Consider the following 51870-nt stretch of genomic DNA (forward strand, 5'->3'; position numbering starts at 1 on the left):
GACAGTAACAAGATCCATGCGGATAGCCCTACTGGTTTCAATTCAAATCAATCGTGGTCTGTAAGTTACCATATTATGGCGCCGATAAAATTAAATCTTAATATATCTGCTCTGAATGGCGGGATCAGGTTTTTGGTGCCCGAAAAATATTCAGCAGATCTTAAGGCCGGGGCAGTTAACGGCGGCATACACATCGATTTCCCTGTAACCTTCAAAGGGTGGATCACGAAAAACATAGAGACCAGGCTGGGTGAAGGAGGAGCATCTATTTCATTAAAGACTGTCAATGGTGGCGTGAGAATAGAGAAAAAGAAGTGAAGATTAATATGTGTTAATTAAAGTTAATAAAACCTAGTAATTAAAATTTAAACGACTTTTTTGGGGCACCTTTGCAGGTGCCCTTTTTTATGAATTTGTCACTTCGAAAAACAGGATTCCCTGATCAAAAAACATGTTTCCATCTGTAAAAAATTCTATTTTTTACAGAGTTGGATCAAGGTTAACATTTATTAGCATAATGTCATTTCTACAGGTTGTGATAATTATCTTACATGTCTCACAACATACTGCATTTAGTAGAAAAAAATATATTTTTACTTGACAAAGGGTACTATATAGATAAAATGTGTCACAAAGTGTAATAAAGTGGAATGAAAACCAAGGAACGCTATGTTTAGAGGACGATCAAGACATACCCTTGATGAAAAGGGAAGGTTAGCCATACCGACAAGGTTTAAGGATGTATTAAACCCTAAGGAGGATGTCTGTCTTGTCGTGACCAACTATATTAATTGCCTCAGGGCATTTACTAAAGAAAACTGGCGTATCATTGAGGATAAGATTGCAGGCCTGCCTCTGATGGACAGCAAGGCCAATTCACTGCGCAGGTATTTTATAAGCGGTGCACAGGAATGCCCGATAAAGCATGGGAGAATCACATTGCCCCCTGACCTTAGGGAGATTGCCGGTTTACAGAAAGAGGTCGAGCTTGTCGGTGCATTGAAGTATTTTGAGATATGGGACAAGAGCCGGTGGGATGAGGAGTTCAATAACGCCAGGGATGATTTCCAGGCATCAGGCCAGGTCTTTGCAGACCTTGGCATTTGATAGATATGGAATATCCCCACAGGCCCGTAATGGTTGCGGAGGTTGTTAGACTCCTTATAACCAGAAAGGATGGTGTTTATGTTGATGGCACAACAGGCACAGGGGGGCACAGCGAGGCGATATTAAAAGGGCTTGATAATAATGGCCGGCTCATCTGTCTTGACAGGGACCCTGATGCGATAGAGATCACCCGGAAAAGGCTGGATTCGGGTGGTTTTAAAGATAGATACAGCATATTAAAGTATAATTTTGCTGATATGGACCTTGCCCTTGAGAAAGCGGGCGTAAGAGCTGTTGACGGGATACTTTTGGACTTGGGTATGTCTTCATATCAGCTTGATCAGTCAGGCAGGGGTTTCAGTTTTAACAGGGATGAACCCCTGGATATGAGGATGGATACTGAAAGCGGAAAGAATGCGATGGAGTTTCTAAACGAGCTTTCCGCCAGCGAGATAGAATCGGTTTTAAGAAATTTCGGGGAAGAGCATCTCTCCCGTGCAATAGCAAGAAGCATTGTAAGGGAGCGCAGCAAGGCCCCTATAGTAACATCAGGCCGTTTTGCCGAAATTGTCCGTTCCCATTTTCCTGCTATGCAGAGGAACAGGAAAAAGGACCCGGCAACAAGGGCATTTCAGGCATTAAGGATACTGACGAATAACGAGATGGAAAACCTGAGTGCTGTTCTGGAAAAGGCGCCTGACCTTTTGAACAAAGGGGGAAGGATACTTTTCCTGACTTATCACTCGCTTGAAGACAGGCTTGTTAAGAGGGCAATGGCAGATTGGGAAAGCGAATGTATATGCCCACCCGATCTTCCGGTTTGTGTCTGTAATAAAAAACAGAGGTTTAAAAGACTCAACAAAAAGGGGTTGCTGCCTGAACAGGACGAAATAGCAGCAAATCCCCGGGCCAGGAGCGCCAGGCTTAGAGGCGCTGAAAGGATCTGAAAATGGTACGTCCTTTAAAAACATCCGAGGCTAATTACAAGAGAAATTCCCGTACAGGGATCAAGATAAACAACTCCAAGGGTAAAAGAAACAGGTTCTATCTTACAAGCCGGCAAATCATGCTGATAGTCTTTCTGCTAATCCTCTTCATGAGCAGCAGTATTGGCTATGTCTGGTCAAATTATGAAGGCACGCAAATAGGTTTTGATCTGAGTCGTCTGCAGGATGATGAAAGAGCGCTTCTGGAGTTGAATAAAAAATTGAAGGTTGAACTGGCCACTTTGAAATCACCACGGAACCTGGAAGCGGCCGCGCGTTCTTTAGGGCTGAAAGATGCCGCTCCCGAACAGATTGTTTTTTTGCCATGAAGGTAAATGAAAAAAAGTGGATCAGATTCCGTATTTATATTGTAGCTGTCTTTTTTCTCTTTGCCCTGTCAACAGTGCTGTCCAGGGCTGTGCAGCTTCAGATTATTGATAAAGAAAGACTGCAGAAAATGGCAAGGGATGGGTACCGTAAGGTAGTGCCCCTCCCTCCAAAGCGTGGCTCGATCATGGACCGTGACGGCCATGAACTGGCGGTAAGCCTTGAGGTCGGATCGGTTTACGCAGAGCCAAGGAGGATAGAAGACAAGGTCGGCACGGCACGGCAGCTTGCCCTTCATCTGGATATGCCGGCTGGGAATATCCTTAAATTGCTGAAGAAGGATAGGGGTTTTGTATATATAAAAAGGAAGATACCCTCCGATAAAATTGAAAATATAAGCCAGTTGAGGCTTCAGGGGATCGGGTTTACAAAAGAGACGAAAAGGTTTTTTCCTGGCAAAGAAATAGCAGGGCAATTGCTAGGTATTGTTGGTGATGAGAATCAGGGACTGGAGGGGTTGGAGAAAAGGTATGACGATCTGTTAAGGGGAGAGGCCCAGGTGCTGGTACAGATGAAGGACGCAGTGGGCAGGCCCTTTTTAACCAGTAAACCCCCTGAAGAAAAAAGGGATACTCATAACCTTATACTGACCATAGACAAGGACACTCAATACAAGGCCGAACAGGCGCTTGAAAAGGCGGTAACAAAGGCAAAGGCGAAAAGCGGACAATGTCTGGTAATGAATCCTGAAACAGGAGAGATACTAGCTATGGCAACAGCCCAGGGTTTTAATCCTGCTACTGAAACAATTGCCCCGGCATTTAATCCGAATATATTTCGGGGTTATAAACCCGATGCCTGGCGCAATCGTGTTATTGCCGATACCTTTGAACCAGGATCAATAATAAAGGCCTTTTTACTTGCAGCTGCCATTGATGCACATGTTGTAACTCCCAATACAAAGTTCAACTGTGAAAATGGCGAATACAGGGTCGCGAACAGGATTATACCTGACACAAAGAAATACGGCATACTGACTGCTGCTGATATTGTTGTTGTGTCGAGCAATATCGGGGCGGTCAAGATCGGTAATGAGCTGGGGTATGAAAATTTTTATGAGTATATGTGCAAATTTGGTTTTGGTCAGAGGACAGGGATTGATCTAATAGGCGAGCGTGACGGTCTAATAAAAAACCCGGAAGGGTTGGGACCGGTTGAACGGGCTAACGCCTATTTCGGGCATGGAATGACCACATCATCAATACAGCTTGCTACAGCGATGGCTGCCATAGCAAACGGGGGCAGGCTGATGAAACCCTATCTGGTCAAGGCTGTAACTGATGAGGCAGGAAAGATTATTAAAGAGTATCATCCCCAGGTTGTCCGAAGAGTTCTATCCCCTGATACTGCAAAGACAGTATCAAGGGTACTTGAGGATGTGGCAACAGAGAGAGGCACGGCAAGGCATGCTGCAATAGATGGATATCGGGTTGCGGGTAAGACAAGCACTGCCCAGAAGGTTGACCCTGAAACTGGAAGATATTCAAAGAGAAATTATGTTTCCATGTTCACTGGATTTGTACCTGCGAACAGACCAAAACTTGTTATCCTTGCCATGATTGATGAACCAAGAGGAGGTTATTATGGCGGAGTGGTTGCAGCGCCTGTTTTTAAGGATGTTGGTCAGTGGGCTCTGGCTAATCTCAGGGTGCAGCCGCAACTGATACTGGCTGAAAATGACACTGTTTCTAACTCAAAAAAGGTCTCCCCGGGAAAAAAGAAGGAGCCGGTTACAGAGTTTAAAGATGTAAAAGAGGCAGATGCAGGTAAAAACAGAGATGGAGATATTCTTCCTGATTTCAGGGGGCTTACCATGCGGGAGGTATTAAAAAATATCAGTGCTCTGGGAATAAATATTACCTTTGAAGGAAGCGGAAGGGCCTATGAACAGGAACCTGAACCGGGGGTGTCTTTGGATAATGTCACCTCCGTCAAGGTCAGTTTCAGGCCTCCCGCATAAAATGTGTTTATGATGTTGTGAAGATGAATTTTTAAGACTGTAGTACTAATATCAGGAGTTATTAAAAGGTCATGAGGCTGTCGTATTTACTGGAGGCCATAAAAAAGTACAAACTGACTGGGTTTCCTGACCCTGATATTACCGGTCTGAGCTATGATTCAAGAAATATAAAATCAGGAGGGCTTTTTGTAGCAATAAAGGGCAATGCCCTTGACGGACATCTGTTTATACAAACGGCTATAGATAATGGTGCAAAGGCTGTGCTCGTTGAAAAAGATATCAGCCTGCCCCATGAGGTTACTGTGGTAAAGGTGTCTGATACAAGGAGGGAATTATCCAGGCTTGCTGAACGATTTTATGGATATCCCTTAAGTGCTATGGATGTTACAGGTGTTACTGGGACAAGCGGGAAGACAACAGTAACATACATGTTTGAATCAATGCTGTCAGCAGCCGGGAAAAAAACAGGGGTAATAGGCACTGTAAATACCAGATTCATGGGCAGGCTAACCCCTTCATCAGTCACCACACCTGAATCCCTTGACCTGATGTGTATTGCAAGAGAAATGGCAAATGAGGGTGTAACCAACCTTGTTCTGGAGGCATCATCCCATGCTCTTCATCAGAAGAGGGTAATTGATCTACCTTTCAGGGTTGCAGTCTTTACAAACCTATCAAGGGATCATCTTGATTATCATGACTCCCTGGACAGCTATTTTAAGGCAAAGAGCGAGCTGTTCAAAAATCTGCCTGTTATGGTGAACGGTAAAAAAAGCTGCGCTGTAATAAACATGGATGATCCGCGCGGAAAGGAATTATACGGGTTAACAAAGGCATCTGTTCTCACATACGGCCTGAATGGTGACTGGGATATAAGGGCAGAAAACATCAAGGCTGATTTTACCGGGCTAAGCGCAGAACTCATCACTCCAAATGGCAGCGCGGCGATAAAGTCACCCCTGTTAGGTGAAGTGAATATTTATAATATCCTGGCAGCCTCAGGGGCAGCACTTGCTTCAGGGGTAACCCTAGATGTAATTAAAAAAGGCATAGCCAATCTGGGGAGGGTCCCTGGCAGACTTGAAAGGGTGCCAAACAGGGCAGGTCTCTCCATAATTGTTGATTACTCCCATAAGCCCGATGCCCTCTCAAAGGTACTGAACAACCTGCGACCTTTTGTAAAGAAAAGGGTTATCACTGTTTTCGGGTGCGGTGGGGACAGGGACAAAGGCAAGAGATATGATATGGGGCTTATTGCAGGGAAAAACAGCGAGGTTGTAATTATAACCTCTGATAACCCAAGGACAGAAGTTCCAGAAATCATAATAAGCCAGATAGAAAAGGGCGTTCTTGACTCAGGTATGAAAAGGGCGAATGGAAATCAACCGGAAAATAATACCTACCTGATCGAAGCGGATCGTAGTTTAGCCATTAATAGGGCTGTGTCCATTGCAGATATAGATGATATCATCCTTATCGCGGGGAAGGGTCATGAGGATTACCAGATAACAGGGCAAACAAAAAGGCATTTTGACGACAGGGAAGAGGCCTTAAAGGCGGTGGATGCCCTATGACTGCAATATATAAAGAGTTGAAACTCAAGGAATTTATGGCCCCGGTAAATGGGGACATTATGAGCGGAAATCCTGATTTAGTAATTACAGGAGTAAGCACTGATACAAGGGAGATAAAAAAAGGAGAGCTTTTTATAGCGCTAACGGGTGATAATTTTGATGGCCATAAATTTCTCGCTGAGGCAGTTGAAAAAGGCGCAGTGTGCGTTGTTGTTGATGATGAGAAAAAGCTCCCGAAGGATTTGCAGGCCGCTGTCATCAAAGTAAGGGATACGCTTGCAGCCCTCGGGGATTTTGCCGGGTTTATCAGGCGCAGCCATGATGTAAAGGTGGTTTCAATTACAGGGAGCATGGGAAAGACAACAACAAAGGAGATGACTTCATGCATCCTTGAAAAGGGAAATGAGACACTTAAGAACCAGGGTAATTTTAACAATCTTGTAGGGCTGCCTCTTACCCTTTTAGGGCTTTCAGATAGACATAAAAGGGCAGTGCTTGAGATGGGTATGAACCATTTTAATGAAATCAGGAGGCTTACAAGGATTTCAGACCCTGATATCGGCATTATCACCAATGTCGGGCCGGTACATCTTGAGGGTGTGGGTGATATACACGGTGTGGCAAAAGCAAAAACAGAGATGATAGAAGAGATGCGCTCTGATGCAAAGGTTATTCTGTTTGGAGATGATGAGATCCTTATGAAAGAGGCAACCCGGTTCAACAGGGAGTTTTTTACATTCGGGATCGGCCCTGATAATGATGTAAGGGCAGATGAAATTAATATTTCCGGTAAGGGCGGTGTTTCATACCGTTTGAAATACAGGAATGATTCTATTCCTGTGGAGCTTAACGTGTCGGGCATGCACAACCTGGTGAACTCTCTAGCAGCCGCTTCTGCTGCAATATGTCTGAATGAGAAGATTGAAAATATAGCCTGCGGGCTTATAAAATTTAAAGGTGTAAAAGGCAGGCTTGTTAGCCTTATGCTTTCTGATGATGTTCTGTTGCTGGATGATACATATAACTCGAACCCATCTTCCTTGAAGGCCGCTCTGGAGGTAGCAAAGGAAATGGCGCATGGCACACGACCTCTTATTGTGGGTCTGGGGGACATGCTTGAGCTGGGGGATGAGTCAATTGAGGCGCATATTGAGGCTGGAAGACTGGTTGCGGAAAAAGGCGCCAGGTTTCTGTTTGCTATTGGCGCACATGCCCGATACATGCGTGAGGGTGCTTTAGAGGCTGGGTTTCAGAAAGATCGGGCCATTATTGTCAAGTCGCACCATGACATGATTACAGGGATAAATGATGTCGTGGGTAAGGGTGACCTCATACTCCTCAAGGGGTCACGCATGATGGGGCTTGAAAAGGTGGTTCAGGGCTTGAAGGATATCAGGCAGAAAGGAGGTATATCATGATGACAAGGTCAAAGAAAATAATGGTTGTAGATGATGAGGCCGGGATAAGGGCGCTTTTATCGGATGCCCTGATCCAGGAGGGATATAATGTTACCCTTGCGGTAAATGGAGCGGATTCATTACGTCAGTTAGATAACAGGCGTTTTGATCTTTTGATAACAGATATCAATATGCCAAAGCTTAATGGCCTGGAACTTATAAGGATGATGAAGAAAAGAGGCCGGAGGGAAAAGGTAATTTTAATCAGCGGAGAATCGATGGACCATACCCGGTTAAATAAAGAGTCTATGCCGGTGTTTGCGCAGTTAAAAAAACCATTCAGGGTGGATCATCTCCTGGAGACTGTAATATCAGCCCTTGGGTCTAATGGCTCTCGACAGAAAAGAAGGAAAAATGCTGCATAAACTATTACTGTTATTAGATATGAATTTCTCCTGGGTGAATCTCTTCAGATATCACTCACTCAGGACTATACTCGCTACGCTTATGGCGATTTCTTTTTTTATCCTTTTTGGAAAATGGGCAATCAGGAAACTGGGCTCATTACAGATGAAACAGTATATACGTGATGACGGCCCCAAGACCCATCTGGGAAAGGCCGGCACTCCGACCATGGGCGGGTGTATAATAATATCGGTAATTATAGTCTCTGTCATCATATGGGGTGATTTAAACAATATTTATCTGTGGCTTACTCTTTATTCTGCCTTCGCTTTCGGTCTGATAGGGTTAAGGGATGATACATTAAAGATCACAAGAAAAAGCAGTGACGGGCTCAGCGCAAAGGGAAAGTTTCTTTTACAATGCCTTATTGCGCTTCCTGTAGCTGCTGCACTCTATTTTCACCCGGGGTTTGACACACAGCTAAATGTCCCGTTTTTTAAAAATATCAGCCCTGATCTGGGCGCGTGGTATATCCCCTTTGCTGTATTCATAATAGTAGGATTTTCAAACGCGGTAAATCTGACAGACGGCCTGGACGGCCTCGCAATAGGGCCAATAATAATCGCCTTTATGAGTTATATCGTTTTTTCATACCTGTCAGGTAATATTAGATTCGCATCCTATCTGCTCATACCATATGTCCCTGGCAGCGGCGAACTGGCAGTGCTGTGCGGGGCAGTTGTCGGTGCTGGGCTCGGGTTTCTGTGGTTCAACTCTTATCCTGCCCAGGTCTTTATGGGTGATGTGGGCTCGCTTCCCCTTGGGGCAATCCTGGGGACAGTAGCAGTAATTACAAAGCAGGAGATCACCCTTTTAATCGTTGGAGGGCTTTTTGTAGTTGAAACACTCTCTGTAATATTTCAGGTAGGGTATTTCAAGATGTCCGGTGGACGCAGGATATTCAGGATGGCGCCGATTCATCATCATTTTGAACTTAAAGGGTGGCAGGAGTCAAAGGTAACAGTACGTTTCTGGATAATCGCAATAATACTGACACTTTTATCAATGAGTACGTTAAAGCTAAGGTAATATGGAATTTAAGAATAAAAAAATCCTGGTCGTAGGTTTTGGCAAATCAGGCCTTGCCACGGCCAGGTGTCTTATAAAGAGGGGTGCGAATGTCACGATAGGTGACATAAAACCTGAAAGCGCCCTTGACACAGATATTCTTAAAGAGGTCAGGGGTTCGGGTATTAAACTTGAGATTGGCGGTCACAATACATCGACCTTCTTAAGCGCGGACATGATTATCGTAAGCCCGGGTGTGCCCCTTAATATTAAACCCCTTGCTGCGGCCAGGGAAAAGGGTATCCCCATTTCAGGGGAGTTTGAGATGGCTTCCAGGCTTGTTGATTCCCCTATCCTGGCTGTAACCGGTACAAATGGAAAGACCACAACCGTGAGTCTTATAGAAGAGATAATAAAGAGGTCAGGGCGGTCCCTTTTTGCAGGCGGTAACATAGGGGTACCTCTTATGGAATATGTTTCAGAGGGGGTAAAATCCGACTTTGTCCTTGTTGAGGTGAGCAGTTTTCAGCTTGATACGGCAGAGAGGTTCAACCCCTTTGTCTCCCTGATATTGAACATAACCCCTGACCACCTTGACAGATATGAGAGTTTTGATGCCTATGCAAGGTCGAAACAGAGCATTACAAAAAATCAGGGTAAGGGGCAGTATGCCATATTGAATGACGATGATCCCCTGCTTCATGATTTCAAGCCTGGTAATGATGTGACAGTGCTCAGGTATGGATTAAAGAGGTCTGACAGATCTAATGCATACATAGAAGAAAACATGCTTATAGCCTCTATTCCTGGAAAGAGTGAAGCCTCTTTCAGCCTTGATGGGTTTAAACTCCCCGGGGCGCATAACCTGAGCAACCTTATGGGTGTTGTGCTTGTTGCACTGTGCGCTGGCATTGATAAAGAGTGTATTCAGGAAACCATACTTGAATTTAAAGGGCTCCATCACAGGATAGAGCATGTGGCAGAATTATCAGGCGTAGATTTTTATGATGATTCAAAGGCAACTAATGTGGATGCGGCTATCAAGTCCATCGAGGTATTTGACAGGCCAATAATACTGATAGCAGGAGGGGTCCACAAGGGCGGGGAGTATGAACCCCTGGTAATTGCATCAAAACAGCGTGTAAAAAGAGGTGTCTTTTTAGGTGAGGCGCGTTTCATGCTGGGTGATGCCTTTAAGGGTAAAATCCCTTACGAGTATGCAGAGGATATGGGGGCGGCAGTAAAAAAGGCATTCGGGGCAGCTGTAAAGGGAGATGTGGTGCTTCTTGCCCCTGCCTGTTCAAGCTTTGACATGTTTACTGACTACAGCCACAGGGGCATGGTATTCAGGGAAAAGGTGGAAGAGTTAAAAAATGAGTAAAAGAAAAAACACAGCAGGAGGATATGATTTCTTTATCCTTATCCCCACAATAGTTCTTCTGGGGATGGGGCTTGTAGCCATTTACAGCTCAAGCTCATTTCTTGCTGCACACAGGTATCAGGACAGTAATTTTTTCCTGGCAAAACAGGGCTCTTTTGTGCTCATCGGATTTTTTCTTCTCTTCATAATCAAGAATATCCCTGTTGAGAAATATAAATGCCTTGTATATCCGCTCCTCTTTATCTGTTTTATATTGCTTGTTATGGTGTTTATTCCGGGGATCGGGAAAAAGGTTGGCGGAGCACAGAGGTGGATCAAGCTCGGCCCCCTTGTGCTTCAGCCATCAGAACTGGTCAAATTGTCTCTTGCTTTTTATATGGCCTATTCCATGTCCAAAAAGGCAGATTACATGTCAAGCTTCACCAAGGGGCTCCTTCCTCATCTGATGGTTGCCGGGGCATTTATGTCCCTTATACTGATCCAGCCTGATCTTGGAACAACGGTAATCATAGGCTCCTGGATGATTATTCTGATGTTTGTTGCAGGGATGAATATCTTTCACCTTATTTCCATTGTCATTGTTTCTGCCCCGGCTGTTTATTATCTTATTACACATGAGCTGTACAGGATAAACCGTCTCATGGCCTACCTTAAACCATGGGAAGACCCGCAGGGTTTCGGGTTCCAGATTATTCACTCCTTTCTAGCCTTTGGCTCAGGCGGGTTACTGGGTGTCGGCCTTGGAAACAGCAAGCAAAAGCTTCTTTATCTGCCTGAGTCTCATACTGATTTCATACTCAGTATACTTGCAGAGGAGCTTGGACTGGTGGGCATTGCTTTTATCATAATGCTTTTTTTAATACTGATAATAAGGGGTTTGAAGATAGCACTTGATGCCCCTGATCTGTACAGCAGTTACCTTGCTTTGGGAGTAACCATATTGATGGGGCTCCAGGTAATAATAAACATGGGGGTAGTAATGGGTTTATTACCGACAAAGGGGCTGACCCTGCCATTTTTAAGCTATGGGGGTTCATCACTTCTTGTCAATATGGCGGGTGTGGGAATTTTGATGAGCATATCGGCAAGAAAATGAAAAGGATATGCGGTGTTCGGTATACGGTGTAAGGTTATGGTCTAGAAGACAGGGAGCAAGAGAGAAATAGAAACAGGAGAGAAAAGGTTTAAAGTTATAATAGCCGGGGGAGGTACCGGCGGGCATCTGTTCCCTGGGATAGCAGTTGGTAATGAGTTCAGGAACAGGTATCCAGGGACAGATATTCTCTTTGTAACAGCAGGAAAGGAGCTTGAAACACGAATACTTGAAAGGGCGGGGTTCAGGCAGGAAGGCCTTACAGTTAAAGGTATCAAGGGAAAGGGGATGCTGGAAACATTGATGGCCTTGTTTAAACTGCCCCTGAGCCTTTTTCAGTCACTGAGCATTATAAGAAGGGTATCTCCTGATATAATCCTTGGAGTCGGCGGTTACTCTTCAGGGCCTTTGTGCCTCGCGGGAAGACTAATGGGAATACCTGTTGTGATACATGAACAGAATTCCTATCCGGGGGTTACAAACAGGCTCCTGAGCAGGATAGCAGACAGGGTGTTTATATCCTTTGAAGAGAGCAGACAGTATTTTTCTTCAGGGACAATATTGCTGACAGGAAACCCTGTCCGGGATGTTTTTAAAGAAGGGGCAAAACCTCTTGCGACTGAAAAGGGAACCTTGACCATATTTGTAACAGGGGGTAGCCAGGGGGCTGTGGCGGTAAACACCCTTTTTCTTGATGCCCTTGCCGTGATGAAAGATAAGGGGATATTACCAGGGGTGATACATCACACAGGGCACAGAGATTATGAAAGGGTTCAAAATGAATACATAAAGCGGGGCTTAGAGGGGTTGATAACACCCTTTATAGATAACATTAGGGATGCATATGAGCAGGCTGATATATTCATAGGAAGGGCAGGTGCAGGGACCATATTTGAACTCGCGGCAATGGGCAGGCCATCTATCCTGATTCCCCTTCCGGGTTCAGCGAACAATCACCAGGAATCAAATGCAATGGCCCTTGTGAGATCTGGTGGCGCAGTTATGCTGAACCAGCAGGGGGCTGATGGAAAGATGCTGGCAGAAAAGATAATGGGATTCAATAATGACAGGGGTTTATTAATAAGGATGGGTGAGAGTTGTAAAAGGCAGGCAAGGCCTGGTGCGGCAAGGGATATTGTGGATGAGATGTGCAAACTGATTGGTAAAAATCAGGGATAATCATGAAGACTTTTGAAAAGACAAAACATATACACTTTGTAGGGGTAGGCGGTATCGGCATGAGCGGTATTGCTGAGCTCCTTCTTAATCTTGGATATAAAGTAAGTGGAAGTGATCTCAGGGATTCAGCCGCATCCGGAAGGATTGCCAAACTTGGAGGCAAGGTTTTTATAGGCCATGATGAAAAAAATATTGAAGGTGCTGACGTTGTTGTCTATTCATCAGCCGTCTCCCCTGAGAATCCTGAAATAATTGCCGCAGGTGGAAGATATATCCCTGTCATACAGAGGGCAGAGATGCTTGCGGAGCTGATGCGGCTCAAATACGGCGTTGCCATTGCAGGAGCACACGGCAAGACAACAACAACATCTATGGTTGCCTCTATTGTTACTGCTGCCGGGCTTGATCCGACAGTGCTTATAGGTGGCAGGCTTGACATATGGGGGGGCTCCAATGCCAAGCTCGGCCAGGGTGACATACTAGTTGCAGAGTCTGACGAAAGTGATGGGTCATTCATGATACTTTCACCCACGATTGCCGTTGTCACAAATATAGACCGTGAACACATGGATCATTATGGCGATATGGATGCCATCAGAAACACATTTGTCAGTTTTATAAATAAGATACCCTTTTATGGTGCAGCGATCCTGTGTCTTGATAATGAGGAGATTCAGAACATTATTCCAAGGCTGAAAAAACGCTATATGACATATGGGCTTACTTCACAGGCTGATCTGCGCGCAAATGATATCATCAGGCATACGTTCAGCTCTGATTTTGAGGTGATCAATAAAGGTCAAAGCCTGGGCCGTATAACAGTCGGGATGCCGGGAACACACAGTGTTCTCAATGCCCTTGCTGCTGTAGGCGTAGGCCTGGAGCTTAATATAGAACTTGATCATATTAAAAAGGGGCTGTCCGATCTCGGAGGGCTTGCAAGAAGGTTCCAGAAAAAGGGCGAAGAAAATAATGTGATGGTGATAGACGATTACGGCCATCATCCGACAGAAATTATGGCAACCCTTGAGGCTGCGAGGGAGTCATGGCCTGAGAACAGGGTGATAGTCCTCTTCCAGCCCCACAGATACACAAGGACAAAGGAGCTCTATGACAGGTTTGTAATCAGCTTTAATCACTCGGATGTGCTTATTATTGAGCCGATTTATGCAGCAAGCGAAATACCCATAGAAGGCGTTGATTCCGAATGGCTGTATAAAGGTATAAAGGAGCATGGCCATAAGGAGGTGTATCTGGTTAATAATCATGATCATGCCCTTTCACTGTTAAAGGAGATGGTGAAGCCCGGTGACAGGGTTATTACTCTTGGCGCGGGGGATGTTTATAAAGTGGGTGATGGCCTGCTCGAGGCAATGAGATAAGACAAAAAGGCAGTGTCATGAATAACAGGCAGAAGTCGGCGCTTCTTGAAATATTAAATGATTCTGTGATTTTTGATGCTGAGATGGCCTCATACAGCACGCTCAGGGCAGGGGGAAGGGCTGAGGCATTGTGTTTTATAAATAGTCTTGCGCTGCTTACAGCGGTTATGGGTTTCCTGAACAGGGAATCGATCAACTGTATGGCAATAGGAAAGGGAAGTAACCTCCTTGTCATGGATCAGGGTATAAAAGGGGCAGTCCTGATTCTTAAGGGGGAACTTGCAAATATCAGAGGCAGGAGCGGTAATCTGGTGACAGCAGGAGGAGGAGTATCAAACAGGGAGCTTATTAAATACTGTATTCAGGAGGGGCTTTCAGACATGGAATTTCTGGCGGGTGTCCCCGGTACAATAGGGGGCGCTGTCATGATGAATGCAGGTGCGTATGGTAAAGAAACAGGCGATTATATAGAAAAGATAGGCATTGTTACATCATCAGGTATTGCTGAGGAGCTTTTTGGCTCTGGAATAAATTTTTCATACAGAGGGAGTTCTGTACCGGAAAGGTCGGTAATATACAGTGTCACGATAAAGTTGAGAAATGATGAACGGGCGCAGATAAAGGAAAGGGTGGAGAAAAATTTGAGCATGCGCAGGGCAAGTCAGCCCCTTGATATGCCAAACTGCGGGTCAGTGTTTAAAAATCCCCAGGGGGACTTTGCGGCGAGGCTTATTGAGGCAAGCGGGTTGAAGGGGTTTAAAATAGGGGGCGCCATGATTTCCCGGAAGCATGCAAATTTTATAGTTAACATGGGTGATGCGAAGGCATCAGATATCCTTGCGCTAATAGAGGCTGCAAGGAAAAGGGTAAAAGAGGATTCAGGTATAGTGCTTGAAACAGAGGTCAGGGTGGTTGGTCAATGAAAAAAAAGGTCATATTGTCCAAACAGGCTGTCAGTAGAAGACGGCCCAAGGACTACTCTGTAATCTTCAGGGCATTCAAGGCGCTCGCCATAATGTCCACGAAGATATTTGGCCTGTGCATGGTTGCTGTATCCATTAGCGTTTTTTTTATCTATCTTTATCAGTATCTGATTACCTCTCCCTATGTAAGGCTTGAGGAGGTCAGAATCTCCGGGGTGGATGAAAAAACAAAGCGGGAGCTAATTGAGATATCAAATCTGGACAGTGAGTTATGTCTATTAACAATAGATCTCACGGATATAAAAAGGAAGATGGAAGAGCACCCCTGGATAAAAAGGGTCGAGCTCGAAAAGAGCTTCCCGAACCTCTTACTGGTCCGGGCAGAAAAGGAGAACCCCTATGCGATACTGGTGCTGGACAGCCTCTATTATTTAAACAGGGAGGGGCTGCCCTTCAAGGAGATTACGTACAATGATAACAAGGATTTCCCGGTAATAACCGGTATAAGTCCAAAGAGCAGCAGGCGGGACCATTATCTGAAGCTCGCAGTGGAAATACTTTCAGCATTTGAAATGGAAAAGGGCGCATGGTCAAAGGAAGAATTGAGTGAGTTGCATTTTGAAGATGGTGAAAAGGTTTCACTTTACTCCATATCAATGCCTCTGGTGCTGAAGATGGGATGCAGTGAATTTGATGAAAAAAAGATAGAGCTGAAGAAGATACTGGGTCATCTTAAGGAAACAGGCCGGATAGAGATGGTAAAGGCTATAGACCTGAATTATACAAAGGGTGCTGTGGTATCATTCAGGGATGCGGGTTAACAATATTACAGGAATTAAGAGAATGCCGGGAAAGATAATAGTAGGTCTGGACATAGGGACAACAAAAATATGCGCTGTTGTCGGCGAGATTGTCAACGATGAAATTGAGATAATAGGGGTTGGCACCCATCCTTCTGAGGGGTTGAGAAAGGGTGTTGTCATAAATATTGAAAAAACCGTGCAATCCATCAAAGAGGCCATAGAAGAGGCTGAAACAATGGCCGGGTGCGAAATCAGCTCTGTGTATGCGGGGATAGCCGGCGGGCATATAAAGGGCTTTAACAGCCACGGGGTAATAGCCTTAAAAGAGCGTGAGGTCACAAAAAAGGATATAGAAAGGGTCATTGAGGCTGCAAGCGCTGTTGCAATACCCATGGACAGGGAGGTAATTCATATCCTTGAACAGGAGTTTATTGTTGACGAGCAGGATGGGATCATGGACCCCCTTGGGATGTCAGGTGTCAGGATGGAGGCAAAGATTCATATTGTGACAGGGGCAGTCACATCCGCTCAGAATATTATCAAATGCGCAAACAGGGCAGGTCTGGATGTCCATGACATAGTACTGCAATCAATAGCAAGCAGTGAAGCAGTGCTGACAAATGAAGAGCGTAATCTGGGAACAGCCCTTATTGACTTTGGAGGGGGAACCACAGATATGGCCGTTTTTTCAAGGGGATCAATCAAGCATACCTCGGTGCTTGCCCTTGGCGGTGACAACCTTACATATGATATCTCAATAGGCATCAGAACCCCTACAGTTGAAGCGGAAAAGATCAAGATGAAATATGGTTGCGCTCTCACCTCAATGATCGGAAGCGATGAGATTATTGAGGTGCCTGGCGTTGGCGGCAGGGGGCCCAGGACACTCCCCAGACAGTTTCTTGGAGAGATCCTTGAGCCTAGGCTTGAGGAGATTTTTTCACTTATACAGAGTGAGTTGATAAGGTCAGGATTTGATGATTCAATCAATTCGGGCGTTGTTATAACAGGGGGCTCATCAGAGCTTCAGGGTGTGACTGAACTGGCTGAGCAGATATTCAATGTGCCATGCAGGATCGGCTATCCTGACAAGGTGGGCGGGCTGGTTGAGGTGGTAAATAAGCCCATGTATGCGACTGCTGTGGGGCTTGTTCTTTACGGGGCAAAGCAGACCAGCAGCAATAAAAAATTTCGGATTAGAGATACCAATATTTTTGCAAAGGTTGTAGATCGAATGAAGAAGTGGTTCAAGGATGTAATTTAAAAGAGATAGAATTATGCAGCAATATGAAGCTTGGTGGAATAGTTTTAGTAACGGCCAGTTGAGGCCAACAATAAGGAGGGACACTATGAGGTTTGAATTTGTTGACAGAAAGGAAACCTATGATGCCAAAATCAAGGTAATCGGCATCGGTGGAGGTGGCGGGAATGCAATAAACAATATGATATCCTCTCAACTGAAGGGAGTTGACTTTATTGCTGCCAATACCGACAGCCAGGACCTTGAGAGGTCTCTTTGCCCTAACAGGCTCCAGCTCGGCGCCGGTATTACAAGGGGCTTGGGCGCAGGGGCGGACCCTGAGGTAGGAAAACAGGCGGCTGAAGAAAGCATTAATGACATCAGGGAATGGGTCAGTGGTGCAGACATGATTTTTATAACCGCAGGCATGGGCGGTGGCACCGGTACTGGCGCAGCGCCGATAATTGCAAGGGAATGCAAGGAGAGCGGGGCGCTTACGGTAGCGGTTGTCACAAAACCGTTCAAGTTTGAAGGGGATAAGAGGATGAACCGTGCCCTGATGGGCATTGATAAACTCAAGAAGGATGTCGATACCCTTATAATAATCCCCAATGAAAGGCTTAAGGCAATAGGGGAAAAAGGCGCAATGTTCAGAGACTTGATTGCCAAGGCGGACGAGGTCCTTTTAAATGCAGTAAAGGGCATATCGGATCTTATTATGAGTAACGGCTTTATTAACCTTGATTTTGCCGATGTGAAAAAGGTGATGTCTGAGATGGGGACTGCGATAATGGGCACGGGCAGGGCAAGGGGAGAAAACCGTGCGTCCGAGGCGGCACAGCAGGCTATTAACAGCCCGCTCCTTGAAGATATATCTGTGAGCGGCGCAAAGGGTCTTCTGATGAATATCACAGCGTCACCTGATATCACAATGGAGGAGATAGACCTCGCAAGCAATTATATCAAGGGTGAGGTGGCAGATGATGCTGAGATAGTCTGGGGTATTGTCTTTGATGAAGACATGGGCGATGAGGTCCAGATCACGGTAATTGCCACCGGAATAGACAAGGATACCTATAAAAAGGTGGTGAGACTGGGCTCAATGGGCGGTCTGGGGGCAGTAAGAGACCTCACTGCTGAAGAGGCAAAGGATAACTGGACGGTGAAGGTGAATGGTGAAGAGATAGATGAATATGATATCCCTGCATACCAGAGAAAGGCGGTAGCTGAGGAGAAGATAGCAATAAAACAGGAAGAGGAGCCTGTTATGCCGCATAAAAAGGGGATTTTTAAAAAGGTCTTTTTCAAGGATGACCTTGACTACCCTGCCTTTCTAAGGGTAAAGGCGGATTAAAGATAACAAGATGCCAGGTAGTTCTGCCCATTTGAGTAATGGGAAACCTGCCCGTGAGTTGGGGGCAATTAAAAAGGAATGGGGGGGGAAGATTTCATTCGCCCTTGTTTACCCCAACAGATATTATGTGGGCATGTCCAACCTGGGATTCCAAATTGTTTACAGGCTGTTAAACGACAGAGATGATGTAGTAGCAGAAAGGGTCTTTCTGCCTGAGGATACGGAATTGTCCCTCCACCCGAGGGCAGGAAGCGGCCTGATTTCCATGGAATCCAGGGCGCTCCTTTCTCGTTTTGACCTGATAGCCTTTTCCATCTCCTTTGAGAATGACTATCCCAATATACTTAATATACTTGATCTGGCCCATATCCCATTAAAAAGTGAAGAGCGGGATGAATCATCTCCCCTTGTCATGGCAGGGGGGGTAACAACCTTTTTAAACCCTGAGCCTATTTCAGATTATATAGATTTTTTTCTGCTTGGCGAGGCAGAGGAAAACCTTAACCCGTTTATTGATCTTTTTAAAGGGGTAGCGGGCAGGGGGAGTTCAAGAAAAGAGCTTCTTCAAAACCTCGCTAAAGGTATGGGGAGCATATATGTCCCATCCCTCTATCATGTTGATTATGATTCAGAGGGCACAATAACTTCAAGAGGCCCATTGATTCACGGAATCCCAGACAGGATAAGCTCTGCTGTAACTGGTAAGGCTGATCTCACTGTAAACAGTTCAACAATAATTTCAGATTCAACAGAATTTGCTGATAAGCTCCTTGTTGAGCTTGGCAGGGGCTGCGGCAGGTCATGCCGCTTTTGTGCAGCAGGGTTTGTGTACAGGCCGCCAAGATATCAGGATGCAAAAAAGGTGATTGCTTCCATTGATGAATCCTCTTTTGGATGCGGCGAGATTGGATTACTTAGCGCCTCTGTCCTTGATACGCCTGGTATAACAAATATAGCTGAAAAGATACTGGCCTGCGGCAAGACATTTTCTCTCTCCTCCCTAAGGGCAGATCTCCTGAATGAAGAGATGCTTATACTCCTTAAAAAGGCTGGGCAGAAGCATATTGCTATAGCTCCAGAAGCAGGCTCTGAAAGGCTCAGGAGGGTAATCAACAAGCACCTTACACATGAACAGATCACTAATGCTGTCAGGCTCATTGCAAGGGTTGGCAAATTTTCACTCAGACTGTATTTTTTAATAGGGCTGCCGACAGAGACAATGGATGATGTGGCAGCCATTTATGATCTCATTAAAAAGATAAAACACTCCATGGTGAGTGAGTCTAAGGCCAGAGGAGAGATAGGCCAGATACGCTTAAGTGTCAACTGCTTTATACCAAAACCCTTTACACCCTTTCAGTGGTTCCCTATGGAGGATATGAACAGCCTCAAGGAAAAGCAGAGGTTCCTTAAAAAGAGCCTTTCAAAGGAGGGCGGAGTAACTGTAACCTTTGATGTGCCAAAGTGGGCATACCTTCAGACGCTTCTATCCATGGGGGATAGAAGGGCAGGGGCTATTCTAAAAAAGGCACATGGATATGGGGATGACTTTACAAAGGCCTTTCGTGATTCAGAATTGAATGCAGACTTCTTTGTGAACAGGCCAAGAAACCTCGATGAGATACTCCCCTGGGATTTTATCGATCATGGTATCAAGAAGAGGTCCCTTATCGAGGAATACAAACTCGCGCTTAAGGAGACAGAGTCGGCAATATGTGATCCGGGTAATTGCATTAGGTGCGGGGTATGTGAAAGGTAATTTCTCAGGTTAGTCCATATCCGTTAAAATATACCCTCTCATAGTAATCATACCCTGATTGACATTATATAATTAATAGGTAAATATCGGGTGAAATTACAGTCAATACTGAGGAATATGAAAGAAGGTATACAGGATAAAATGAAGACTGATTTAAAGTCTCTCTCTGCTAACGAGACCATTGAATGGGTCAAAGGGGTTGGCCTTGAGCCCTACAGGGCAGGTCAGATAAGGCAGTGGCTTTTCCAGAGGATGGCCACCTCCTTTGATGAGATGACAAATGTCTCCATCGCAATCCGGGAGAGGTTAAAGGAAACGGCCTTTATCACACGTATCGGAAAGATCAAAACACTCGTATCAGAGGATACCACAGAGAAGTATCTTTTTAAACTTGATGATGGCAGCCTGATAGAGTCAGTGCTTATACCGGAAAAAGATCATTTCACCCTGTGCATCTCATCCCAGGTGGGATGCGCAATGGGTTGCACATTCTGTCATACAGCGCGTCAGGGGTTAAAAAGGAACCTTACCGCAGGGGAGATCATCGAACAGGTTATCGAGACACAGAGAGGGATGGCTGACCCTGATAAACTCACAAACATCGTACTCATGGGCATGGGTGAGCCCCTTGCCAATTATGATGCGGTAGTTACCGCCATAAATAATCTGATAGATCAGAATACAATCAGCTTTTCACACAGAAAGATTACCCTTTCCACCTCCGGTATCGTCCCCAATATAATAAGGCTTGGTAAGGATTCTCCTGTCAACCTTGCTGTATCCCTTAATGCCGGGGATGATGAGACCAGAAACCGCATTATGCCCATTAACAAGACATACAACCTTAAAAGCCTTATCGCTGCGTGTAAACAGTTTCCGCTTCCAAACAGGAAGATGATCACCTTTGAATATATCCTTATCAATGGGGTTAATGACAGCCCGGGAGACGCACTTAAGGTGGCTAAGCTTTTAAGGGGTGTAAGGGCCAAGATCAACCTTATCCCCCTTAACCCCGGCCCGGACCCCTCCATGTGCGCCCCATCATGGGATGAGATGGTCAGGTTTCAGGATATTCTTGCGGAAAATCAGTACACAGTTATCATAAGAAAGAGCAAGGGCCAGGATATACTTGCGGCCTGCGGCCAGCTGAGCGCAAAAGAGCTAACCCAATTTTAACTTGCTTTTAAATTTCAATATGTTAAGGTACCCACCCTGCTGTCAGGCAGGATAGAATATGCTTTAAAAGGAAAAAAATGATGATAAAACTTGATTTTACAAAGGGAAGCGGATTGCTTCCGGCAATTGCCCAGGATTACAGGACAGGAAAGGTGCTTATGCTGGCCTATATTAATGAGGATTCTTGGAAAAAGAGCCTTGAAACAGGCGAGGTACATTACTGGAGCAGGTCAAGAAGCGAGCTTTGGCACAAGGGTGGCACATCCGGTAATGTCCAGAAGATAAAAGAGATATATGCAGACTGTGATAATGACACTGTTCTGTTTGTGGTGGATCAGATCGGCCAGGCAGCATGTCATACGGGCCGTGAGAGCTGCTTTTACCAGAAGATAGATAATAAGGGCGAGGTAACCATTGTTGGCGATAAGATATTTGACCCTGAAAAGGTGTATGGGAAAAAATAATAAAAACATATGCTCAATGATCTAAGCTGAAGGCTCAAAGCTCAAAGCCGAAAGCATTTGTTTAAAATTTGAGAGGAAATCAAAAATGAAAAAATTAAAATTGGGTATTCCCAAGGGGAGCCTTCAAAATTCAACACTTAGCCTGTTTGAAAAATCAGGCTGGAGGATAAACGTGGATGGCAGGAGTTATTTCCCTGCTATCAATGATGATACAATTGAGTGCACCATCTGTCGCGCACAGGAGATGTCACGTTATGTGGAGAGTGGTGCGATCGACGCAGGGCTTACCGGTCTTGACTGGACAATGGAGAATGAATCGGACGTGGTGGTGGTGGATGACCTTGTCTACAGCAAGGTAAGCCAGAACCCGGCGAGATGGGTGCTCGCAGTGCCGAACGATTCAGGCATAAAGGAATTAAAGGACCTCCAGGGCAAAAAGATATCTACTGAACTGGTGAATTTCACAAAGAAATATTTCAAGGAAAGAGACATAGATGTCCATGTAGAGTTTTCATGGGGCGCCACAGAGGCAAAGGTGGTATCAGGGCTTGCTGATGCCATTGTAGAGGTAACAGAGACAGGCAGCACCATCAAGGCACATGGCCTGAAGATAATTCATGAGCTTATGAGGTCAAACACCCAGCTTATCGCGAATAAAGAGTCCTGTAAGGATGAATGGAAAAAGGAAAAGATCGGTCAGATAATACTCCTGCTTAAGGGGGCATTAAGGGCAGAAAAGATGGTGGGGATCAAGATGAATGTACCTGAAGAAAAGCTTGAAAGTGTTATAAGTCTTCTCCCGAGCCTGAATGCGCCCACAGTCGCACACCTCTATAAATCCACATGGACATCAGTTGAAACAGTGGTGGATTCAAAGGTGGTTAGGGACCTTATTCCACAGCTCATCAAGGCCGGTGCTGAGGGTATAATAGAATATCCCCTGAACAAGGTTATTTAGATATAAGCAGGCCCTCCATGACTAAAGTTTCAGGACGTTCTCAGAATATATCTTCTTTTATCGTCATGGATGTGCTTGAACGTGCCCATGAGCTTGAGCAGGAGGGTATGGAAATCATCCACCTTGAGGTAGGGGAGCCTGACTTTGCTACCCCTCCCCCCATTTCCGAGGCGGCAATAGAGGCAATAAAAAGGGAGGAGACCCACTATACCCACAGCTTAGGCCTTCTCGATCTGAGGAGGGCTATCTGCGAGCATTATTACAAAAAATATGGTGTGGAGGTAGACCCTGGCAGGGTAGTGGTGAGTTCAGGCACATCACCGGCACTGTTCATGATCTACTCTGCATTGCTTGATCAGGGTGATGAGATAATCATATCAAACCCCCATTACCCATGTTACCCCAATTTTGCCCTGTTTCTTAAGGCTGCACCCTGCTTTGTAGATGTCTTTGAAGAGGAGGGCTTTCAGTACAGGCCCTCTGAGATCAGGAAAAGGATAACAGCAAAGACAAAGGCTATACTGATTAACAGCCCCTCAAACCCAACAGGCACGCTCCTCTCACCGGAAAGGATGGAAGAAATAGCAGGGTTAGGGCCAATGATAATATCGGACGAGATATATCACGGGCTTGTATATGGGGAAATAGAGCACAGCATACTTGAGTACACAGACAGGGCCTTTGTGGTAAACGGCTTTTCAAAGCTTCATGCTATGACAGGGTGGCGGCTGGGCTATGCCATAGTGCCGCCGGAGTTTGTGCGACCAATCCAGAAGATCCAGCAGAATTTCTACATATCAGCGAGCAGCATTGCACAGTGGGCAGGGATTGCAGCCCTGACAAATGCAGATAATGAGATAGAACAGATGAGGTCTGTATATAATGAGAGGCGGGTTTATATGATAAAGCGGCTAAGAAAGCTGGGTTTTACGATTCAGGTTGAGCCAAGGGGGGCATTCTATGTTTTTGTGAATGCCAGGCATATATCTGATGACTCATACAGGCTCGCATTTGATATACTTGAAAAGGCAGGGGTAGGTATAACGCCTGGCATTGATTTTGGCAAAAATGGCGAAGGCTATCTCAGGTTTTCATATGCCAACTCAATGGATAACATAATCGCCGGCCTTGACCGGCTTGAAAAATACCTTGAGGAAAGATAGATGGATGTATCATTTATAAAAAGCGCCTTTGAAAAGGGCCATTATCCGCCACCTGAAAGGCCTGAGATCGCATTTGCCGGAAAATCAAATGTAGGCAAGTCCTCGCTTATTAATGTCCTTGTTAACAGGAACAAACTCGCCAGAACAAGCTCTACTCCGGGAAGGACGCAGGCCCTCAATTTTTTTAATATTGGCAACAACCTCTGTTTTGTTGACCTGCCCGGTTACGGTTTTGCAAAGGTGCCACTTAATATAAAGGCATCATGGGGCAGGATGGTTGAAACATACCTTGAGAGCCGTGAAAACCTCAAGGCGGTTATTGTGATCATGGATATAAGGCGTGAACTGTCAGAGGATGACACTAACCTCATAAACTGGCTTACTGAATATAGAAGGGGCGTTATCCCGGTTTTAACCAAGGTGGATAAGCTTAACCGCAAAGAGAGGGATACAAGGACAAGGATACTTGAAGGGTCTCTCTCAGCGTTGAATATTGATAAACCCATACTCTTCTCCGCACAGACACGTGAGGGAAGAGATGAGATATGGAAAAGGATAGAGGGTATTTTAACCTCAAATGAACGCTAATTATTTTTGTTAAAACGAATCTTTTCCATCCCAGTTTGCCAGAGCCAGAATTTATCAGGATTCATAGAGATAAACGAGTGGCCTATTGAATAAAACTCATCAGCCTCCTATACTTGACATCTGCCTTGTACAGCTCCTCTGCCCCTGGTTTTTAAGGTTATGCTTTTCAGGTTTTTCATGGATTGCCTTTTCTATAAGAGCAAGTATCTCCTCATCGCTCTTCCCTTCTCTTAACAGGGGCATTGCATCTATCTCGGTCTCTGAAAAGAGGCAGCTTCTCAAATGGCCGTCTGCAGTGAGCCTCAGACGGTTACATACAGCGCAGAAGTGGTTGCTTAAGGCTCCTATAAGCCCTATCTCACCCTTTGCATTTTCTATTTTATACCGCTGTGCAGGGCCGTCCAGGCTGTTTCTTCTTTCTATGGATACAAGAGGGCCGACATTCTGGAGCCTCTCGTATATCTCTAGTATTGAGAGGAATTTTTCAGAGTTCCAGTTGTTGCCCCCTATGGGCATGTGCTCTATAAACCTGATGTGGTAAGGCTTTTCAAGGGTAAGCCTGCCAAAATCCTCTATCTCATCATCATTAACACCCTTTATGGCAACAACATTCAGCTTTATGGGTGAAAAGCCGAGCCTTTCCGCCATCTGGATACCTTCCCATACCTGGTGAAAATAATCACGGCCTGTTATCCTTTTAAACTTTTCAGGCTTGAGTGAATCAAGGCTTATATTGAGCCTGGTTACGCCGCATGCCTTGATCTCGGCAGCATATTGTTTTAAGAGCACGCCGTTGGTGGTGATAGATATCTCTTCAAGGTCCTTTATTTTACTCATGTCTTTTAAAAAATCAGTAAAGCCCTTACGGACAAGTGGTTCTCCACCTGTAAGCCTCACCTTGCGGATGCCCCTGTAGGTGGCAAGCCGAACAATCCTTAATATCTCTTCATAAGAAAGGATATTTTCATGTGGTAAGAATTCAATACCCTCTTCGGGCATGCAGTACATACATCTGAGATTGCACCGGTCTGTAATGGAAAGTCTGAGGTAGTTTATTTTCCGGTTGTTGCTGTCAACCATCATTATTTTATTCATAAAATCTTTAAAACCTGTAAATTACAATTTTAAAATAATGTCCCCTGCCTGCCAACATGCGGTGGCTGAGGCGCTGATTCATCCGCTGGCGGCTTTATCCTCTCCTTCAGGAGATACCGCTCAAACATCCTGTTAAACTCTGTCCATGACCCCTCGGTCTTGTCCTTTGCAATGATCCTTGCTATGCCGTTAATCTTTGCGTCAAGGTCATCTACAAAATGCAGGACAAAGGCCTCTACAAATTTGGGTTTTTTGGGTGAGCCAAACTCATACTCACCATGGTGGCTCAATATCATGTGCTTGAGGTAAAGTGCGGTCTCAGCCGGGAATCTTTTTAACATTGCCAGCTTTTCCTCAAGCATTAGTACTCCCATGACGAGGTGGCCAAGGAGTCTCCCCTCATCAGAATAATCCACCACCTTTTCAAAGGTAAATTCCCGGATCTTACCTATGTCATGGAGGAATGCCCCTGTTATAAGCAGGTCTGAGTCCAGCTCAGGATACTCCATGCATACCTGTTTAACCATACGGCACACCGAGAGTGTATGCTCAAGCAGCCCACCGATATAACTGTGATGGAAATTCTTGGCAGCAGGGGCCTCTCTGAACCTTGTTATAAAAATGTGATCAGAGAGGAATGAGTTTATCAGATCCCTCATGTCAGGGTTTTTTATACCCCGGACGATCACCTTAAGCTCCTTGATCATGCCAAGTGGGTCATTGGGTGTGGCCTCAAGAAAGATGGAAGGGTCATCACATTTGGCTGGAGTCAGCCCTGTTAATGTGAGCTGCACCTGGTTTCTGTATAACACCGCCTTGCCTGAAACAGCAATAGCGTCTCCCTCCCTGAAAAGGGCAGAAAACGCCTCTGCGTTATCCCATACCCTGGCCTCTATATCACCTGTTTTATCAGAGAGGGTCAGGCTTAAAAATGTTGAACCTGTCTTGGCCTGACCCGCCTTTTTTACCCTGACCATGTAGATATCATTTACAGGGGTATTCTCTTTAATATCCTGAACCCAGAGGTGATCATCTATTGGGGTCACCTGCTTTTCCTCATTAGTCATCAAAATTTCCCTCAGGGCCTTTGGATGAGGAGATTTCTGCTGCACGCCTCCTGATCTTTTCCTCTGTCCATTCAGCAGGGTTTTCTATGGGTTTTGCCTTTGGCCCCAGGTCGTATGACCCGGCCTTTATAATGGCATCTATTGCAAGGGGCGCTGTATCCTTTGCGTTAAAGACATTTACCAGAAGATCATATACAAATGCCTCAACGCCCTTTGCCATTCTCTCCCTGTACTCCTTTGCCTGGCCAAGTATCTTGTTTTCAAATGGGAGATTCAACTTTTTATAGTCCCCGGCCTTTAACGACTTGGACTTTGCATATTCAACCATCTCATTCCAGAGTTCCTTGGACAGGCCCTCTGTAGGTACCTTCACGAACTCCCTGTTTTCATCCAGAAAGGCATTCCCATATTCATTTACTTTTACGCCCCATGATATCATCTGGAGGGCAGTGGCAACATTTGCCTTTGTGGTTGCGGTTTCAGCCGCTATTTTCCTGAGCCTGTCAGAGTTATTGCCTGATGTGCCGTGCTGCGCCCCTGATATTTTATATGGAGCAAGCGCCTTGTGGATATCGGCTGTTAAACCCACCTGTATACCCGCATCGCTTGCCTCTATGCCGTGTGTTGTGCCGTTATTAAGAGCAATCCAGTCAGGTGAAATCCCGTGTGCGTTCAGCCCCTGGATAAGAAACCTTGCCTCGGAAACAGTTGAAAGCCCCTCCTTGCCCTTGATCTCACCCACCTCTGTCTCATAACCGGCCCATCCGGGGATATATGGGTTAAGGATAATATTTGCCAGCAGATTTTCATCATCGGGCATATGGGATGCATCAATGGCTATGGATGTCATACCAGCGTCAAACATGCTTGGTATCTCTGTCTTTGCGATCTCTACGTCCTTGGCCGATTTTATCCCGTAATGGTCTGCATGGATGGCTACAGGTATCGTAATATTAAGTTCATTACATATATCATCCACAAACCTGGCCAGGTTCCAGAAGGTTACGGCGCAATATGAGCTTGAGCCGCCTTCAGACTTTGCAATCTCAATGATGACCGCAGCATTTGCCTTCTGTGCAGCCATGAGGGTGCCGACTATTACAGGAAGGCTCCTTCCATTTGCCGCTATGGTCATTGCCTTACCCTTTGCTATTAAGGCCCTGTCTATCACCTTTCCGCTAACAATAAGGGCCCTTGAGTTTGGGAATAATTTTATTATGTTTGGGGGCCTGCCTATCTCCAATGCCTTTTCAAAGGCCTTGCTCTGATCAGCCATTATATCCTCCGTGTTTAGTTAATATTTGAATATTGTTGATAAATTTACTAAACCGCCATAAAACTGCATATTAATAAAAACGCGGGTAGAATATAATATTATGATACCAATTGTCCACAATTGATTAATTAAGGAGAAATATATAGATATACAGCTGGTTATATCCGGAACAGATAATATGGGGTGGAAACCCTTGAAAAGATGTAAAAGCCCGGCATCAGGTTTTGACATGGATGAGGACATAGGCTTTTTCAATGATGAGCCGGATGCCTTTATCCCTGTAAGAGCGGGTTATTTTGTGATCTTTTTTCCAGAAGATAGCCATATGCCACTTATCGGTGATGGAGTGCTCCATAAGGTGGTAATAAAAATTGCGGTTGACGAGTAAGGCGGTAACTTATTTCTTAAAAGTGTTATCCAGGGGTGATTTTTTGAGCCACAATTCCGGCAACCGCTTTTTCTTCTCCCATGATACCCTCATGGTACCTGAGCACCCTGAACCCACTGAACAGCCCAAGGAGCTCATTATGGTTAAGAAGGTGGTCAGGATTCTTTGGTTTACCGAACTGTGCCTGATCAACAATATAGGTCTCATAAACTATAACACCGTTTTTACGAAGGCCGTTTCTGATAAATGGGAATAGAGCCCTCTGGAGGTAATTGAAACAGATAATACAATCATAGGTATGGGCCTTGATAAAAGGGTCCTTTTCCAGGTCAATCAGGCGGGCGGTTATTCTTACACCTTTTTCTTTGGCCAGGGCATTCGCCATAGTGATAGCATCCTGTGAGTTATCTATCCCCTCAACATCAAAGCCCATCTGTGCCAGATACACGGAGTTTCTGCCCTCTCCCATTGCTATATCAAGCGCCTTTCCCTTTGGGAGCAGAAGGATATTTTCAACCAGGAATTCCGATGGTGTATTACTGTGGGTATGCATTAGTCACCTCTTTTTTTTTGAAAGATAAAATGAAAAAACCTGTCTTTTCCACCCTCTCTCGACCTCTCCCATCCAGGGAGTGAGTTACAGTTGAACCTTTATAAAACGACATATGAGATATATCATTTTGATTAACCACGGAGGACACGGAGAAATATTTTTATTATATTATCAATAAATAAATTTTGTTTTTCTTAGCGCCCTTTGCGTCTTTGCGGTTCAATTTTAGTCTGTCACTTCAACCATACAAGGACACGGAGGTCACGGAGTTTTTTTAAGTTTTTCCCGTGCTCTCCGTGTACTCCGTGGTGAAAATCTTCACTATTGTATTTACGCCAATGCATAGCAGTATTTACAATTTATATTTTACTAAAATCAAACCCCTCATCAAGTATCTTATTTTTGAACTTTGAGACATCTGTCTTTGATGAAATCAGCCTTGTTATTTTTGGAAAAACCTTTGTGTCACCCAGCATGATACACCCGATTATCCTGCCATCCTCCAATACTACCTTTTTATAGGAGTTATCATCCATCTTTATCTTTGATTCATATTTGTTATCCGCATCTATGTTGCCGCTTGAGGCAAGATCAATACCAACAACCTTGAGTGTGTTTGACATGGTTGTGCCGGTATAAACAATATCCTCACCTGCCATATTTGCGCCGGCAAGCTTACCCTGCTCCATTGCAGCAGGCCAGATGCCGTATGTGATGCCATTAAATTCCGTGCAGTCACCGGCCGCAAAAATATCCAGCCTGTTTGTACTCAGATGGCCGTTTATCTTTATACCTTTATCGTAGTCAAGACCAAGATGCTTTGCGAGCTCCATATTTGGCCTGACACCGGCAGATATAATAACCATCTGTGCTGGTAGTGTTTCTCCGCCAGCAAGGCGTACAGCCTTTATTATTCCATTCCCCTCTATAGCCTCGGTCTTTGCATCAAGCCTGAATGAAAGGCCCATCTTTTCCATAATCATTTGCAGCCTCTGTGCCCCCTCCATATCAAGCTGTCTTGGAAGGAGCCTTGGGGCAAATTCCACAACCGTTACATTCTTCCCCATCTTTATCAAGGCATTGGCTGCCTCAAGGCCAAGGAGCCCTCCGCCGATAACAACCGCCTCTTTTACATTACGGCTATACTCCATGATCCTTTCTGCATCCCTGATGTCACGTATGGCAAAAACCCCTTTTATCTGAGCCCCGTTTATGGGCGGTATAAATGAATGGCTCCCGGTTGCAATAAGGAGCCTGTCATAGGGTATGGTTTCACCACTCTCTGTAAAAATATGCTTAATAACAGGATCAGCCCCTGTTACCCTTGTATCAAGCATAAGCCCTATATTGTTATCCATGTACCATGAGCCCTTTTTTGCCATGAGCAGATCCTGCCCAATCTCCCCGCTTATATATTCATTCAGCCTGAGCCTGTAATAAAAGGGGAGAGCTTCATCTGTAACGATGGTAATATTACATGTTTTATCATATTTGCGGATATTCTCGGCAGCGGTAGTGCCTGCCACACCATTACCTATAATCAGATATTGAGTCATGATATTCCTCTGGATTTTATTGTTATTTTTTCACTGACCCTTTTTTTGTTGTATTTTTCCTGCTTCCTTCTTCTTCCTTGCCGAATTTATTCAGCCCCTCTGCAAGGTTCGCGAGTTTTTCATTAACGAGGTAATTTATCGTATCTTCAGGGTATGTCCCGTCAGCCCTTTTCTCTCCTGCGGGTTTACCCGTAAGTATCTCGATCCCTTCATCTATGTTATTAACTGCATAGACATGAAATTTACCCTTTTTTACCGTCCCTATCACATCCTTCCTGAGCATAAGGTCTTTAAGATTTGTCTCAGGGATCATTACACCCTGTGTGCCGGTCAGACCTCTTTTGTTGCAGCAGTCAAAGAACCCTTCAATCTTCTGATTTACTCCCCCTATGGGCTGGATCTCACCCTTCTGGTTAACTGACCCGGTTACTGCAATATCCTGCCTGATGGCCACTCCTGCCAGGCTTGAAAGGATGGCATAAACCTCTGTTGACGATGCGCTGTCACCATCAACGCCCCCGTATGACTGCTCAAAGGCAATGCTGGCGCTTATTGTAAGGGGCTTATCCTGTGCATATTTTTCACGCAGGTACCCGCCAAGGATGAGCACCCCCTTGTTATGGGTGCTCCCTGACATGTCAGACTCCCTTTCTATATTGATTATGCCTGCCCTGCCCATGGATGTTGAGGCGGTGATTTTTGAGGGTTTCCCGAACATATAATCTCCGAGGCTATATACTGCAAGACCGTTTACCTGGCCTACCTTTGTGCCGTCAATATCTATCAGAAGCGTGCCACGGTCTATCTGCTCCTGTATCTTTTCCTCTATCATGTTTGTCCGGTTAATCCTTGCGTTTATGGCCTCTTCAACATGGCCTGCCAGGACTCTCTTCTTTTTATCCCTTCCTGCCCAGTAATCCGCCTCCCTTATGATGTCTGATATCACAGGAAAACCGGTTGATATCTTCTCCTGCCTGCCCGCCTCCCTTACTGCCTGTTCAACAAGGGCTGCAACTGCGCCCCTGTCAAAGGGTTTCAGCTTTTCTTCCTTTGTCTTCATTCGGATGAATTCAGCGAACTGCTGTATGGCCCTGTCATCCTTATCCATGACAGTATCAAACTCGGCCCTTACCTTGAATATCTTTGGGATATCTTCATCAAGGCTCATTAGAAGGTTATAGATGTAACTGTCAGAGATCAGCACCACCTTTACCTCCATATCTATAGGCTCAGGCTTTATCCCTGTTGTTGTAAAGAAATAGAATGGGTCATATGTTTCTATCTGCATGGATTTATTTTTGAGTGACCTTTTTAATGCTGGCCATACGCCTGGCTCCCTGGCAGCATCAAGCAGGTTAAGGACAAGAAAACCACCGTTTGCCTTTATTAAGGAGCCTGCCCTGATCCTGGAAAAGTCTGTGCGCCATATGCCGCTCCTGTCAACAACTCTCTCTATGCTCCCGAACAGGTTCTGGTATGAGGGGTTGTTCTCCACTATGACAGGCAGCCCCTTCCGGTCAGAGTTATCAACAAGCAGATTCACATAATATATATCAAAGGGGTTTCCCTTTGCGACCATGACAGGCATGCCTTGATAAGTCTCCTGCTGGCCGCTCATGAATATCTGGAGATTCTCGCTCATATCCTCGACTATGCCGTTTAAAAAGGTCTCCACCTTTTTTGACTTGTAGCGGCCTTTAATGGATGAAACCAGTTCATTTGCCATGCTGAGAAAGAGCACCCTGTCCATCTCCTCTGTATTCTGCTGTATCTCCTTTTGAAGGTCCCTGAGTTCAATAAATATCTGCTCAATCTCACTGCGCAGGACAGCATATTTTTTCTTCATCTCCTCAAACTCTTCTTTTGGGAAACGGCCCTTCTCCACCATCTGCTCCACCTGGTCAATATGTGTGGGCTGGCCATCAACAAGGGGAGCCACCTCCGGTCTCTTTACCTGCCCCATCTGGACATCAACAAGGGTGAACCCCTCATCCCTCACCTTTTTATCCAGCTCCTTGAAAAACCCCTTTCCCTTTCTTTCGTACTCCTCCATTATCTCTTTTTTTCTGTTTATATAATCCTGCCCCTCAAAAAGGCGGGGAACCTCCCTTTTAAGGGTCTCTATGAGGTTATGTATATCCTTTTTGTATCTTTTCCCCTGACCTGCCTTGAATTTTATAAGGACAGGTTCATCAGGGGTTTTAAAATTATTTACATAACAGAGATCATCAGGCACCCTCCCGCTTTTGTCCGATATCTCATGAAGTAATTTTTTTACTGTGGCGAGCCTGCCTGTGCCTGCTGGGCCTGTTACAAATATGTTGTACCCGGCATGGTTCATGCCTGCCCCAAACCTGAATGCATCAACCCCCCTCTTCTGGCCAATGATTTCAGTTAATGGTTCAAGCTCATCAGTTGTTTCAAATGTAAGCTTCTTTAGATCAAGCGACCATCTCAGCGCTTCTGCCTTAACTTCCCTGTCTGCTTTCCTTACGGGCATATACCCTCCATTTTAACCTGCCTGAATATTAAAACCCTTTACCTGAGCCTTACCCTGACTCCCCTTTTTTCCTCTCCCGAATACATGGGCATAACAATCTGCAAAACATCATTATCATATGTGGCCCTTACCTTTGAAACACATATCCTCCTGTGGATAGGGATTGACCTTGAAAAGGCGCCAGACCTTTTTTCAACCACGTGATGCGATTCATTACTGTGCACTGTCTCCTCATTTACCCTGGTATCTATGGATATGAGATTACCTGTTATGGTTATTTCTATATTGTCAGGATCAATACCTGGCATATCGACCCTTAAGATAAGCTCATTATCTGTTTCAACCAGGTCATACTCCGGCCTTTTCAGCCTGACACCAGCGGATGAAAGATGTTGAAACTCAACAAGCATCCTTTCCACCATACTGTCCATATCCTTCTTAAGCCTGTTTATTTGCCTCTTTTTCCAGATCACAAGCTCCGGCATTATCACCCTCCTTTTTATGCAGGGTTTACGGGTATCAGGATATGACCAAATAAAGGCCATACACCCATGTTTTGAGTGAATCAATATTTGACTCAATGATGTTTTTTAAAGCCATTTTAACATCAGCATCCCCATCCTCCAAGTGAAAAGTTTTTAATAATCCGGGGAAGGTGTTATACCCTGTTCATGAATCCTTGACAGAAATTCGCATACGGTTTATTTCTGTCACACAGATATTAATATGAAAGGTGCAACATGAATAAAAACTTGACCCAAAACAGGGCAGAAAAGATACTTGATATAAAAAGAAAAATAGTTGGAAGAGGCCTCTCCTATGCGGAAAAGCTGCTATTCCTGCATGAGGCAGATGATGAGATGAATAAAACCCATGTGGCTGGCAGGGACATAATAAAATTATACCCTGACCGCGTTGCAATGCAGGATGCAACCGCACAGATGGCCATGCTCCAGTTTATCCAGGCACAGAGAAATAAGAGCCAGGTGGAGGCCACCATACACTGTGACCACCTGATAACCGCAGAAAATGGAAATGACCCTGACCTTGAGAAGGCGGCAGACACAAACAGAGAGGTGTATGATTTTCTCGCTACCGCGGCCCTCAGATACGGCATAGGGTTCTGGGGCCCGGGTTCAGGTATCATACACCAGGTATTGCTTGAAAATTATGCAAAGCCGGGACTCTTGATGATCGGTACAGATTCCCATACCCCGAATGCAGGGGGGCTTGGGGCGCTTGCCATTGGCGTTGGGGGGGCAGATGCAGCAGAGGTTATGGCAGGGCTTCCATGGGAAACTACATTCCCATATATTATAGGTGTAAGGCTTAAGGGAAGGCTCAAGGAGTGGGCCACTGCAAAGGATGTAATACTGGAGATGTTAAAGAGGCTTACAGTAAAGGGGGGGACAGGCTGTATATTTGAGTATTTTGGCGAGGGGGCCCAAAATCTATCAGTGACCCAGAAGGCTACCATCACCAATATGGGCGCAGAGCTGGGCGCGACCTCATCGTTATTTGTATATGATGATACAATGAATGCATATTTACAGAATGTAGGGCGTTATGGAGATGCAGAACAGACAAGGGAATTTTCTGATATCTTGAAACAGGATGATGTCTGCCTGAGAGAGCCGGAAAGGGTCTTTCATGATATTATCGATATAGACCTTGATAAGATAAGGCCCGCCCATTCCGGCCCATATACCCCTGACCGGATCACAGCAGTCTCTGATTTTAAAGAGCTGGTATCATCTGAGAAGTGGCCTGAACAGGTCTCTGCGGTTCTTATAGGTTCATGTACCAATTCATCATATTCTGATCTTTATGCAGTTGCGGAGATACTGCGCCAGGCAGATGAAAAGGGGCTAAAAGTTAAAGTGCCTTTTCTCTTAAGCCCCGGCTCATTAAGGATTTATGAAACCATAAAAAGAGACGGCATACTTGATACCCTTACCCGTGCCGGTGCAGAGATACAGGCTGCTGCATGCGGGCCATGCATTGGGCAGTGGAACAGGAGAGATATTAAAAAGGGTGATCCAAATACCATATTCACCACCTTTAACAGGAACTTCAGGGCCAGGAATGACGCCAACCCTGAGACTGTTGCATTCCTCACATCCCCTCTGCTTGCCACTGCTATAGCTCTCTCAGGTAAAACAGCCTTTAATCCTGAAACAGATAAACTCACAGCAGAGGATGGCACAGGCTTCATGCTTGAACCTCCAAACCCTCCCTCCCTCCCGGAAAAAGGGCTTGTTGAATCAAAGGAATATTTTATCGCACCGGATATTACAAAAGGGGCGGTTGACATAAAAATAGACCCCGCCTCTGACAGGCTTGAGCTTTTAAAACCCTTTGAAAAATGGGATGGAAAGGACTTTGCAAATCTCCCTCTGCTGGTAAAGACAAAGGGAAAGACCACAACCGACCATATCTCACCCGGCGGTGAATGGCTCAAATACAGGGGACACATAACCAATATCTCAAAAAATATGCTTATGGGCGCAGTAAACGCCTTTACAGGAGAGACTGGGCATGGGACAAATACAGTCACAGGAGAAAAGGGTGTCCCATTATATAAACTCGCCCTCTTTTACAGGGAGCAGACGGGCGGTTTTGTTATTGTGGGTGATGAGAACTATGGTGAGGGTTCAAGCCGTGAACATGCGGCCATGAGCCCCAGGTTTATGGGGGCAAAGGCGGTGATAACAAGGTCATTTGCACGTATTCATGAGGCAAACCTTAAGAAACAGGGGATACTACCCCTCACATTCAGCTCACCTTCGGATTATGAAAAGATAGAGGAGTCTGACAGGATAAGCCTTGTCGATTTGTCAGGTTTGAAGCCGGGTAAACCTGTAAAGGCATATGTTACAAGGAGAGATGGCTCAAGAATTGAACTCATGCTGAATCATACCATTACAGAAGAGCAGATAGGATGGTTCAGGGCTGGCTCTGCATTGAATGCATTTAAGGAGTGATCCCTTTGTTAAAGCAAAAGGTGGGGTATAATCCGCCGTCGCTAAAGCTATGGCGGGACAAGAACCCCAGCATATATTGGGGTTAACTGTTTTCGTAGGGTGGCGTTTTATATGCCACCAAAAATTAGACATCAATGTCAATACACCATTTTGTGTCTTGAAATATCAGTTGGGAACTATGACCAGTAAAAATCAACCACCTCCTGAAGAACAGCAACCATTTGATGAAGCGCCACCATTGATGGATGATTATTATGCGCCTCTCCCTGCATGGGAACAGTATGATAATTCGCCTCTAACAAAGGCGATAAATAAAGATCAATCAATAACAGGGGAAAAAGAGAAGGTAAAACCCTACCCGGTAAACCCTGAAGCCATCCTTAAAAATGTTTTTCATTTTGATGCCTTTAGACCATATCAAAAAAGTGTGTGCGATGCGGTAATAAGCGGAAAAAATCTATTACTGGTAATGCCGACAGGCTCAGGGAAATCCCTCTGTTACCAGCTCCCGGGCATTGCAAGAGGCGGTACAACCCTTGTGGTAAGCCCTTTAATAGCGCTAATGGAGGATCAGACAGCAAGCTTAAGGGAGAGGGGGATCAGGGCAGAACGCATACACTCCGGCAGGGCGCGGCATGAGTCACGTGATGTCTGTCGTAAATACCTTGCAGGCGTGCTTGATTTCCTGTTCATTGCGCCTGAAAGGCTCTCTGTCCCGGGGTTCCCCGAGATGCTCGCAAAAAGAAAACCTGTGCTGATCGCTGTTGACGAGGCGCACTGCATTTCACAGTGGGGCCATGACTTCAGACCCGACTACAGGCTTTTAGGTGAAAGGCTTCCTCTTTTTATGCCTGCCCCTGTTATTGCCATGACTGCAACCGCTACGCCAAGGGTCCAGGAGGACATTGTAAGGCAGCTTAATATCCCTGATGCCCGAATGCACATACACGGCTTCAGGCGTACAAATATCGCTATAGAGGTTATTGAGATAGCCCCTTCTGAAAGGGCAAGGAAGGTCAGGAATATACTCCTTGATAAAGCTGCATTGCCCGCCATTGTGTATGCGCCGACACGCCAGAAGGCGGAGGACCTTGCGGAGGATCTAAGGGATATGCTTAAGGTGGAGCCATACCATGCAGGCATGGCCGCTGAAAAAAGGGACAGGGTGCAGACCGGCTTTCTATCAGGTGAGCTGGATGTAATTGTAGCCACCATTGCATTCGGTATGGGTATAGATAAACCCGATATCCGCACTGTAATACATACTGCCTTGCCCGGCACCCTTGAGGGATATTACCAGGAGATAGGCAGGGCAGGGAGGGACAATAAACCATCAAGGGCCATACTTTTACAGTCATACGCGGACAGACATATACACATCTTCTTTCATGAGAAGAGTTATCCGATGGAGGGGGTGCTCAATAGGGTATTTAAGAAGCTTACAAATGAGAGAGTCCCCCTTGAAAGGCTGCGCAAGGAGCTGGATATGGAAGAGGAGGAGTTTGACAGCGCAGTGGAAAAACTCTGGGTTCACGGTGGCGCGAAGGTCACTGCCGGTGACATAATAGAAAAGGGCAAGGCAGGGTGGAATGTCTCATATATGAGGCAAAAGGAGCACAGGCTTAAGCAGATCGATGAGATGACAAGGTTTGCGGGCGCCTTTTCATGCCGCATGCTCTACCTTATAAATCACTTTGGAGACAGGGAAGATCATAAAGGCCCCTGCGGCATATGCGACTACTGTGCCCCTGTAAAGAGCGCTCATTCCTTAACCCGCATACCTGACAGGCTGGAGCAGGCATACATTGTTGATATTATGAGCCAGTTAAAATCAGCAGGGAGCCTCAGTACCGGGAGGTTGTATAGCTCTGTATGCCCGGGTGAAAACTATACAAGGAATAGTTTTGAAGAGCTGTTAAGGGCACTCTTAAAGGTCGGGCTTATTACATTAAGCGATGAGAGCTTTGATAAGGATGGAGAGACCATACATTATAAGAGGGCATCACTTACCCAGGAGGGTTACAGGTTTAACAGGGAGGATATTAAGACGCTTCAGGTAACATTAAATGTGCCCCAGGAAAAGAAGATGCCTTCACAGTTCAGGTTACGTAAACCGGGCAAAGAATCAAGGCCTGTGTCAAGGTCAGGTGGTGAAAATAGCGACCTTAATAACAGACTCAAGGCATGGCGTAACAGCCTTGCCAAAAAAAGGGGCCTCCCTGCATTCAGGATATTTTCCAATAATGTGCTTTACAACCTGTGCGCTGATCTACCCACAACAGAGGATGAGCTGCTCATGGTATCAGGTGTAGGGCCTTACTTTGCTGAGAAATATGGCAAAAAGGTGATTGAGATTATTAAGAATTACCTGAGAGAAAATGGTGATAGGGGATAAGGGACCGAGGGGTCGAGGGGTCAAGGGTTCGAGTGAAAAAATTGGCACAAAAAGATAAGAAAAATTTACAGGACCACATCAGATATTGTGAGATGGCAAAGACACTCGGGATGGAAAACGCCATCCTGATAATACCTGATGATATATTCTTTGATATCAGGGCGGTACTCAAGTGCCGTTGGGGGTGTGAGGATTTTCATAAACAGACCATAAAGTGCGGGACCCGGAATATATCATTTGAAGAGGGCATGCGCATGATAAAATCATACAAGAATATACTTTTGCTCCATGCCCATGACGCAACTGATCTGAGCAGGGCGATCCTTGAAATAGAAAGGGCTGCCTTTCTGGATGGTTATTATTTTGCCTTTGGGATCAGGCACTGCAGGCTGTGTAAAAACTGTGCGGTTGATGAGGGAAAGGATTGCCCCACACCTCAAAAGATAAGGCCATGCGATGAGAACCTCGGGATTGATATGTATAAAACCGCCAGAAACAAGGGGCTGCCCTGTAATGTGCTTAAGGATAAAGATGATGTGCAGAACAGGTATGGCTTTGTGCTTATTGATTGAGCGGCGAATAATTATTCGCCCTTACAGGTTGTTTGAAAAAACCGGTATAAAATACGTAGGGGCGAAAAAGTTCGCCCCTACAAATTGTAATAAAAATCCACAAAAACAAAAATCTATCTGTTAATCCAAAATGTTTGATTACAGCATATTCTCAGTACGGCTTATAAGGTCATTCTGGTTATCCAGCCCCAGCTCCACAAAATAGGCTGAATAGCCTGCAATACGCACAACAAGGTCTCGGTACTTCTGCGGGTCAGCCTGAGCCTCGCGCATGGTATCGCTACCAACAATATTATACTGGATCTCTGCGCCTCCCATATTAAAGTATGTCTGTGACATCATGCGGAGCTTACCGAGCCCCTCCTCATTGCTTACAGCAGTGGGATGTATCTTGAGATTCACACATACGCCATCCATAAACTTGCTGTGGTCATAGCAGAGCTCGCTCAAACATACCGCAGTTGGCCCCTTTTTATCACGGCCCTGTACAGGCGATGCAGCATCCGCTATGGGTTCCCCTGCCTTTCTGCCGTCAGGTGTTGCCCATGTTGTATACCCCTGGCCCACATGATCGGCAGCGCTGTAGAGCCCTGACTTATAGACCTTTGCTCGTTCGCTGGAACACTGCTGGCATACATCATAATATGTATCTATCACCCATTTCATCATCTCATCAGCGTACGGGTCTGCATTACCGAAGTGGGGCGCCTCGTTGATTACCCGCTGCCTTAACTCCTCATACCCCTCCCAGTTTTTAAGCACTGCATCCAGCATCTCTTTTCCGGTGCAGAGCTTTTTGTCAAAGACCATATACTTTATCGCATTTAGTGAATCGGCAATGGTTGCAAGCCCTGTTGCTGTACCGCCAAAGGAGTTGTATTTGCACCCGCCCCATGTGGCGTCCAGCCCCTTTTCCATGCACCCCTCCATGGATATGGAGAGCCCTGCCTCTGGGGCATTGTACTGGATGATATATTCAACATAATTATCTATGGTTACCTGAAGCTTCATCACATGCTCAAGCACCCGCCTGTATGCATTCTTAACATCCTCTATGGAATTCATCTCATAGAGGTAGCCTGTCTTAACGCTTGCCTGTTCATTATTAAAGGGGTTAATTCCATTATTGATTGCCATGTCAAGCACAACACCGTGATGTATGCTTGCGTATGGCGGCGAAGTGCCGTTGCATGCAGGGTAGTCATTACCCGCCCCAACAATCTCCTGGCACCCGATTATTACATAATCACGGGCATCTTCCAGTGTGAAACCCAGTTCCCTGACAATCCCGGGTATTATCACATCATCATTCTGGAACAGGGGCAGCCCACCGCACACCATGGATGTCCTTAATGCAAGGTCCCAGAGCTCCTGCGGTGTATCTTTATGTATCCTTAAGGAAATTGTGGGGTCATGAACCTTGAGCCTCGCTATTGAATCAAGCACCATGTATGTGATGGGGTTTGATGCATCCTTTCCTGTTATTGGGTCAATACCGCCTATGGTTGTGTGCTGGTATGTATTACCTACACCGACTATTGTAACAAGCTTTCCGAATCCCCCGCCATAAAAGCAGTTTGCCTTCAGGAAAAAGGCATCAAGATATTCCTGTGCCTGATCCATTGTGATGCGGCCTGCCTCAAGGTCTGCCTTAAGATATGGCCAGCAGTACTGGTCAAGCCTGCCAAAGGCCGGGCCGGGAAAGAGGGTCTCGGAATAGAGGTAAAGCTGGTACATCATGGTAAGCTGTAATGCCTCCCAGAATGTGCGGGCAGGGTTTTCAGCAATCCAGTTAAGCCCGTCACCCATCATCATGAGCTCATTTTTACGCGCCTCATCCTTACATGTCTCTGCCTTTTTATAACACTCCTCCCCATATCGTTTAATAAGTATTGTAAGGGCGTCGCAGGAGATAACAGCAGATTTATAGAAAAGATATTTTTTCGTCTTGTCACCCATGAGGTCGCCATTGTTTTCATCTATCCAGGTTTGGGCCTGTTTTCTGATGGCGCTGATCCCCATGTTGATCAGCTTTTTATAACCGGGGGAGAGGTGGCCTGACTGCATCATGATAAGCGGTGCGCCAGTAACATTCTTACTAACATTCAGCCTGCACAGCTCATCATATCCATCAGGCTGCCATGCGTCCGCTATCCTTGTGTAGGTGCGCTCGTTCCAGTAATCTGCAACACCCTTAAGCTTTTCCACATCCTCTGGCGATATGGTCATCTTGACGATATCCTCTTCAGGGTTGTGGTATAGGCCATCCTCTTCAAGGAGCCATGCGCCGGGCTGCGAGGGGTCATTTGAATAGATCTCTGTCTGAATCCCTGTCCATTCAGGGATAAATGTGCTACCCAGGAAATGCTCTCCCCTGTTTGCCACAATAACCTCAAAATCTTCCACCCTTATCTTTTTTTTCTTGCAGTATTCAACCATGGCGAGGGGCTTTTTAATAACCGGGACAATATGCTCATATTTTTTATATGCCTCAGCCATAATAATGGCCCTTTCAGCATCATTACGTATAACACGATCCCTTATCAGTTCCCTCATGTGCTGTATGCGGGGTGAGATTGGTCTTGATTGATACATCCTGTAATACTCCTGATTAATTTAAACCTTGAAAAATATAATATTATGTTAACCCCTAAGTGTCAATAGATTGACAATATATCGATTTTAAAGCCTATGCCAACATAATCTTTTAAATACCATAGTCAATTATGTATGCTTTTATTGTAGGGGCGAAAAATTTTTCACCCCTACTTCCTGTCCAGCTCTTCTCTTACGGCCATGCCGAGTTTTTCCATTGTGACAGGTTTTTTAATGAACGCCCCTGCCCCAAGCCTCTGGGCCTCTCTTACATCCTCTGTCTCTGCAAACCCGCTTGCGATAATGGCCTTTTGCTCCGGGTATATTTTTATTATTTCTTTATAGCTCTCTTTCCCGTTCATACCCGGTTCCATAATCATATCAAGTATGATCAGGTCTGCCCTGTTTTTTGAAAGATATTCGATTGCCTCTTCGCCGCTTGAGACGGCAACAGGCTTATAACCCAGGTAACCAAGCATACTCGTAAATATCTCACGCTGGGTATCCACATCATCAACAATAAGGATATTTTCGCCGTGCCCCTGATACCCATTACGGGATTTTTTAGCGCTGTCACCAAGTTCCTTTTCATGCGAGATGGGGAAGTATAGCTCAAACTTTGTGCCTTTATCGCTCGTTGTAACATCTATATAACCGTTATGTTCCTGAACAGAATTCCAGACGATCGCAAGCCCAAGCCCTGTACCGCTTCGCCCCATATATTTCTTTGAGTAAAAGGGTTCAAAAATCCTTTCCAGGTCCTTTGGCTCTATACCCTTCCCGGTATCGGCCACAGACAGGACAGCGTATTCACCAGGTTTCACCTCCTCATACCCCCTGATATGCCGATCCAGATATATATTTTCTGTCTTAATTATTATATTTCCTAAACCGTTCAATGCCTCTACAGCATTTGTTACCAGGTTCATAAGACTTTTACCTATATGAACCGGCGCACCTTTAATATTTAGCTCTTCCTCTTCCAGCTCTGTTCTTATTGTTACCCCAGGATTAAATTCCATAAGCCGTTTATGCTCTGCAGAATCAAGATATCTCTTAACCACCCTGTTAATGCTAATGATATCCTTTTCAACAGCAACCCCCCTCGCAACAGTCAGGAGGTCCTGCACAATGGCTGCTGCGCGCTTACCTGACTCATAAATTGTTACAATGGGCCTTCTTAGCCTGCTATCTTCAGGGAGATCCATCAGGATCATCTCCGGATAGCTTACAATGCCTGACAGGACATTATTAAGGTCATGGGCAACACCTCCGGCCATAAGCCCTAATGATTCCATCTTTTTTGCCCTGGCAATCTGAGTTTCAGCTATCTTCTTTGCCTCCTCTGCCTTTTTGCGGTCAGTAATATCGAGAACCAGAGAGAGTACCAGGTCTTCACCCCCTAATACTATGTCTACAAGATGAATCTCCGCCGGATAGAGGGAGCCGTCTTTTCTGATATTTGTACTCTCAAAGATATAAAAACCCTTTTCATTTATCTGTTTTATGAAAAATTTCATCTGACTTTCTGAAAACTCCACACGGTCTATATCCTTTACACTCATTTTGAGGATTTCCTCGCGAGTGTAACCTGTCAGGTGGCACCCCACATCATTCACCATTCGGTAATAACCTTTTCTATCGTGTACAAAAACCCCTACTGGCAGCTTTTCAAGGACAGTTCTTAACTGCTCTTCACTTTCAAGCAGGGCCTTTTCCGCCTCTTTTCTCTTCTCTATATCATCAACCAGCATCCTGTTCGTCTCTTCGAGTTTTTCTGATCGTTCATCCAATAGATCGAGCAGTTGCTTGAATTCACTGCCAAGGATCTCCAGTTCATCCTTTTGTGATTTTGGCACGGAGAACCTCTTGTTGGTCAGCCTTGCTGATGTAACATTATCTTTTAAGCTCAGAACTGGCCTTATGACCAGCCAGTGAAGGAGCAAGATCATAATTATCAGGGCGGAAACCATCGTTCCCAGAAAGAAAACCGTTGCATAAAGGGTGGTGGAATATCCTGTCCGGACTATTTTTCTTGGCAATTCAGCCCTGAGGGTAAACATACTTTTTCCTGTGATATCAGGGATTGCAGCATAGATGCTAAGAAATAACCTATTATTAGTGATATCAATATAATAGGGAGTGTTATTTTCTGAAAGACTTTGTCTGAGCAAGGTGTCAATAACTCTGTCCTCCACATAAATTTCAACATTGATTCTTATCAGCTCTGAAATTCTTTTAATAAAGGGATCGTCAATCAGTATCCCCATGATCAGCGCCCCTCTTGCGGGCCCGCTGTTTTCATTGGTAAGTACAGGTCTTGAACTGATAATAAAAAAGCCTGAAGGGGTCCTGAATATCCCAGAAACCTTGACTTCGCCCAGAGATTTTTCCTCTAAATCAAATGAGCGGAATACATGGCTTTCCCCTATTCTTTCACCGATAAATGACCTTATACCTTTATCAGAATCGGGTGAAAGGCCCTGGGTGCCCATCCATACTATATGACCATCCTCTGCTGCAATATAAAGCAGATTCAGCTGATTGGTCTCAAAGGTAGATGCCGTCAGGTTTGCATCAATATATTCATCTGTAGGGTTTTCAACAAAATTGTATGTGTCATCCCATGCTGACCAGTCATGGGTAAGCCTGTCCATATAATTGATTTCCCTGTTAAATGCCTCAATTATTCTTATTGAATTATCCTTTGCGTTTTCTCTTTCCAGTGACAAAAAACCAGGGAAGATAATAAACTGCCGAATACAGAAATCGACAATGCCCAGAAGAATAAAAATCACAGATACAATTATGGCAGCCTTTATTTTTAATGACATTTATACTTCCTTAGCGTTATATTTGACACCATTCTAATCCGGCGGCAGGAACTTGGATAATATAGACTTATTGAGATAAACCGCTGACAGATATTATATTTTTTCAAATATATATCGGCAGTTTTATAAAATAAATAAAGAAACAAAGGGTATAAATGAAAGCAGATCTCCATTTACATACATGCGCATCAGACGGAACCTGGCGGCCTGAGACCCTCGTACAAAACATCCTTCAGGCAGGAATAGGGGTGTTTGCGGTTACAGACCATGACTCAGTTGAAAATATCAGTTCAGCATCCAGGCTTGCCACTGAAAACGGCCTTAAATTTATCAGGGGAGTAGAGATAAGCACAACAGAAAATGGAAGGATTTTTCATATACTGGGGTACAATATTGACCCTCAAAACAGCGCCCTTAATGAGATATTGATGTTTAATCGTAACAATCTGGAAGAGAGGAATAAAAAAAGCATAATAAAACTCCGGGAGATGGGTTTCCCTGTTTCACCTGATGAATTCCTTCTCTATAAAAACAACCCGGAGCGCGGGGGCTGGAAGGCCCTGAACTATGCCATTGATAAAGGTGTCTGCAATACCTACCGCGACTTTTTTCAACTCTTTGGTGATAAAAGGATTGGCATGAATATAGATGGCTGTGCAACACCCGGTGCAGCAATAGCTGCAATCAAGGAGGCCGGTGGCATTCCTGTGCTTGCGCATCCCGGTTCATCTATATATGGGAATAACCCGCCCGGGGCAATAAAAATAGCAGTAGATATGGGCGTTGAAGGGGTTGAGTGCTTTCATCCGGAGAACAATGAGGAGACTACCGAATACAGCCAGGCGTTTTGCAGGAGAAAAGGGCTCTATATAACAGGCGGCTCTGACTGCCACGGCGCCTTCGTAAAGGAGCGGTGGCTTGGAAAACCGGATGTAAGGGTAGGGCAGCTTTCGCTGTGGGATTATTAGCTATAAATACCCCAGCGACATTAAAAACTCATCCATCAGACTGAAAACCTCTGTGCTGTCAACATTTCCGAAAAAGTGATCTGTATCCTCAAATGGGTGGAGTTCACATCTGTTGCCCATTGAAACGGATTTTTTCACATATTCACTGATAGAGCCGAAGGGCACCAGATTATCCGCCTTGCCGTGGATAATGCACATGGGCGGCATACCGGCCTTGATGTGATGAAACGGTGAGAGCTCTTCAGAGCTTGCCCGTCCCTGAAGCAGGGATGTAAATTCATCAATAATAACAGTATTCAGGCACGCAGACTGGAAAACAAAGGCATCCGGCACAGGGCTTAGATTGAGGTCATCCTCAGTGTCATCAAACCCTTCAATACAGGCTGCACAGGTGGCGAGATGAGAACCTGCTGAGATGGCCCCTGCTATTACCTTTCCAGGGTCAATACCAAGCTCAGCGCCGTTTTTTCTTGTCCACCTTATGGCAGATTTAACATCAGCGAGCGCATCAGCAGGTGTGCTCCCGCCAATAGAAGTGATCCTGTACTGGAATGATATGGCCGTTAAGCCCTTTGAGGCATAGTGGCTGCATATCTCATAACCCCACTGGGGCTCGCCCATTGTCCAGCCACCCGGATGAAAAAAGAGAAAGGCAGGGGATGTCTCTGTTTTATCACCGCCCTTATTTGGGTAAAATATGTGGGCCTTTAATTCCTTCCCATTCTTCTCTTTATATGTCTTTATTTCATCAGGCCCCTTTGTCTGATTTATACTCATTTCATGCTCCTAATTTATTTTCACATCCTCTATTTGAAAATTCCCAAGATTATTCATTACGCCAAAAAAATCCCCTGCATCGCCGTGTCCAATGGAGAGTGTGATATGCCCTGCATCAAAGCCGTCTCTTGCATCCTTTAATGCCGCATCAAGGCCAATCCATTTATTGCCTATATATGCCTCTGTCCAGGCATGGCCCATAAAGAGGCCATTTTCAACATGGACAATACCCATTACCACCCTTGCAGGTATGCCTGCGGCACGGCACAAAGCTGCTGCAAGGAGCGCATGCTCGGTGCAGTCGCCCTGCCTACTTTTTGCCACCTCAAGCGCGCTCGCATAGCCCACTGAGAGATTTTTATTATCTATGTACCTGCTTACAAATGACTCTATTGCAAGTGCAGCATCAAGGGCGCTCTTTTTGCCCTGAATAGATTTTTGTGATAGCTCTTTTATAAGCGGGTGTCCTGTCTGTATATACTGTGTGGACTGAAGGGCCTTCAATATTGCAGGGTCATTCCCTGTATAAGGATATCCATGTGACCGCTCTCCCTTTACCGGTTTTACTGTGACCTGGACACTGCCGTCAGAAAGTTTTAATACCTGCTGATTGTCTGTTACAGGGAACCTGAATGATGCATCCTCTTTTATGGGTTTAAGTTTATATGTGATCGAAATTGCTCTTTCCGGGTTATCAACAGCCACAGGGCTCCTTACAACCATGGAATCCACCATCTCAGCCACCGTGAGCTTGCTCATGGCGAATTCTCTGGAGCAGGCTATCACCTCTATATTCATGCCTGCAAGTGGCATGATCATCTTCTGGGAGTTAAAATCATCATCAACATAGTATGTGAAGAGGGCGCTGCCTGACTCAGGTAAAAAATATTCGCCCTTTATCTCTACAAGCTCCACGACCCGGCCAAGGAGATCAACCTGTTTTCGGTCACCAACATTAAAGGTAAACTTCATTGCCATAAGGGTTGAGGGGCTGAAGAGGTCTGCTGTATAACTGGCGCCTTTTTTAAGGCCATGTCGCTTAAAGGCAAGAGAAAGACCCTCTGTCATCACTGCCCCTTTTGGGAAATCCTGCACAAGCTCCTGGGTGTTTCCCGCATTAGTCACCCTCACCTTCATCTTTCCATCAGGGGTGATATCCCCTTCAACAGACATATCCATGGTTGATATCTTCTGTATAGCCTTGAAAGAGAGGGGCCCTCCATCAATGGTTTCTATGGCTGTCTCTTTCACATCAATCTTTACCGGTGTGCCCATACGTTCCAGTTCAAGGAGCATATGGTCCGTGCTTATAACCCTGTCACCCTCAACCCTGCGTGTCTGGATATCATACCCGCAGCGGCTGCCATTAAAATAGAGGGCAAAATAGTTCGTCTGTTCTGTATTGCCCGATGCAAAGGTATTAAAAAACAAAAGGGCCGCTATCAGCAGTAAAAAATTTCTCATGGATATTTCTCCCTATGATTTATTGTGATCAGGGCATCCTGTAGACCATGGAGTTTATATTCATGCCTGCCCCTACAGAGGTAAAAACTATGATGTTCCCTGATTCAAGGCTGTGTTCTTCAAGCCTTCCCTTCTGTATGAGGTCAAACATGGTGGGGATAGTTGCCACAGAGCTGTTACCGAGCCACGCAATGGTCATGGGCATAATATCTTCCGGCACATCATCAAGCCTGTACATCTTGAAAAGACTGCTGATAATGCTCCTGTCCATCTTCTCATTTGCCTGGTGAATAAGCACCTTTTTCACATCGGTAATTGATAAACCTGCCCTGTCAAGGCTCTCCTTAACCACCTTTGGTACATACCTTAGTGCATATTTGAATACCTGGTGGCCGTGCATCTTGAGATATGCTTCATTCCCCTTTTTGTCCGGGAAGTATGACTTGTCACTGAATATGAGATCAACCTCATTTAGCGTATCACTTCTTGTTACATGCGAGATGATGCCTGCCTCTTTATCTGTAGCTTCAACAATTGCAGCGCCTGCACCATCAGCAAATATCATGCTGTCAATATCATGGATGTCTATTACCCGTGAGAGTGTTTCAGCGCCTATAACCATTACCTTTTTAACCTGGCCTGATCTGATATAAAAATCAGCAATGGTCATCCCGTGCACCCAGCCCGGGCAGCCGAATGGTATATCATATGCCACTGTATAGGGGTTTTTAATGCCCAGCAGGTGTTTCACGCGCGCTGCAATGGATGGGCAGATATCCACCCTTGCAGTGCCAGGCCTTACATCGCCAAAATTGTGGGCAACAATAATATAATCAAGGTCTTCACCATCACCCCCGTTAAGGGCATCTTTCGCTGCAAAATATGCTATGTCGGATGTCATAAGGTCGTCAGTGACCCAGCGCCTTTCCCTTATACAGGTGATATCCTGAAATGTGGCAATTATGTCTTTGTTCAGTTTAGTCAGCTTTTCATGGTTTGAGTTATAGAACTCAGTATTTAAAAATTTACTGTTTTCTATCTTTAATTCAGGGATATAGCTCCCTGTTCCTGTAATAATACTGTTTGGCATAAAACTTCCTTAAGTTTAATAAATTAATCAGTTTTCACCCTATGTAGCAGCGCTGCTGCGGAGGGTGGACAAGCGGTCAGCCATTAGCGTTCAGCATTCAGTGAAAGGTTTTCAAACCAAAGAGTTAGCTGCAAGCTGACCGCTGAAAGCTCCATCCATAATTTTCCCTTATCTTTAAGGCTGTTACAAAACGGCTTTTCTCATATCATTAATTATAATTTCGATCAAATTGAATTTCCTTTTATCTTGACCATGCCTCTAATCTTACCTATATTGGGAGTCCTTCGGGGCATTATCCCGAAATATATTTGTTTTTTCCCCAGGCATTGCCTGTAGAGAACTCAGCAAATTTACCGGTTCATCGACAATATAAGGAGGAACTTATGAGAAAAGTAGCAATTATAGGAGTTGGCCAGAGCGCTTTTGTACGCGGATACCCTGGTTCAATCAGGGAGTTGGCCTTTGAAGGCTTTAAAGAAGCCATGCTGGATGCAAAGATAGCAACAACTGATATAGATGCCTCAGTGGTATGCTCTGCGCCTGAATATGACAAACAGAGATCACCAGCGGGTGTTCTGGCTGAATACCTCGGTTTAACCCCTCAGCCGACATTTTATGTGGAGACCCTTTGTTCATCAAGCAGCACAGGGCTCAAACTGGCCTATTCGCTTGTAGCATCAGGCCTGCATGACGTTGTAGCGGTTGTAGGTTTCCAGAAGATGTCAGAAATAACGTCTGCGGAGTCACAGGAGAGGATGGGGCGCGGCGCAGATATCCAGTGGGAAAGCCCCTTTGGAACAATGATGCCTGCCTATTATGCCACCTATGCAAGGGGACATTTTCTTAAATATGGCACCACACAGGATGACCTTGCGCTTATCAGGGTAAAGGCGGCCACATACGGCCAGATAAATGAAAAGGCCGTTTACAGAAAACCTGTAACGTTTGAGATGTTTTCAGACCCTGACAATACCATGTCAGGCCCTGTTGCAAGCCCCTTAAGGGTAGGAGACTGCTGCGCCAATGCAGACGGAAGCTCATGCCTGATAGTGGCCTGTGAAGAAAAGGCAAAGCTTTTTTCTAAAAAACCGGTCTGGATCAAGGGGATCGGCGCTGCCTCCACAGCGGTTAACCTGGCTGGACGTGACCTCTTTTCCGGTCTTACAGTCGGTATTGAGGCAGGAAAACAGGCATACAAGATGGCAGGGATCACACCCAAACATATTAATGTTGCAGAGGTGCATGACTGCTTCACAATAGCCGAACTTATGGCCTATGAAAACCTGGGCTTTGCAAAGCCGGGCGAGGGCAAGGATCTTATCCGGTCAAAGGAGACCTACAAGGAGGGGAGCATCCCTGTTAATGTTGACGGAGGGCTTTTGTCCAAGGGACATCCGATTGGGGCTACAGGTGGTTCGCAGGTAAGGACCATAGTTCTTCAGTTAAGGGGTGAGGCCGGGGCTATGCAGGTAAAGGAGCCTGTGTTTGGTCTGGTGCATAATATAGGCGGCGTTGGCCTTTACGGCAACGTAACAATACTGGGGAGGGAATAAAATGGCTAGCAAAGACATTGATGTAAGATTCAGCAAGTTTGGTACAATCAGTTTCACCTCCACAACAAAGGTAAACGATTTTATAGACAGGATTGAGCAGGGAAAGATATCAGGCACCATATGCAAGGGGTGCGGGGCAAAATATTTTCCGCCCAGGGCAGACTGCTGCAAATGTTTTACAAGCAGCATGGATTGGTTTGATGTAAACGGCAAAGGAAAGCTGCTTACATACAGCAAGCTGGAGTATGCCCCGATAGGTTTTGAAAATGACCTCCCCTACTGTATCGCAGTGGTTGATTTTGGCGAATACAAGGCATTCGGCAGGCTCAGCGGGGATATTGCTGACAGTGAAATAACGGGCGGTATGGAGCTTAAGGCAGCAGTGAACAAGCTCCCCAATGGACAGCTCAACTACGTTTTTGAAAAGGCATAGACTGCGTTTCAAAAACCAATAATAAACACTCTGTAGAGACAAGGCATGCCTTGTCTCTACTTTTTTATGGGCCTGTAGCTTTATATGAAGTTGGGCACCAGGTGATTTTATTTGGACAGTGATAAAACAGAACATGATTCAACCGCTATTCCGGCTCATCCCGGATGGCTTGAGATAACAATAGATATAGACCCCTCTGCAAAAGAGGCAGTGAGCGATTTTCTAATGGGTTTGGGCTGCGACGGCGTTGTTTCAGAGGATTTTGAAAGCGGCCTTATGAAGGCATACCTGCCCTCTGACAGTAATGACTCCGATTTTATCAGAAATAGTCTTGTGACATTTTTTGATAATCTGAAAGATCCCTTCCCTGATATTGCTGACCCTGTTCTGGATATAAAAGAGATGGCCAATCAGGACTGGGGCACAACCTGGCGAAGCTTTTTTTATCTTGAAAAGATCACTGATAACCTCATGATACTTCCTGCCTGGGAGGAGATGCCTGCCCCTGTTAAATGTCATGTAATAAGGATTGATCCGGGCACCGCCTTTGGCACAGGTAAGCATGAAACCACAAGGATGTGCCTTAAGGCCATTGAGGATAATGTGCCGGACAGGCCCTGGACAATGCTCGATGTGGGCACAGGGAGCGGTATACTCTCTGTTTACGGGGCTATGCTGGGGGCGCATGAGATCACGGCCATTGATAATGATCCAGAGGCAGTAAGCTGGGCAGAAAAGAATATTGCCCTGAACGATCTCCCTGTAAAGATCGATCTATCCACAACGCCTCTTGATAGAATTGATAAGAGGTATGATCTTATCGTTGCAAATATCATTATGAACACCATACTTGAACTTAACCACCTGTTTCCCGAACGGCTTGCGCCTGATGGCGTGCTCATCCTCTCCGGCATACTAACCGGGCAGATAGATAGAATAGTGGAAGACCTTGAACGCCATGGCCTTAAAAAAATCAGCGAAACTATCATGGGTGAATGGGCATGCCTGCTTGTAAAAAAAGATTTAACAGTGCAGAGACGAACGTTTTAAAGGTAAAGACAGGTCTTATTCAGCGGGAGTGGGAGGATAACTATGCCGGGAATCCGGACTCCCAATGCTACACTGACCCTGCAAAAATCTCGGGATAAATTCGGTGGAAGTCTATTACTCTAACATCAGTATCTAAAAGGATTAGCCTTGTCATGGCTGCTCTCTGTCCCATTCAGCACAAACAGACCTGAAATCAGGCAAATCATTACGATTCTTCCAGATACCTGCGGCCTCACGAATAACTGATGTAGCTGGTCGTGATAAATTGAGCCAAAAATGGTCGTTAAGAATTGAGCCACTCTGGTAGAGGCAAGGGATTATTAGTATATTAAGAGATTTAATCCCAGATACAGAGGAGAACGGCTTGAAAAAA

General features: G+C 45.3%; 43 protein-coding genes. 31 read left to right on the top strand and 12 right to left on the bottom strand.

Features of this window, described 5'->3' with window-relative positions; translation table 11 throughout:
• The first annotated feature begins 75 nt into the window (after window positions 1–75).
• From GX654_04400 to GX654_04510, 23 genes are all read left to right on the top strand, one after another.
• Window positions 76–318: a hypothetical protein gene (locus tag GX654_04400; protein ID NLD36091.1), complete on the top strand. Its 243-nt coding sequence runs from the start codon at window positions 76–78 to the stop codon at window positions 316–318.
• A gap of 351 nt (window positions 319–669) precedes the next feature.
• On the top strand, window positions 670–1107 hold the full coding sequence (mraZ, locus tag GX654_04405; protein ID NLD36092.1) for a division/cell wall cluster transcriptional repressor MraZ: 438 nt from the start codon (window positions 670–672) through the stop codon (window positions 1105–1107).
• A complete protein-coding gene (rsmH, locus tag GX654_04410; protein NLD36093.1) occupies window positions 1104–2054 on the top strand; it encodes a 16S rRNA (cytosine(1402)-N(4))-methyltransferase RsmH in 951 nt (316 codons plus the stop codon). Before mraZ ends, rsmH begins: the two co-directional genes overlap by 4 nt.
• Window positions 2055–2056: 2 nt before the next feature.
• Complete coding sequence (locus GX654_04415; protein NLD36094.1) at window positions 2057–2422, top strand: hypothetical protein; 366 nt, start codon at window positions 2057–2059, stop codon at window positions 2420–2422.
• Window positions 2419–4440 carry a transpeptidase family protein gene (locus GX654_04420; protein NLD36095.1) on the top strand — a complete coding sequence of 674 codons (2022 nt, stop codon included), beginning with the start codon at window positions 2419–2421 and terminating at the stop codon, window positions 4438–4440. Before GX654_04415 ends, GX654_04420 begins: the two co-directional genes overlap by 4 nt.
• A 71-nt stretch (window positions 4441–4511) precedes the next feature.
• Entirely contained in the window at window positions 4512–6014 is a 1503-nt protein-coding gene (locus GX654_04425; protein ID NLD36096.1) for a UDP-N-acetylmuramoyl-L-alanyl-D-glutamate--2,6-diaminopimelate ligase, read from the top strand.
• A complete protein-coding gene (locus tag GX654_04430) occupies window positions 6011–7432 on the top strand; it encodes a UDP-N-acetylmuramoyl-tripeptide--D-alanyl-D-alanine ligase (GenBank protein NLD36097.1) in 1422 nt (473 codons plus the stop codon). The genes GX654_04425 and GX654_04430 overlap by 4 nt, the downstream gene beginning before the upstream one ends.
• Window positions 7429–7836: a response regulator gene (locus GX654_04435; GenBank protein ID NLD36098.1), complete on the top strand. Its 408-nt coding sequence runs from the start codon at window positions 7429–7431 to the stop codon at window positions 7834–7836. Before GX654_04430 ends, GX654_04435 begins: the two co-directional genes overlap by 4 nt.
• The gene (locus GX654_04440) at window positions 7826–8905 is read left to right on the top strand and encodes a phospho-N-acetylmuramoyl-pentapeptide-transferase (protein ID NLD36099.1); all 1080 of its coding nucleotides are present in this window, start codon (window positions 7826–7828) and stop codon (window positions 8903–8905) included. The genes GX654_04435 and GX654_04440 overlap by 11 nt, the downstream gene beginning before the upstream one ends.
• A gap of 1 nt (window position 8906) precedes the next feature.
• The gene (gene murD, locus GX654_04445) at window positions 8907–10265 is read left to right on the top strand and encodes a UDP-N-acetylmuramoyl-L-alanine--D-glutamate ligase (protein NLD36100.1); all 1359 of its coding nucleotides are present in this window, start codon (window positions 8907–8909) and stop codon (window positions 10263–10265) included.
• Entirely contained in the window at window positions 10258–11361 is a 1104-nt protein-coding gene (ftsW, locus tag GX654_04450) for a putative lipid II flippase FtsW (GenBank protein NLD36101.1), read from the top strand. The genes murD and ftsW overlap by 8 nt, the downstream gene beginning before the upstream one ends.
• A 66-nt stretch (window positions 11362–11427) precedes the next feature.
• Complete coding sequence (gene murG / locus GX654_04455; GenBank protein NLD36102.1) at window positions 11428–12537, top strand: undecaprenyldiphospho-muramoylpentapeptide beta-N-acetylglucosaminyltransferase; 1110 nt, start codon at window positions 11428–11430, stop codon at window positions 12535–12537.
• 2 nt (window positions 12538–12539) lie between these two features.
• Window positions 12540–13919 carry a UDP-N-acetylmuramate--L-alanine ligase gene (locus GX654_04460; protein ID NLD36103.1) on the top strand — a complete coding sequence of 460 codons (1380 nt, stop codon included), beginning with the start codon at window positions 12540–12542 and terminating at the stop codon, window positions 13917–13919.
• Window positions 13920–13936: 17 nt separating this feature from the next.
• Window positions 13937–14842 (top strand): UDP-N-acetylmuramate dehydrogenase, encoded by a 906-nt coding sequence (gene murB / locus GX654_04465; GenBank protein ID NLD36104.1) that lies wholly within the window; start codon window positions 13937–13939, stop codon window positions 14840–14842.
• A complete protein-coding gene (locus GX654_04470) occupies window positions 14839–15663 on the top strand; it encodes an FtsQ-type POTRA domain-containing protein (GenBank protein NLD36105.1) in 825 nt (274 codons plus the stop codon). The genes murB and GX654_04470 overlap by 4 nt, the downstream gene beginning before the upstream one ends.
• A 22-nt stretch (window positions 15664–15685) precedes the next feature.
• Window positions 15686–16909 (top strand): cell division protein FtsA, encoded by a 1224-nt coding sequence (ftsA, locus tag GX654_04475; protein NLD36106.1) that lies wholly within the window; start codon window positions 15686–15688, stop codon window positions 16907–16909.
• Between the two features lie 85 nt (window positions 16910–16994).
• Window positions 16995–18239 (top strand): cell division protein FtsZ, encoded by a 1245-nt coding sequence (gene ftsZ, locus GX654_04480; protein NLD36107.1) that lies wholly within the window; start codon window positions 16995–16997, stop codon window positions 18237–18239.
• A 10-nt stretch (window positions 18240–18249) separates the two neighbouring features.
• Entirely contained in the window at window positions 18250–19998 is a 1749-nt protein-coding gene (locus tag GX654_04485; GenBank protein NLD36108.1) for a radical SAM protein, read from the top strand.
• A 141-nt stretch (window positions 19999–20139) separates the two neighbouring features.
• Window positions 20140–21174: a 23S rRNA (adenine(2503)-C(2))-methyltransferase RlmN gene (rlmN, locus tag GX654_04490; protein ID NLD36109.1), complete on the top strand. Its 1035-nt coding sequence runs from the start codon at window positions 20140–20142 to the stop codon at window positions 21172–21174.
• 80 nt (window positions 21175–21254) lie between these two features.
• On the top strand, window positions 21255–21638 hold the full coding sequence (gene hisI / locus GX654_04495; GenBank protein NLD36110.1) for a phosphoribosyl-AMP cyclohydrolase: 384 nt from the start codon (window positions 21255–21257) through the stop codon (window positions 21636–21638).
• An 85-nt stretch (window positions 21639–21723) separates the two neighbouring features.
• Window positions 21724–22596 carry an ATP phosphoribosyltransferase gene (locus GX654_04500; GenBank protein ID NLD36111.1) on the top strand — a complete coding sequence of 291 codons (873 nt, stop codon included), beginning with the start codon at window positions 21724–21726 and terminating at the stop codon, window positions 22594–22596.
• Between the two features lie 17 nt (window positions 22597–22613).
• Entirely contained in the window at window positions 22614–23759 is a 1146-nt protein-coding gene (locus GX654_04505; GenBank protein NLD36112.1) for a pyridoxal phosphate-dependent aminotransferase, read from the top strand.
• On the top strand, window positions 23760–24347 hold the full coding sequence (locus GX654_04510; protein ID NLD36113.1) for a YihA family ribosome biogenesis GTP-binding protein: 588 nt from the start codon (window positions 23760–23762) through the stop codon (window positions 24345–24347).
• Between the two features lie 99 nt (window positions 24348–24446).
• Here GX654_04510 and moaA read toward each other — a convergent pair whose 3' ends face one another.
• The 3 genes from moaA to GX654_04525 are packed head-to-tail and all read right to left on the bottom strand — an operon-like array spanning window position 24447 to window position 27785.
• Window positions 24447–25442 (bottom strand): GTP 3',8-cyclase MoaA, encoded by a 996-nt coding sequence (gene moaA, locus GX654_04515; protein NLD36114.1) that lies wholly within the window; start codon window positions 25440–25442, stop codon window positions 24447–24449.
• 29 nt (window positions 25443–25471) lie between these two features.
• Window positions 25472–26509, bottom strand: coding sequence for an HD domain-containing protein (locus GX654_04520; protein ID NLD36115.1), 1038 nt, complete (start codon window positions 26507–26509; stop codon window positions 25472–25474).
• Complete coding sequence (locus GX654_04525) at window positions 26502–27785, bottom strand: class II fructose-bisphosphate aldolase (protein NLD36116.1); 1284 nt, start codon at window positions 27783–27785, stop codon at window positions 26502–26504. The genes GX654_04520 and GX654_04525 overlap by 8 nt, the downstream gene beginning before the upstream one ends.
• 127 nt (window positions 27786–27912) lie before the next feature.
• On the opposite strand from GX654_04525, the gene GX654_04530 reads away from it, so the two are divergent.
• A complete protein-coding gene (locus GX654_04530) occupies window positions 27913–28173 on the top strand; it encodes a DUF386 domain-containing protein (protein ID NLD36117.1) in 261 nt (86 codons plus the stop codon).
• 25 nt (window positions 28174–28198) lie between these two features.
• Here the strand turns inward: GX654_04530 and GX654_04535 are convergent, their stop codons facing one another.
• The 4 genes from GX654_04535 to GX654_04550 all read right to left on the bottom strand — a co-directional run bounded on the left by GX654_04535 (window position 28199) and on the right by GX654_04550 (window position 33267).
• Entirely contained in the window at window positions 28199–28726 is a 528-nt protein-coding gene (locus tag GX654_04535; GenBank protein NLD36118.1) for a class I SAM-dependent methyltransferase, read from the bottom strand.
• 359 nt (window positions 28727–29085) lie between these two features.
• Window positions 29086–30282: an NAD(P)/FAD-dependent oxidoreductase gene (locus tag GX654_04540; GenBank protein ID NLD36119.1), complete on the bottom strand. Its 1197-nt coding sequence runs from the start codon at window positions 30280–30282 to the stop codon at window positions 29086–29088.
• A gap of 22 nt (window positions 30283–30304) precedes the next feature.
• Window positions 30305–32782, bottom strand: a complete 2478-nt coding sequence (locus GX654_04545) for an AAA family ATPase (GenBank protein ID NLD36120.1) — start codon at window positions 32780–32782, stop codon at window positions 30305–30307.
• 38 nt (window positions 32783–32820) lie between these two features.
• Window positions 32821–33267 (bottom strand): Hsp20/alpha crystallin family protein, encoded by a 447-nt coding sequence (locus GX654_04550; protein NLD36121.1) that lies wholly within the window; start codon window positions 33265–33267, stop codon window positions 32821–32823.
• Between the two features lie 255 nt (window positions 33268–33522).
• Here GX654_04550 and GX654_04555 point away from each other — a divergent pair, with 255 nt between their 5' ends.
• The 3 genes from GX654_04555 (at window position 33523) to GX654_04565 (ending at window position 38733) form a co-directional block, all read left to right on the top strand.
• Entirely contained in the window at window positions 33523–35766 is a 2244-nt protein-coding gene (locus GX654_04555; GenBank protein NLD36122.1) for an aconitate hydratase, read from the top strand.
• A 178-nt stretch (window positions 35767–35944) separates the two neighbouring features.
• Window positions 35945–38161 (top strand): ATP-dependent DNA helicase RecQ, encoded by a 2217-nt coding sequence (locus GX654_04560; protein ID NLD36123.1) that lies wholly within the window; start codon window positions 35945–35947, stop codon window positions 38159–38161.
• Window positions 38162–38253: 92 nt separating this feature from the next.
• Entirely contained in the window at window positions 38254–38733 is a 480-nt protein-coding gene (locus GX654_04565) for a metal-binding protein (protein NLD36124.1), read from the top strand.
• A 138-nt stretch (window positions 38734–38871) separates the two neighbouring features.
• Here the strand turns inward: GX654_04565 and GX654_04570 are convergent, their stop codons facing one another.
• Window positions 38872–41328 carry a hypothetical protein gene (locus GX654_04570; GenBank protein ID NLD36125.1) on the bottom strand — a complete coding sequence of 819 codons (2457 nt, stop codon included), beginning with the start codon at window positions 41326–41328 and terminating at the stop codon, window positions 38872–38874.
• Between the two features lie 170 nt (window positions 41329–41498).
• The gene (locus tag GX654_04575; GenBank protein ID NLD36126.1) at window positions 41499–44162 is read right to left on the bottom strand and encodes a PAS domain S-box protein; all 2664 of its coding nucleotides are present in this window, start codon (window positions 44160–44162) and stop codon (window positions 41499–41501) included.
• A gap of 155 nt (window positions 44163–44317) precedes the next feature.
• On the opposite strand from GX654_04575, the gene GX654_04580 reads away from it, so the two are divergent.
• Window positions 44318–45130, top strand: a complete 813-nt coding sequence (locus GX654_04580) for a PHP domain-containing protein (protein NLD36127.1) — start codon at window positions 44318–44320, stop codon at window positions 45128–45130.
• Here the strand turns inward: GX654_04580 and GX654_04585 are convergent, their stop codons facing one another.
• Genes GX654_04585 through GX654_04595 form a run of 3 tightly spaced genes read right to left on the bottom strand, consistent with a single transcriptional unit; the run spans window position 45131 to window position 48461 of the window.
• A complete protein-coding gene (locus GX654_04585) occupies window positions 45131–45907 on the bottom strand; it encodes an alpha/beta hydrolase (GenBank protein NLD36128.1) in 777 nt (258 codons plus the stop codon). It abuts the gene before it with no gap.
• Between the two features lie 9 nt (window positions 45908–45916).
• The gene (locus GX654_04590) at window positions 45917–47371 is read right to left on the bottom strand and encodes a transglutaminase domain-containing protein (protein ID NLD36129.1); all 1455 of its coding nucleotides are present in this window, start codon (window positions 47369–47371) and stop codon (window positions 45917–45919) included.
• A 28-nt stretch (window positions 47372–47399) separates the two neighbouring features.
• Entirely contained in the window at window positions 47400–48461 is a 1062-nt protein-coding gene (locus GX654_04595; protein ID NLD36130.1) for a ketoacyl-ACP synthase III, read from the bottom strand.
• Between the two features lie 383 nt (window positions 48462–48844).
• On the opposite strand from GX654_04595, the gene GX654_04600 reads away from it, so the two are divergent.
• The 3 genes from GX654_04600 (at window position 48845) to prmA (ending at window position 51497) form a co-directional block, all read left to right on the top strand.
• Entirely contained in the window at window positions 48845–50014 is a 1170-nt protein-coding gene (locus GX654_04600) for an acetyl-CoA acetyltransferase (GenBank protein ID NLD36131.1), read from the top strand.
• 1 nt (window position 50015) lies between these two features.
• Entirely contained in the window at window positions 50016–50447 is a 432-nt protein-coding gene (locus tag GX654_04605; GenBank protein ID NLD36132.1) for a Zn-ribbon domain-containing OB-fold protein, read from the top strand.
• A 111-nt stretch (window positions 50448–50558) separates the two neighbouring features.
• Window positions 50559–51497, top strand: a complete 939-nt coding sequence (gene prmA / locus GX654_04610) for a 50S ribosomal protein L11 methyltransferase (GenBank protein ID NLD36133.1) — start codon at window positions 50559–50561, stop codon at window positions 51495–51497.
• The last annotated feature ends 373 nt before the right edge of the window (window positions 51498–51870 follow it).

The organism is Desulfatiglans sp., from assembly GCA_012513605.1.
Taxonomy (GTDB): Bacteria; Desulfobacterota; DSM-4660; order Desulfatiglandales; family HGW-15; genus JAAZBV01.

Excerpts from the sequence above, each read along its gene's own strand:
- murB (NLD36104.1), top strand. The coding sequence starts at position 13,937 with ATGAATAACAGGCAGAAGTCGGCGCTTCTTGAAATATTAAATGATTCT.
- GX654_04590 (NLD36129.1), bottom strand. The coding sequence starts at position 47,371 with ATGAGAAATTTTTTACTGCTGATAGCGGCCCTTTTGTTTTTTAATACC.
- rlmN (NLD36109.1), top strand. The coding sequence starts at position 20,140 with ATGAAGACTGATTTAAAGTCTCTCTCTGCTAACGAGACCATTGAATGG.
- GX654_04560 (NLD36123.1), top strand. The coding sequence starts at position 35,945 with ATGACCAGTAAAAATCAACCACCTCCTGAAGAACAGCAACCATTTGAT.
- GX654_04420 (NLD36095.1), top strand. The coding sequence starts at position 2,419 with ATGAAGGTAAATGAAAAAAAGTGGATCAGATTCCGTATTTATATTGTA.
- GX654_04520 (NLD36115.1), bottom strand. The coding sequence starts at position 26,509 with ATGACTAATGAGGAAAAGCAGGTGACCCCAATAGATGATCACCTCTGG.
- GX654_04435 (NLD36098.1), top strand. The coding sequence starts at position 7,429 with ATGATGACAAGGTCAAAGAAAATAATGGTTGTAGATGATGAGGCCGGG.
- GX654_04540 (NLD36119.1), bottom strand. The coding sequence starts at position 30,282 with ATGACTCAATATCTGATTATAGGTAATGGTGTGGCAGGCACTACCGCT.
- GX654_04425 (NLD36096.1), top strand. The coding sequence starts at position 4,512 with ATGAGGCTGTCGTATTTACTGGAGGCCATAAAAAAGTACAAACTGACT.
- moaA (NLD36114.1), bottom strand. The coding sequence starts at position 25,442 with ATGAATAAAATAATGATGGTTGACAGCAACAACCGGAAAATAAACTAC.
- GX654_04460 (NLD36103.1), top strand. The coding sequence starts at position 12,540 with ATGAAGACTTTTGAAAAGACAAAACATATACACTTTGTAGGGGTAGGC.
- ftsA (NLD36106.1), top strand. The coding sequence starts at position 15,686 with ATGCCGGGAAAGATAATAGTAGGTCTGGACATAGGGACAACAAAAATA.
- GX654_04500 (NLD36111.1), top strand. The coding sequence starts at position 21,724 with ATGAAAAAATTAAAATTGGGTATTCCCAAGGGGAGCCTTCAAAATTCA.
- hisI (NLD36110.1), top strand. The coding sequence starts at position 21,255 with ATGATAAAACTTGATTTTACAAAGGGAAGCGGATTGCTTCCGGCAATT.
- murD (NLD36100.1), top strand. The coding sequence starts at position 8,907 with ATGGAATTTAAGAATAAAAAAATCCTGGTCGTAGGTTTTGGCAAATCA.
- GX654_04470 (NLD36105.1), top strand. The coding sequence starts at position 14,839 with ATGAAAAAAAAGGTCATATTGTCCAAACAGGCTGTCAGTAGAAGACGG.
- ftsZ (NLD36107.1), top strand. The coding sequence starts at position 16,995 with ATGAGGTTTGAATTTGTTGACAGAAAGGAAACCTATGATGCCAAAATC.
- GX654_04575 (NLD36126.1), bottom strand. The coding sequence starts at position 44,162 with ATGTCATTAAAAATAAAGGCTGCCATAATTGTATCTGTGATTTTTATT.
- GX654_04525 (NLD36116.1), bottom strand. The coding sequence starts at position 27,785 with ATGGCTGATCAGAGCAAGGCCTTTGAAAAGGCATTGGAGATAGGCAGG.
- GX654_04440 (NLD36099.1), top strand. The coding sequence starts at position 7,826 with ATGCTGCATAAACTATTACTGTTATTAGATATGAATTTCTCCTGGGTG.
- GX654_04400 (NLD36091.1), top strand. The coding sequence starts at position 76 with ATGGCGCCGATAAAATTAAATCTTAATATATCTGCTCTGAATGGCGGG.
- GX654_04430 (NLD36097.1), top strand. The coding sequence starts at position 6,011 with ATGACTGCAATATATAAAGAGTTGAAACTCAAGGAATTTATGGCCCCG.
- GX654_04535 (NLD36118.1), bottom strand. The coding sequence starts at position 28,726 with ATGCATACCCACAGTAATACACCATCGGAATTCCTGGTTGAAAATATC.
- mraZ (NLD36092.1), top strand. The coding sequence starts at position 670 with ATGTTTAGAGGACGATCAAGACATACCCTTGATGAAAAGGGAAGGTTA.
- GX654_04550 (NLD36121.1), bottom strand. The coding sequence starts at position 33,267 with ATGCCGGAGCTTGTGATCTGGAAAAAGAGGCAAATAAACAGGCTTAAG.
- GX654_04545 (NLD36120.1), bottom strand. The coding sequence starts at position 32,782 with ATGCCCGTAAGGAAAGCAGACAGGGAAGTTAAGGCAGAAGCGCTGAGA.
- GX654_04605 (NLD36132.1), top strand. The coding sequence starts at position 50,016 with ATGGCTAGCAAAGACATTGATGTAAGATTCAGCAAGTTTGGTACAATC.
- GX654_04600 (NLD36131.1), top strand. The coding sequence starts at position 48,845 with ATGAGAAAAGTAGCAATTATAGGAGTTGGCCAGAGCGCTTTTGTACGC.
- GX654_04565 (NLD36124.1), top strand. The coding sequence starts at position 38,254 with ATGGCAAAGACACTCGGGATGGAAAACGCCATCCTGATAATACCTGAT.
- GX654_04415 (NLD36094.1), top strand. The coding sequence starts at position 2,057 with ATGGTACGTCCTTTAAAAACATCCGAGGCTAATTACAAGAGAAATTCC.
- GX654_04510 (NLD36113.1), top strand. The coding sequence starts at position 23,760 with ATGGATGTATCATTTATAAAAAGCGCCTTTGAAAAGGGCCATTATCCG.
- GX654_04595 (NLD36130.1), bottom strand. The coding sequence starts at position 48,461 with ATGCCAAACAGTATTATTACAGGAACAGGGAGCTATATCCCTGAATTA.
- ftsW (NLD36101.1), top strand. The coding sequence starts at position 10,258 with ATGAGTAAAAGAAAAAACACAGCAGGAGGATATGATTTCTTTATCCTT.
- GX654_04485 (NLD36108.1), top strand. The coding sequence starts at position 18,250 with ATGCCAGGTAGTTCTGCCCATTTGAGTAATGGGAAACCTGCCCGTGAG.
- GX654_04505 (NLD36112.1), top strand. The coding sequence starts at position 22,614 with ATGACTAAAGTTTCAGGACGTTCTCAGAATATATCTTCTTTTATCGTC.
- GX654_04570 (NLD36125.1), bottom strand. The coding sequence starts at position 41,328 with ATGTATCAATCAAGACCAATCTCACCCCGCATACAGCACATGAGGGAA.
- GX654_04555 (NLD36122.1), top strand. The coding sequence starts at position 33,523 with ATGAATAAAAACTTGACCCAAAACAGGGCAGAAAAGATACTTGATATA.
- GX654_04585 (NLD36128.1), bottom strand. The coding sequence starts at position 45,907 with ATGAGTATAAATCAGACAAAGGGGCCTGATGAAATAAAGACATATAAA.
- GX654_04580 (NLD36127.1), top strand. The coding sequence starts at position 44,318 with ATGAAAGCAGATCTCCATTTACATACATGCGCATCAGACGGAACCTGG.